Annotated in this window: 40 protein-coding genes and 1 tRNA gene; 18 read left to right on the top strand and 23 right to left on the bottom strand. The window is 65.0% G+C overall.

Translation table 11 applies throughout. The features are described 5' to 3' along the window. Positions 1-170: 170 nt before the first annotated feature. The 7 genes from VFW84_RS15945 to urtA form a co-directional block, all read right to left on the bottom strand. Complete coding sequence (locus tag VFW84_RS15945; RefSeq protein WP_329681454.1) at positions 171-602, bottom strand: DUF1841 family protein; 432 nt, start codon at positions 600-602, stop codon at positions 171-173. Between the two features lie 6 nt (positions 603-608). Beyond that, a complete protein-coding gene (locus VFW84_RS15950) occupies positions 609-959 on the bottom strand; it encodes an FKBP-type peptidyl-prolyl cis-trans isomerase (RefSeq protein ID WP_329681455.1) in 351 nt (116 codons plus the stop codon). A 56-nt stretch (positions 960-1015) separates the two neighbouring features. Beyond that, positions 1016-1720 (bottom strand): urea ABC transporter ATP-binding subunit UrtE, encoded by a 705-nt coding sequence (gene urtE, locus VFW84_RS15955; RefSeq protein ID WP_329681456.1) that lies wholly within the window; start codon positions 1718-1720, stop codon positions 1016-1018. A gap of 56 nt (positions 1721-1776) precedes the next feature. Further along, positions 1777-2673, bottom strand: a complete 897-nt coding sequence (gene urtD / locus VFW84_RS15960; protein WP_329681457.1) for an urea ABC transporter ATP-binding protein UrtD — start codon at positions 2671-2673, stop codon at positions 1777-1779. Next, a complete protein-coding gene (urtC, locus tag VFW84_RS15965; protein ID WP_329681458.1) occupies positions 2670-3803 on the bottom strand; it encodes an urea ABC transporter permease subunit UrtC in 1134 nt (377 codons plus the stop codon). The genes urtD and urtC overlap by 4 nt, the downstream gene beginning before the upstream one ends. A gap of 10 nt (positions 3804-3813) precedes the next feature. Continuing rightward, positions 3814-5451 (bottom strand): urea ABC transporter permease subunit UrtB, encoded by a 1638-nt coding sequence (gene urtB, locus VFW84_RS15970; protein WP_329681459.1) that lies wholly within the window; start codon positions 5449-5451, stop codon positions 3814-3816. Positions 5452-5546: 95 nt separating this feature from the next. Then, positions 5547-6824, bottom strand: a complete 1278-nt coding sequence (gene urtA, locus VFW84_RS15975; RefSeq protein WP_329681460.1) for an urea ABC transporter substrate-binding protein — start codon at positions 6822-6824, stop codon at positions 5547-5549. 131 nt (positions 6825-6955) lie between these two features. Between urtA and VFW84_RS15980 the strand changes: the two genes are divergently transcribed. The 3 genes from VFW84_RS15980 to VFW84_RS15990 all read left to right on the top strand — a co-directional run bounded on the left by VFW84_RS15980 (position 6956) and on the right by VFW84_RS15990 (position 9725). Further along, complete coding sequence (locus VFW84_RS15980; protein ID WP_329681461.1) at positions 6956-7711, top strand: fused MFS/spermidine synthase; 756 nt, start codon at positions 6956-6958, stop codon at positions 7709-7711. 7 nt (positions 7712-7718) lie between these two features. Further along, the gene (locus VFW84_RS15985) at positions 7719-8240 is read left to right on the top strand and encodes an NUDIX domain-containing protein (RefSeq protein WP_329681462.1); all 522 of its coding nucleotides are present in this window, start codon (positions 7719-7721) and stop codon (positions 8238-8240) included. Between the two features lie 126 nt (positions 8241-8366). Beyond that, entirely contained in the window at positions 8367-9725 is a 1359-nt protein-coding gene (locus VFW84_RS15990; RefSeq protein ID WP_329681463.1) for a dicarboxylate/amino acid:cation symporter, read from the top strand. On the opposite strand, the gene VFW84_RS15995 is transcribed toward VFW84_RS15990, so the two are convergent. Continuing rightward, positions 9712-10683, bottom strand: coding sequence for a response regulator transcription factor (locus VFW84_RS15995; protein WP_329681464.1), 972 nt, complete (start codon positions 10681-10683; stop codon positions 9712-9714). The genes VFW84_RS15990 and VFW84_RS15995 overlap by 14 nt on opposite strands. Positions 10684-10694: 11 nt before the next feature. Continuing rightward, the gene (locus VFW84_RS16000) at positions 10695-14267 is read right to left on the bottom strand and encodes a hybrid sensor histidine kinase/response regulator (protein ID WP_329681465.1); all 3573 of its coding nucleotides are present in this window, start codon (positions 14265-14267) and stop codon (positions 10695-10697) included. A gap of 80 nt (positions 14268-14347) precedes the next feature. On the opposite strand from VFW84_RS16000, the gene VFW84_RS16005 reads away from it, so the two are divergent. The 7 genes from VFW84_RS16005 (at position 14348) to ureG (ending at position 19070) form a co-directional block, all read left to right on the top strand. After that, complete coding sequence (locus tag VFW84_RS16005; RefSeq protein ID WP_329681466.1) at positions 14348-14650, top strand: urease subunit gamma; 303 nt, start codon at positions 14348-14350, stop codon at positions 14648-14650. Between the two features lie 66 nt (positions 14651-14716). Further along, positions 14717-14911: a hypothetical protein gene (locus VFW84_RS16010; RefSeq protein WP_329681467.1), complete on the top strand. Its 195-nt coding sequence runs from the start codon at positions 14717-14719 to the stop codon at positions 14909-14911. Beyond that, positions 14908-15213: an urease subunit beta gene (locus VFW84_RS16015; RefSeq protein ID WP_329681468.1), complete on the top strand. Its 306-nt coding sequence runs from the start codon at positions 14908-14910 to the stop codon at positions 15211-15213. Before VFW84_RS16010 ends, VFW84_RS16015 begins: the two co-directional genes overlap by 4 nt. 49 nt (positions 15214-15262) lie before the next feature. Beyond that, the gene (ureC, locus tag VFW84_RS16020; protein ID WP_329681469.1) at positions 15263-16990 is read left to right on the top strand and encodes an urease subunit alpha; all 1728 of its coding nucleotides are present in this window, start codon (positions 15263-15265) and stop codon (positions 16988-16990) included. A 14-nt stretch (positions 16991-17004) separates the two neighbouring features. Beyond that, on the top strand, positions 17005-17664 hold the full coding sequence (gene ureE / locus VFW84_RS16025; protein WP_329681470.1) for an urease accessory protein UreE: 660 nt from the start codon (positions 17005-17007) through the stop codon (positions 17662-17664). 6 nt (positions 17665-17670) lie between these two features. Beyond that, complete coding sequence (locus VFW84_RS16030) at positions 17671-18429, top strand: urease accessory protein UreF (protein WP_329681471.1); 759 nt, start codon at positions 17671-17673, stop codon at positions 18427-18429. Continuing rightward, positions 18426-19070: an urease accessory protein UreG gene (ureG, locus tag VFW84_RS16035; protein WP_329681472.1), complete on the top strand. Its 645-nt coding sequence runs from the start codon at positions 18426-18428 to the stop codon at positions 19068-19070. The genes VFW84_RS16030 and ureG overlap by 4 nt, the downstream gene beginning before the upstream one ends. On the opposite strand, the gene VFW84_RS16040 is transcribed toward ureG, so the two are convergent. Then, positions 19060-19401, bottom strand: coding sequence for an antibiotic biosynthesis monooxygenase (locus VFW84_RS16040; protein ID WP_329681473.1), 342 nt, complete (start codon positions 19399-19401; stop codon positions 19060-19062). The genes ureG and VFW84_RS16040 overlap by 11 nt on opposite strands. Before the next feature lie 186 nt (positions 19402-19587). On the opposite strand from VFW84_RS16040, the gene VFW84_RS16045 reads away from it, so the two are divergent. Then, on the top strand, positions 19588-20052 hold the full coding sequence (locus VFW84_RS16045) for a hypothetical protein (protein ID WP_329681474.1): 465 nt from the start codon (positions 19588-19590) through the stop codon (positions 20050-20052). A 34-nt stretch (positions 20053-20086) separates the two neighbouring features. Here VFW84_RS16045 and VFW84_RS16050 read toward each other — a convergent pair whose 3' ends face one another. From VFW84_RS16050 to VFW84_RS16065, 4 genes are all read right to left on the bottom strand, one after another. Then, a complete protein-coding gene (locus VFW84_RS16050) occupies positions 20087-21127 on the bottom strand; it encodes a helix-turn-helix domain-containing protein (protein ID WP_329681475.1) in 1041 nt (346 codons plus the stop codon). 115 nt (positions 21128-21242) lie between these two features. Next, on the bottom strand, positions 21243-22136 hold the full coding sequence (locus VFW84_RS16055) for a metal-dependent hydrolase (protein WP_329681476.1): 894 nt from the start codon (positions 22134-22136) through the stop codon (positions 21243-21245). A 186-nt stretch (positions 22137-22322) separates the two neighbouring features. Next, entirely contained in the window at positions 22323-23240 is a 918-nt protein-coding gene (locus VFW84_RS16060) for a metal-dependent hydrolase (protein WP_329681477.1), read from the bottom strand. Between the two features lie 136 nt (positions 23241-23376). Further along, a complete protein-coding gene (locus VFW84_RS16065) occupies positions 23377-24000 on the bottom strand; it encodes a helix-turn-helix domain-containing protein (RefSeq protein WP_329681478.1) in 624 nt (207 codons plus the stop codon). A 180-nt stretch (positions 24001-24180) separates the two neighbouring features. Here VFW84_RS16065 and VFW84_RS16070 point away from each other — a divergent pair, with 180 nt between their 5' ends. The 3 genes from VFW84_RS16070 to VFW84_RS16080 are packed head-to-tail and all read left to right on the top strand — an operon-like array spanning position 24181 to position 27591. Beyond that, the gene (locus VFW84_RS16070) at positions 24181-24933 is read left to right on the top strand and encodes an acetoacetate decarboxylase family protein (protein ID WP_329681479.1); all 753 of its coding nucleotides are present in this window, start codon (positions 24181-24183) and stop codon (positions 24931-24933) included. Positions 24934-24943: 10 nt separating this feature from the next. Then, positions 24944-26509, top strand: coding sequence for an acyl-CoA dehydrogenase family protein (locus tag VFW84_RS16075; RefSeq protein WP_329681480.1), 1566 nt, complete (start codon positions 24944-24946; stop codon positions 26507-26509). Continuing rightward, complete coding sequence (locus VFW84_RS16080) at positions 26506-27591, top strand: acyl-CoA dehydrogenase family protein (RefSeq protein ID WP_329681481.1); 1086 nt, start codon at positions 26506-26508, stop codon at positions 27589-27591. The genes VFW84_RS16075 and VFW84_RS16080 overlap by 4 nt, the downstream gene beginning before the upstream one ends. A gap of 4 nt (positions 27592-27595) precedes the next feature. Here the strand turns inward: VFW84_RS16080 and alaS are convergent, their stop codons facing one another. After that, positions 27596-30250: an alanine--tRNA ligase gene (alaS, locus tag VFW84_RS16085; protein WP_329681482.1), complete on the bottom strand. Its 2655-nt coding sequence runs from the start codon at positions 30248-30250 to the stop codon at positions 27596-27598. Positions 30251-30408: 158 nt separating this feature from the next. Here alaS and VFW84_RS16090 point away from each other — a divergent pair, with 158 nt between their 5' ends. Next, on the top strand, positions 30409-31896 hold the full coding sequence (locus VFW84_RS16090) for an NAD-dependent succinate-semialdehyde dehydrogenase (RefSeq protein WP_329681483.1): 1488 nt from the start codon (positions 30409-30411) through the stop codon (positions 31894-31896). Between the two features lie 3 nt (positions 31897-31899). Here the strand turns inward: VFW84_RS16090 and dacB are convergent, their stop codons facing one another. Continuing rightward, positions 31900-33330 carry a D-alanyl-D-alanine carboxypeptidase/D-alanyl-D-alanine endopeptidase gene (gene dacB, locus VFW84_RS16095; protein WP_329681484.1) on the bottom strand — a complete coding sequence of 477 codons (1431 nt, stop codon included), beginning with the start codon at positions 33328-33330 and terminating at the stop codon, positions 31900-31902. Positions 33331-33468: 138 nt separating this feature from the next. On the opposite strand from dacB, the gene VFW84_RS16100 reads away from it, so the two are divergent. Continuing rightward, positions 33469-34398, top strand: a complete 930-nt coding sequence (locus VFW84_RS16100; protein WP_329681485.1) for an aspartyl/asparaginyl beta-hydroxylase domain-containing protein — start codon at positions 33469-33471, stop codon at positions 34396-34398. 10 nt (positions 34399-34408) lie between these two features. Here VFW84_RS16100 and VFW84_RS16105 read toward each other — a convergent pair whose 3' ends face one another. The 6 genes from VFW84_RS16105 to VFW84_RS16130 all read right to left on the bottom strand — a co-directional run bounded on the left by VFW84_RS16105 (position 34409) and on the right by VFW84_RS16130 (position 40098). Beyond that, complete coding sequence (locus VFW84_RS16105; protein ID WP_329681486.1) at positions 34409-35959, bottom strand: methyl-accepting chemotaxis protein; 1551 nt, start codon at positions 35957-35959, stop codon at positions 34409-34411. A gap of 180 nt (positions 35960-36139) precedes the next feature. Further along, positions 36140-36664, bottom strand: coding sequence for a MarR family transcriptional regulator (locus tag VFW84_RS16110; protein ID WP_329681487.1), 525 nt, complete (start codon positions 36662-36664; stop codon positions 36140-36142). Positions 36665-36724: 60 nt separating this feature from the next. Beyond that, positions 36725-36801 (bottom strand) — tRNA-Pro (locus VFW84_RS16115). Positions 36802-36853: 52 nt separating this feature from the next. Continuing rightward, positions 36854-37615 (bottom strand): acetoacetate decarboxylase family protein, encoded by a 762-nt coding sequence (locus VFW84_RS16120; RefSeq protein ID WP_329681488.1) that lies wholly within the window; start codon positions 37613-37615, stop codon positions 36854-36856. A gap of 12 nt (positions 37616-37627) precedes the next feature. Continuing rightward, positions 37628-39013 (bottom strand): acyl-CoA dehydrogenase family protein, encoded by a 1386-nt coding sequence (locus VFW84_RS16125; RefSeq protein WP_329681489.1) that lies wholly within the window; start codon positions 39011-39013, stop codon positions 37628-37630. Beyond that, positions 39010-40098 carry an acyl-CoA dehydrogenase family protein gene (locus tag VFW84_RS16130; protein ID WP_329681490.1) on the bottom strand — a complete coding sequence of 363 codons (1089 nt, stop codon included), beginning with the start codon at positions 40096-40098 and terminating at the stop codon, positions 39010-39012. The genes VFW84_RS16125 and VFW84_RS16130 overlap by 4 nt, the downstream gene beginning before the upstream one ends. Positions 40099-40228: 130 nt before the next feature. Here VFW84_RS16130 and VFW84_RS16135 point away from each other — a divergent pair, with 130 nt between their 5' ends. Continuing rightward, on the top strand, positions 40229-41269 hold the full coding sequence (locus VFW84_RS16135) for an AraC family transcriptional regulator (RefSeq protein WP_329681491.1): 1041 nt from the start codon (positions 40229-40231) through the stop codon (positions 41267-41269). Between the two features lie 15 nt (positions 41270-41284). Here the strand turns inward: VFW84_RS16135 and hrpA are convergent, their stop codons facing one another. Then, complete coding sequence (hrpA, locus tag VFW84_RS16140; protein WP_329681492.1) at positions 41285-45259, bottom strand: ATP-dependent RNA helicase HrpA; 3975 nt, start codon at positions 45257-45259, stop codon at positions 41285-41287. 34 nt (positions 45260-45293) lie between these two features. Between hrpA and VFW84_RS16145 the strand changes: the two genes are divergently transcribed. Further along, positions 45294-45945, top strand: a 652-nt coding sequence (locus tag VFW84_RS16145) for an amidase (protein WP_329681493.1), incomplete at its 3' end; no start/stop codon positions are given.

A 45945-nucleotide genomic window follows, 5' to 3' on the forward strand; every position in this document is an offset into this window, starting at 1 on the left:
CATATGCCCCCTTAAGGGCACCTCAGACTGTGATGGGCATCACACCGGAACGCGGCGATAGACGGTTTTTCGGCAAAACATCACGGATCATGAGAGCGCAAATCGACACCCCCTCAAGTCAGGGGGGTTTCGGTGGCTGGAATCAGGGGCCGCGAGAGGGTTAGCGAGAATCAGCGCGTCGCACGCACCATGACGGCCGCGATGTACGCTTCGCCGTCAAATGGCAGGCCTGAGCGCTGCGAGGCCCAGACCATTTCGCCGAGAGCTTCCATCACCTCGTGATGGGCCTCGTGCAATGAGCTCCGGCGTTGCGCCAGACGCTCGACCGCGACCTGGATGCCGCGGGGCTGGTCGATGCTGACCTGCTCGGTGATCGACAGGTGCATCGACAGATGCAGGAAAGGATTGGTTCGCCCCTGCTCGACCTCGTAGATGGCCGCGATGGCGGCATCGACATCGGCCAGATCCTCGTGGTATTCGGGATGCTGGACGATCCAGTCGTTGGCCAGGGCCTCCAGCGGGGTCACCGGCAGGCCATCGCGGTGCTTGGCCCACGCTTCACAGAAGAAGCGTCGGACCTGCTCCTGGCTAGGGGCAAACATCAGGCGTCAAACGCCCAGCAGTTCAACTTCGAACATCAGGGTGGCATTGGGGGGGATCACACCACCCGCGCCACGGGCGCCATAGCCCAGCTCGGGCGGAATCACCAGCACGCGGGTGCCGCCAACCTTCATGCCCTGCACACCTTCATCCCAGCCGCGGATCACATGACCGGCCCCCAGGGGGAAGACGAAAGGATCGTTGCGGTCCTTGCTGGAATCGAACTTGGCGCCCTTGACGCCGTTGTCGTAGAGCCAGCCGGTGTAGTGCACCGTCACGTAAGCGCCGGCCTTGGCGACCTCGCCTGCACCTTCGGTGGTGTCGTCGTATTGCAATCCGGAAGCGGTCGTCGTGCTCATGAGGGTCACCCATTAAGGAAAGGCGAGATTTTAGCCACAGCGCCCCACCCCGAGCTTCAGATGGACATCAAGGCCCTCACGCCATCGGCCTCCATGTCCTGACCGCGACCACGCCGGATGATCTCGCCGCGCTCCATGACCAGGTACTGATCCGCGAGCTCGGCCGCGAAGTCATAGAACTGCTCGACCAGCACCACGGCCATCTTCTGGCCGTTGAGCCCTTCGTCGGCCAGCTTGCGGATGGCGCGGCCGATGTCCTTGATGATGCTGGGCTGGATGCCTTCGGTGGGCTCGTCCAGGATCAGCAGCTTGGGTCCCGCCGCCAGGGCCCGGGCGATGGCCAGTTGTTGCTGCTGCCCACCCGAGAGGTCGCCCCCCCGGCGGTGCATCATCTGCTTGAGCACGGGAAAGAGCTCGAACAACTGCTCGGGCACCTTGGCACTGCCAGGCTTGGAGGCCAGGCCCATCTGCAGATTCTCGGCCACGGTCAGGCGACCGAAGATCTCGCGACCCTGGGGCACATACCCCACACCCAGACGCACGCGCTCGTAGGGCTTGAGCTGGTGGATGGCCTGCCCGTCCAGACGGATGCTGCCGGATTTGATGGGCACCAGACCCATCAGGCTCTTGAGCAAGGTGGTCTTGCCCACGCCATTGCGGCCCAGGATGACGGAGACCTCTCCCACCTTGGCCTCGAACCCCAGGCCGCGCAGGATGTGCGAACCACCGTAATACTGATTGACTGTGTCGACGTGAAGCATCTTCATTCCTTCGCTTGATCCACCTTCGCCGGGCTGCCCCATGGAAGGTGCCGGCCTCATCGGCCCAGGTAGACCTCGACGACCTTGTCGTTGGCCTGCACATCGGCCAGGGTGCCTTCGGCGAGGACCGAGCCTTCGTGCAGCACGGTGACCTTCTTCTTGTCCGCGGTCGCGCCCTGGGTTGTCAGTTCATGGATGAACTTCATGTCGTGCTCGACCACCACCAGGGAATGCGCCCCTTCCAGCGACAGGAAGAGTTCGGCGGTGCGCTCGGTTTCCTCGTCGGTCATGCCGGCCACCGGCTCGTCGAGCAGCAGCAGCTTGGGATCCTGCATCAGCAACATGCCGATCTCCAGCCACTGCTTCTGCCCGTGCGACAGCAGGCCGGCGGTGCGCTGCGCCTGGTCGCGCAGGTGGATCAGCTGGAGCATGTCGGCAATGCGGTCGAGTTGTGCGCTGCCCAGCTTGAAGAACACCGAGGCGCGTGCGCGCCGATCGGCCTTGAGTGCCAGCTCCAGGTTCTCGAACACACTGAGGTGCTCGAAGACCGTGGGCTTCTGGAACTTGCGGCCGATGCCGATCTGGGCGATCTCGTTCTCGCGCATGGCCAGCAGGTCGATGGTCGAGCCGAAGAAGGCACTGCCCTCATCAGGCCGGGTCTTGCCAGTGATGACGTCCATCATGGTGGTCTTGCCCGCACCGTTGGGGCCGATGATGCAGCGCATCTCCCCCACCGCAATGTTCAGGCTGAGCTTGTTGAGGGCCTTGAAGCCGTCGAAGCTGACCGAGATGTCGTCGAGATACAGGATGGAGCCGTGGGCCACATCCAGCTGGCCGGGCTGCACCACACGGCTGTAGCTGGCCTCGCGCCCGCCCGACTCACCCGCCGTGCTGACACGGCCCTTGGCTTTGTCCAGGGCCTGTGTGCCCGCTTCCATGAGATCCGGGGTCATGCCTTCACCTCCGTCTTGTTCTTATTGAGCAGGGATTTGACTCCGCCCACGATGCCATGTGGCAGGAACAGGGTCACCGCAATGAAGAGCAGGCCCAGGAAGTACAGCCAGTACTCGGGGAAGGACACCGTGAACCAGCTCTTGGCACCGTTGACAAAGAAGGCGCCAATGATGGGGCCGATCAGGGTGGCACGCCCCCCCACGGCCGCCCAGATGGCGATCTCGATCCCGGCAGCTGCCGACATCTCGCTGGGGTTGATGATGCCGACCTGCGGCACGTACAGGGCACCGGCGATGCCGCACATCACGGCCGACAGCGTCCAGATGGCCAGCTTGTAGGCCAGCGGGTTATAGCCGCAGAACATGACCCGGCTCTCGGCGTCGCGGATGGCCTGCAGCACACGGCCGAACTTGGTGTTCACCAGCCAGCGGGCCATCAGATAGAAGCCGATCAGGGTCATGCCCGTGATCACGAACAGCACCATGCGGGTCGACGGCTGGGCAATGGGGATGTCCAGGATGCGCTTGAAATCGGTGAAGCCGTTGTTGCCGCCAAAGCCCGTTTCATTGCGGAAGAACAGCAGCATGGCCGCAAAGGTCATGGCCTGGGTGATGATGGAGAAGTACACCCCCTTGATGCGCGAACGGAAGGCAAAGAAGCCGAACACGAAGGCGATCAGGCCGGGCACCAGCACTACCAGGATCATCTGGGCGATGAACGACTCACTGAAGGTCCAGTGCCATGGCACCTCCTTCCAGTCCAGAAAGACCATGAAATCGGGCAGATCGCTCTTGTAGCTGCCGTCGCGGCCGATCTGGCGCATCAGGTACATGCCCATGGCATAACCGCCCAGCGCGAAGAACAGGCCATGCCCCAGCGACAGGATGCCGGTGTAGCCCCAGATCAGGTCCATGGCCAGGGCACAGATGGCGTAGCACATGATCTTGGCGATCAGGGCCACGGCAAAGTCCGACAGGTGGAACACCGAGCCTTCAGGCACGACCAGGTTGAGCAAGGGCACCAGCACCAACACGGTGATCACGGCGGCCATCAGGGCCGACCATCCCCTGGGGCCCAGTGCGCTGCGTGGCACCGCCAGCGGCAAGGGAGTATTCAAGACAGCACTCATGTTGTTTCCTTCAGGCTTCTGCACTGCGGCCCTTCATGGCGAACAGGCCTTGCGGACGCTTCTGGATGAAGATGACCACGATGACCAGCACGAAGATCTTGGCCAGCACGGCGCCGGTCCACCCCTCCAGGAACTTGTTGACGATGCCCAGGCCCAGGGCGGCATAGACGGTGCCGGCGATCTGCCCGACACCACCCAGCACGACCACCATGAAGGAGTCGACGATGTAGTTCTGGCCCAGGTCTGGCCCCACATTGCCGATCTGCGACAGGGCACAGCCCGCCAGGCCCGCGATGCCCGCCCCCAGGGAGAATGCCATGGTGTCGACGCGCGCCGTGTTGACCCCCATGCACGAGGCCATGGGACGGTTCTGCGTCACGCTGCGCACGAACAGACCCATGCGTGTGCGGGTGATCAGCAAGGTCATGCCCACCAGCACCAGCACGGCAAAGGCGATGATGGCCAGGCGGTTATAGGGCAAGGTCAGGTTGCTCAGCACGTCCAGCCCGCCCGACAGCCAGGCTGGGTTCTCGACCTGCACGTTCTGCGCCCCGAAGACGGTGCGCACGGCCTGCATCAGCACCAGGCTGATGCCCCAGGAGGCCAGCAAGGTCTCCAGCGGTCGGCCATAGAGGAAACGAAACACGCTGCGCTCCAGTGCCGCACCCACCAGGGCCGAGGCCATGAAGGCTGCCGGGATGGCCAGCACGATGTACCAGTCGAACCACCCGGGCGCGTACTGGCGAAAGAGGTTCTGCACCACGAAGGTGGCGTAAGCGCCGATCATCATCAACTCGCCATGGGCCATGTTGATCACACCCATGAGGCCATAGGTGATGGCCAGTCCCAGTGCGGCCAGCAGCAAGATGGAGCCCAGGCTGATGCCCGTGAAGACCACACCGGCACGCTCGCCCCAGGCCAGCTTGTCATTGACATCGTCCAGCGAGTTCTGCAGCAGGCGGCGCACCGCCGGATCGGCTTCAGCGTCGTCCTGCAAACGCTCCATCAGCAAGGCACGGGCTTCGGGGTTGGCGTCGGCGGCCAGGGCCTTGACGGCCTCGATGCGCTTGGAGACATCCTGAGACAGCAGCAAGGCTTTGGCGCGGATGCCCTTGAGTTGAGCCTTCAGCGCCGGATCGGTCTCCTTGGCCAGGGCCTGGTCGATCACGACCAGCTTGGATTCGTCGGCGACCTTGCCCAGGGCATCCACAGCCTCGGTGCGTTCTGCCACATCGGTCGACGAGAGTTTGCCAGCGGCCAGAGCGGCCTCGATCTCGCTGCCCATGCGGTTGTTGTTGACGACGTCCTCGGCCGTTTCGGGCAAGGGCACGACCTGACCGGTCACGGCGTCGCGCGCCACCTCGCCGTCATAGATGTAAACGCGCTGCTCAGCCACCTTCACGGAATCGGCCAACAGGGCTTCGAGCAGGGGCGGCAGTGCCGGATCGGCCTTGAGCATCAGCTTTTGCAAGGCGGCGATGCGGGCGTCGTTGTCACCGGCAGAAATGGCGTAGGCCTCCTCGGCCGTCAGCGCATGTGCGCTTTGCAAACCCAGCGCGGCGATCAGCACCCCCGCAGCCAGCGACCTGGCCCGCTGCAAAGCGGCCGACCAGCGTGTGGTCTTGGCGTCGTGTCGTTTCACAGGCATGTCCTGTCTCATGTGTTCAGCAGCAAAAAAAACGCCCCGTTGGTGACGCCCAACGGGGCGAAGCGCTCTGCTCTTCAATCTTCAAACCAGAAGAATCACTTGCCTTCCGGCTCGTCCTTCTTCTTGTCGTTGCCGGGGATGTAGGGGCTCCAGGGCTGAGCCTTGACGGGGCCCGGGGTCTTCCACACCACCTTGAACTGACCGTCCGCCTTCACTTCGCCAATGAACACGGGCTTGTGCAGGTGGTGGTTCTTCTCGTCCATCTTGGACATGAAGCCACCGGGTGCCTTGAAAGTCTGACCAGCCATGGCGGCGATCACCTTGTTCACGTCGGTGGTGCCCGCCTTCTTGACGGCCTGGGCCCACATATTGATGCCGATGTAGGTGGCCTCCATCGGGTCGTTGGTCAGAGGCTTGTCCTTGTGGCCGGCAATGTTCTTGGCCTTGGCATAGGCAGACCACTTCTTGATGAACTCGGCATTGGTCGGGTTCTTGACCGACATGAAGTAGTTCCAGGCCGCCAGGTGACCCACCAGAGGCTTGGTGTCCACGCCACGCAGCTCTTCTTCACCCACCGAGAAGGCCACGACCGGCACGTCCTTGGCCTTCAGGCCCTGGTTGCCCAGCTCCTTGTAGAAGGGCACGTTGGAGTCACCGTTGATGGTGGACACCACGGCGGTCTTCTTGCCTTCAGACGCGAACTTCTTGATGTTGGCGATGATGGTCTGGTAGTCGGAGTGACCGAAGGGGGTGTACTCCTCCATGATGTCGGCATCGGCCACGCCCTTGGACTTCAGGAAGGCGCGCAGGATCTTGTTGGTGGTGCGGGGATAGACGTAGTCGGTGCCCAGCAGCACGAAGCGCTTGGCCGAACCGCCATCCTTGCTCATCAGGTATTCCACGGCGGGGATGGCCTGCTGGTTGGGGGCCGCGCCGGTGTAGAACACGTTCTTTTCGAGCTCTTCACCCTCGTACTGCACGGGGTAGAACAGCAGGCCGTTGTTTTCCTTGTAGACCGGCAGCACCGACTTGCGCGACACCGAGGTCCAGCAACCGAAGGTCACGGCCACCTTGTCCTGGGTCAGGAGTTGCTTGGCCTTTTCGGCGAACAGGGGCCAGTTGGAGGCGGGGTCGACCACCACGGGCTCGAGCTTCTTGCCCAGCAGGCCGCCCTTGGCGTTGATCTCGTCGATGGCCATCAGCACGGTGTCCTTGAGCACCGTTTCCGAGATGGCCATGGTGCCCGACAGAGAGTGCAGCACACCGACCTTGATGGTGTCGGCGGCCGCAGCCATGGAGCTGAAGGCCAGACCGGCGACGCCCAGGGCGACGGCGGACAGGGATTGAACGGCGTGGCGACGAGAGATGCTCATGTGAATTTGCTCCTAGGAGGCGGTGGGTGGAATGAATCAGTGCATTCAGTGTGCCCAGCGCCCCCCGGATGCGAAATACGCCACATGGCGTATGAGCCATGCCCACCGTCTCATATGAGAGACTGCCCGCCATGAACACGCCCTCGTCACCGCCCCGTCTGCACGTCAACAGCCAGACACGCTCCCTGAGTTTCGATTCGGATCTCGTGCAAAGCAGCATGAAGCTCGATGCCCCGGACGAATTGCTGCTGGAGTACACCCGGGCCATGATGGGTTTTGTGCTGTTCAACCCCCGCCCCGAGGCCATCCTGATGGTGGGTCTGGGGGGCGGCTCCATCGTCAAATATGTCCACAAGCACCTGCCCGACAGCCACCTGACCGTGGTGGAGATCGAGCAGGGGGTGATCGACCTGCGGGATGAGTTCGCCGTGCCGCGCGACGACGCGCACCTGCAGGTGATCTGCGACGACGGCGCGCGCTTCGTGAGCCTGACCGAGCAGCGCTTCGACGTGATCCTGGTCGATGGCTTCCATGCCGAGGGCCAGCCCATGGCCCTGTGCACACCCGCCTTCTATCGCCACTGCGCCCAGGCACTGACGCCGCAGGGCCTGCTGGTGATCAATATGCATGGGCAGCAGCCCAACCTGTCCTTGATGGTGCGGCGGGTGAGCAAGGTGTTTCGCTCATCGGTGATCGCCGTGGCCGTGGACGATGGCGACAACCAGGTCGTGATCGCCGGCCCGCCCGACGTCTTTCAAGCCTGCCAGCGCGAGTTCAGCGCTCGGTGGGAAGCGCTCGCCCCCATCCACCAAGCCACCCTGGGCGCCAGTTCCAGCCGCATCGAGCGGGCCTTGCGCAAGGGCTACCCCGTCACCCACACCGTGTGAGGCCCCCATGAGTTTCAAGTTCTGCCCCCACTGCGCCCAGCCCCTGCAGGCCCGCGAAGAGGGCGAAGCCCTGCGCCAGGCCTGCCCGGATACACGCTGTGGCTATGTGCACTGGGACAACCCCACGCCCGTGGTCGCTGCCGTGGTCGAGCATGAAGGCGCCATCATCCTGGCACGCAACAAGGCCTGGCCCACGGCGTTCTACGCCCTGATCACCGGCTTCCTGGAAAAGGCCGACCCCAGCCCCGAGCAGGCCATCCTCCGCGAGGTCGAAGAAGAACTGGGCCTGCAGGGACAGGCCGCGAACTTCATCGGTCACTACCGCTTCGAGCGCCAGAACCAGATCATCATCGCCTACCACGTGCCCGCTACCGGCACCATCGTGCTGGGCGACGAACTGGCGGACTTCAAACGGGTGCCGCCAGAGAAAGCACGCTACTGGCCCGTGGCCACCGGCCTGGCATTGCGGGACTGGCTGGTCGCGCAGGGGCACAGCCCGCAGGCCATCGAGGTGCCCAAACCCGCCTGATCGCGCGAAGATCACGCCGAGGGTTAACCCTGTAGTTAAGTCCCACAATTGGCGGCCACGGCCGGGATGCGTATCGTGCGACGCATCTCGCCCGCACGGGCTCACGTCTCACGCAAGCCACCCGCCATGTCCACTCCCACTGCACGCCCACCGATCTACCGGTCCCTGTATGCCCAGGTGCTGATCGCCGTCGCCATCGGCATCTTCCTGGGGCATGTCTACCCGGAGGTCGGCACCACCATGAAGCCTCTGGGCGATGGTTTCATCAAGCTGATCAAGATGATCATCGCCCCGATCATCTTCTGTACGGTCGTGATCGGCATCGCCGGCATGGAGGACATGAAGAAGGTCGGCAAGACGGGTGGCCTGGCGCTGCTGTACTTCGAGGTGGTGTCCACGGTGGCCCTGATCATCGGCCTGGTGGTGGTGAACCTGCTGCAGCCCGGCGCGGGCATGCACGTCGACCCCAGCACGCTGGACACCAAGGGCATCGCCGCCTACACCGAACCGGGCAAGATGAAGGGCACGGTGGACTTCCTGCTCAATGTGATCCCGACCTCGGTGGTGGATGCCTTCGCCAAGGGCGACATCCTGCAGGTGCTGCTGTTCTCGGTGCTGTTTGGCTTTGCCCTGCACAAGTTTGGCGGACGTGGCACCCTGGTGTTCGATTTCATCGAGCGCCTGTCGCACGTGCTGTTCGACATCGTCGGCATCATCATGAAGGTGGCCCCCATCGGCGCCTTCGGGGCCATGGCCTTCACCATCGGCAAGTACGGCGTGGACTCCCTGTTCTCGCTGGGCAAGCTGATGGGGGCGTTCTACCTGACCTGTCTGCTCTTCGTCTTCATCGTGCTGGGCCTCATCAGCCGACTGCACGGCTTCAGCATTGTCAAGTTCATCCGCTACATCAAGGAAGAATTGCTGATCGTGCTGGGCACTTCCTCATCCGAATCGGTGCTGCCGCGCATGATGGAAAAGCTGGAGAACCTCGGCGCGCGCAAGTCCGTGGTCGGCCTGGTGATCCCCACGGGTTACTCCTTCAATCTGGATGGCACCTCCATCTACCTGACCATGGCCGCGGTGTTCATCGCCCAGGCCACGGACACCCCCATGACGCTGACGCAGCAGTTGACCTTGCTGGCCGTGCTGCTGCTGACCTCCAAGGGCGCTGCGGGCATCACCGGCAGTGGCTTCATCGTGCTGGCGGCCACGCTGTCTGCCGTGGGTGGCGTGCCAGTGGCCGGCCTGGCACTCATCCTGGGCATTGACCGCTTCATGTCAGAGGCCCGCGCCCTGACCAATCTGGTGGGCAATGGCGTGGCCACGCTGGTGGTGGCCAAGTGGACCGGTGATCTGGACATGCAGCGCTTGCAGGCAGGCCTGGAGGCCCCGAGCCTGGAAGCATCTCAGGAGCCCGAGCTCATCTTGGATCAGCAGCAGGCCACCATGGCCGTGCAGGACAAACAGCCTCTCAGCGCATCTTGAGTTGCGCCACGCGGCTCATGGCCAGACCCGCTGCCGCGGTGCGTGTCTCGACACCCAGCTTCGCAAAAATGTGCTCCAGCTGCTTCTTGACCGTGGCCGGGCTGCTGCCCAGGATGTCACCGATGTCTCGGTTGGTCTTGCCGCGCACCACCCAGTAAAGCACTTCTCCCTCACGGGCGGTGAGCTTGAACTCCTGGCTGAGGGCGTCCATGGCGGCCTGATCGGAGGTCTCGCGCATGACCAGCAGCCACTCGTCATCCCCGGTTGGCTCGTGCAGCGCAAAGCTCAGGCGACGCGCGCCCTGGTTCACCATCCAGGTCGGCGCCGGACTGGGTGGCGCCGCCCCCCGCTCGGCCGCCTCCACCGCAGCGCGTGCGGCTGGCACTGCGTGCTGCAACCAGTCGATCAGCTCCACCGGCGCCACGGCCTCCGGCGTATCAAAGTAGCGCTGCAACAACTGGCGCGCCAGCGGTGTCTGCCATGACACACGCCCGTCACTCACCCGCACCGTCAAGGAGGCATGCCCGAAAGCATCCAGCGCATTGCGTGCCTGATGCGCACGGCGCGCACTCTGGACATGGGCCTGAATGCGCGCCAGCACCTCACGCGGACGCAAGGGCTTGACGACATAGTCCACCCCACCGGCATCGAAGGCCGCCACCACGTGCTCGGTCTCGGTCAGCCCCGTCATGAACACGATGGGGATGTGGCTGGTCTCGCTCTGGGCCTTGAGGCGGCGCGCCACTTCAAAGCCATCCATGCCCGGCATGATCGCGTCGAGCAAGATGACGTCAGGCACGGCCTGGCTGGCCCGCAGCAAGGCGGCCTCCCCATGGGTGGCCACGAGCACGGTATAGCCTGCCTCGTCCAGGGCGTCGTGCAGCAAGGACAGGTTGTCGGGCACGTCGTCGACGATGAGCACCACGTCGGTACGGCTGCGGTCCAGATGGTCTAGCATGGTCGACACATTCACGTTGATTCAGGGGTGGCACCTGGGGCTGCCTGGCGCTTCACGGCATCACGAACCACATTGGCCAGGGTGTCGAGCTGGAACTGCCGTGCCAGCGCACGCAGACGCTGGACGAAATCCTCACAGCCGGGTTCGCTGCTGGCAATCTGATCCAGCGCCTTGTGGACCCCACGGATGTAGCCCGCATGGACCTGGTCTTCCAGCTCGCGCAGGGCGTGCAGGCTGGGCAAGGCCTGAGCTTCGGCCGACATGGCAGAGCCCCCTGCCGGCGTGCTGCTTGCCGCAGGTGAGCGCTCGGTCTCGATCCATTGCAGCGACAGGCGCCGCCCCAGCCAGTCGAGCAACTCGCTCACTCGCACCGGCTTGACGATGAAGTCCTCGGCCCGGATGCCCACATCATTGTCCAGGCCCTTGTCAAAGGCATTGGCCGACACGATGGCCACGGGAGCCTCGCTCAAGCCCTCGTCACGGATGACCCGCAAGGTGGCCCAGCCATCCAGCCCCGGCATGGCCAGGTCCATGAACATGGCCTGTGGTGCTTGCGCCGGCGGGCAGCGGCGCAGCAAGGCCAGGCACTCGACACCCGAGGCCAGCGGCGTCACCTCGAAGCCCAGCGGCTCCAGGATGCGCAAGAGCAGCCCTCGGTCGGCCTCCTCGTTGTCGACCACCCAGATGCGCCTGCGCTCACCCACATAGCCTGTGCGCTGCCCCCTGGGCACCACACGCTCACCCGGGGCCACCCGCACCTGCGGCAGGAACAGCCGGATGTGGAAGGTCGTGCCCTGTCCCAGGGTGCTGCTCACGCTCATCTCCCCCCCCATCAGGTCCGTGAGCATCTTGCTGATGGTCAGGCCCAGGCCGGTGCCCCCGGCCGAGGTGCCCGCCGCCGAGGAGCCCCGCGCAAAGGGCTCGAAGATCTTGTCCAGCTCAGCCTGCGCGATGCCAGGCCCCGTGTCGGAGATGTCGACCTGCGCGATCTCGCGGGCATAGCGCACCTTCAGACTCACGCGGCCGGTGCTGGTGAACTTGACAGCGTTGCCCAGCACATTGATCAGGATCTGACGAACACGACGCTCGTCGGCCCTCACCGCCTCGGGCAAGGCCGGGTCCAGATCGACCTCGAACTGCAAGCCCTTGGCCCGAGCCTCGTGCTCGATCAGGGTCATGATCTGCTGCAACAGATCCTTCAGACGCACCGGTTTGACATCCAGTGTGAGCTTGCCGCTTTCGATGCGCGCCAGATCCAGCGTGCCCTCGATGAGCGAGAGCAGGTGGTCGCCGCCGCGCTTGATCACCCCCACACCATGCTTGACGTGCTCGGGCAGGCGCTGGTCCTCGTCGAGCAGTTGGGCATAGCCCAGGATGCTGTTGAGCGGCGTGCGCAGCTCATGGCTGATGGTGGAGATATAGCGGCTCTTGGCCTGGTTGGCCTGCTCGGCCGTCTGTTTGGCCTGCTGGAGCTTTTCGTCGGTGATGCGATGCAGATCGATCTCTCGCACCAGCAGATGGGTCTGGCGGTTGGATTCCTCCTGAGCCACTTGTCGGCTCTTGTGTGCCAGCACCAGCCACCAGCCCACGACGCCGGCCACCAGCAGCAAGGCTGCGAACACCTTGACGAAGGCCGCCTGCAGCATCTCGGCCGCCGCTTCGGTGGAGGTCAGATCCAGCACATCCAGATCACGCACCTGCTGCTGAAAGACCATGCCAAACACCCCCGCCAGCAAAGGTGTCAGCACCAGCATCACCAGCAGGAAGTGCCCCAACTCGGTGTCGACATGGCGCCAGGCGCCTTGCGGCAACAAGCGCCGACCCAGCGCACGCCATTGCTCGGACCAGCGTGCCTGCGGTTTGCACAGATCCTGGCAGCGCGCATCGAGCGAGCAGCACAAGGAGCAGATGAAGCCCTGATAGGCCGGGCAGTGCGCGGTGTCGTCCGCCTCGTATTCACGCTCGCAGACCGTGCAGCGGTGCAAGGCCTGCAGGCGGATGACCCGCCCCAGCGGACGCCCTTCTTCCAATGGCGGCAGCGTGGCGCTCGCAGCCGACGCAGCCGGCAAGGGCGAACGTGCCAGGTAGTAGCGCCCCTGCGTGGCCCAGGCGATCACCGGCGAGGTGATCAGCGCCGTCACCAGGGCGATCAGCGCCGAAAACGCCTGAGCCACCTCGCCCAGCCAGCCCACATGGGCCATCACCGACAGCAAGGATGCCAGGCCCATGGCCCCCACCCCCACCGGGTTGATGTCGTACAGATACGCCCGCTTGAACTCGACCCCCGGGGGAGACCAGCCCATGGGCTTGTTGATGACCAGATCGGCCACCACGGCCATCATCCAGGCAATGGCAATGTTGGAGTACAGCCCCAGCACCTTGCCCAACGCCTGGAACACATTGAGCTCCATCAGCAGCAAAGCGATCAGGGTGTTGAACACCACCCAGACCACCCGCCCGGGGTGGCTGTGCGTGACACGCGCAAAGAAGTTGGACCAGGCCAGCGAGCCCGCGTAGGCATTGGTGACATTGATCTTGATCTGCGAGATCACCACGAACAGGGCCACGGCCGCGATGGCCCAGCCCTGGTGCGGGAAGATCTTCTCCCAGGCCACCAGATACATCTGGTTGGGATCCAGCGCGCGCTCGACCGGCATGGAAAAGCTCAGTGCCAGGAAGGCCAGCAAGGCGCCCCCCAGCATCTTGAGCACCCCGGGGATCACCCAGCCTGGCCCCCCTGCGAACACCGCGGCCCACCAGCGAGCCCGCCGCCCGGCCTGCTGCTCGGGCATGAAGCGCAGGTAATCAGCCTGCTCACCCATCTGCGTGATCAGGGCAATGCCCACCGTCATGGCCGAGCCAAAACCCAGCAGATCAAAGCCGGTGCGATCCCCCGAGGCCCCCGCATAGCCTTGCAGGTCCTGCCAGAGGGTCGGATGCTCCCTGAACACATAGATGTAGGGCAGGATCAGCATGCCCAGCCAGATCGGCTGCGTGATCAACTGCAACTGGCTGATGATCGTCACCCCATGGGTGACCAGGGGGATGACCACCACCGCACAGATCAGATAACCCCAGGCAGGCGGGATGTCGAAGGCCAGGTCCAGCGCGTAGGCCATCACCGCCGCCTCCAGCTCAAAGAAGATGAACGTGAAGCTGGCGTAGATCAGGGAGGTGATGGTCGAGCCGATGTAGCCAAAACCCGCACCGCGTGACAGCAGGTCCATGTCCACGCCATGGCGCGCGGCGTACACGCTGATGGGCCAGCCCGCCAGCAAGATGATCAGGCCCGTGGCCAGGATGGCCCAGAAGGCATTGACGAAGCCATGTTCGACCAGCAAAGTGGCGCCCACCGCTTCGAGCACCAGAAACGACGCCACCCCGAAGGCCGTGTTGGCCACCCGCCATTCGCTCCAGCGGCGGGCCGAGCGCGGCGTGAAACGCAGGGCGTAGTCCTCCAGCGTTTCGCTGGCGACCCAGGTGTTGTAGTCCCGGCGCACCTTGACCACGCGCTGCAACGCCTGCGCCCCGCCCTCCTGAGCAGGGGGGATCGTTGAGCCGGGGTTCTGGTCTGGGATTTGCATGGTGAGGTCGTAGACTGCACCAGACGTCGCAATTTCAGTGCCGACATGGCCGAGCGCTGTCCACCACGCCCCAGAGCACCATGGAACTGACCCCACGCGAAAAAGACAAGCTGCTGATCTTCACGGCCGCCCTGCTGGCAGAACGCCGCAAGGCCCGCGGGCTCAAGCTCAACCACCCCGAGGCCGTGGCCCTGATCACCGCGGCCATCATGGAAGGCGCCCGCGACGGCAAAAGCGTCGCTGCCCTCATGAGCGAGGGCAAGACCATCCTGACACGAGCGGATGTGATGGACGGCATCGCCGAGATGATCCCGGACATCCAGGTCGAGGCCACCTTCCCGGATGGCACCAAACTGGTGACCGTGCACCAACCTATTGCCTGACAGCGCCAATCGGCACAATTTTGGTGCCCGAATCATCGCCTTCATCACCACTTCGGATCACAGCCCATGCCACACCGTCAGATTCTCCGCACCATCTTGGCCTCACTGAGCACCGCCGCCTTGACGCTGGGCACCCATGCTCTGGCCCACGAAGGCCATGGTCTGCCTGGCATCAGCCACTGGCATGGCAGTGATGTCTGGGGCTTCGTCGCCGTGGGCGGGCTTGCCGCCCTGGCCTATTGGCTGGGAGGCCGCAAATGATCCCTGGCGAGTTGCTCACCGACGGTCCCGACATCGACCTCAACCCCGGGCGCCGCACGCTCACCCTGGTGGTCGAGAACGCGGGCGATCGACCCATCCAGGTCGGCTCGCACTACCACTTCGCCGAAACCAATGGCGCCCTGAGCTTTGACCGGCAGGCAGCCCAGGGCATGCGCCTGAACATCGCCTCGGGCACGGCCGTGCGTTTCGAGCCCGGCCAGCAGCGCACGATCGAGCTGGTCGACTACGCTGGCGAGCGCAAGGTCTACGGCTTTCGCGGCCTGACCCAGGGCCCGCTCTGACCTCGCGCCGACACGCGCCCCACCCCACACGCACACAGGACCTGACAAGATGGCAACGATCCCGCGCCGCGCCTACGCCGAGATGTTCGGCCCCACCGTGGGTGACCGCGTCCGCCTGGCCGACACCAACCTGATCATCGAGGTCGAGCGTGACCTCACCCTGCAGGCCGGCGGCTACGGTGAAGAAGTCAAGTTCGGCGGCGGCAAGACCATCCGCGACGGCATGGGCCAGAGCCAGCGCTCCAACGGCCCCGGCGCCATGGATGCCGCCGACTGTGTGCTGACCAACGCCCTGATCGTGGACCACTGGGGCATCGTCAAGGCCGACATCGGCATCAAGGCCGGCCGCATCGTCAAGATCGGCAAGGCGGGCAACCCCGATGTGCAATCCGGCGTGGACATCGTCATCGGCCCGGGCACCGAGATCATCGCCGCAGAAGGCATGATCGTGACGGCCGGGGGCATCGACACCCACATCCACTTCATCTGCCCGCAGCAGATCGACGAGGCACTCTACAGTGGCGTGACCACCATGCTCGGCGGCGGCACGGGGCCCGCCACGGGCACCTTTGCCACCACCTGCACGCCAGGGCCCGAGAACATCGCCATGATGCTCCAGGCCGCCGAAGCCTTCCCCATGAACCTGGGCTTTCTGGGCAAGGGCAATGCCAGCCAGCCCGAGGCCTTGCGCCAGCAGGTCCAGGCCGGTGTCATCGGCCTCAAGCTGCATGAAGACTGGGGCACCACCCCCTCGGCCATCGACTGCTGCCTCACGGTCGCGGAAGAAGGCGACGTCCAGGTGTCCATCCACAGCGACACGCTCAATGAATCCGGTTTCGTTGAAAACACCGTCGCGGCCACCAAGGGACGCACCCTGTGCGCCTTCCACACCGAGGGCGCGGGCGGTGGCCATGCGCCGGACATCATGCGTGTGGTCGGCGAAGCCAACTTCCTGCCCTCGTCCACCAACCCGACCATGCCCTTCACGGTCAACACTGTGGACGAGCATCTCGACATGCTCATGGTCTGCCACCACCTCGATGCGTCCATCGCCGAGGACCTGGCCTTTGCCGAAAGCCGCATCCGCCGCGAAACCATCGCCGCCGAAGACATCCTGCACGACCTGGGTGCCATCAGCATGTTCAGCTCCGACTCACAGGCCATGGGCCGCGTGGGCGAGGTCATCCTGCGCACCTGGCAGACCGCCCACAAGATGAAGGCCCAGCGCGGCAAGCTGCCCGAAGACAGCGACCGCCATGACAACGCCCGCGTCAAGCGCTATGTGGCCAAGTACACCATCAACCCCGCCCTCTCGCATGGCGTGGCCCACGAGGTCGGCAGCATCGAAGAAGGCAAATGGGCCGACCTGGTTCTGTGGCGCCCTGGCTTCTTTGGCGTCAAGCCCAGCACCATCATCAAGGGCGGCTTCATCGTGGCCGCGGCCATGGGTGACCCCAATGCCTCCATCCCCACGCCCCAGCCTGTGCACTACCGCCCCATGTTCGGCGCCCACGGAGGTGCCGTGGCCCGCACTTCGCTGACCTTCATGAGCCAGCAGTCCATCCACGAAGGCATGGCCGTGCACTATGGCCTGAAAAAACATGTGGTGGCCGTTCGGGGATGCCGCAGCGTGAAGAAGCAGGACATGATCCACAACCACTACCTGCCCCGCATGGAGATCGACGCCCAGACCTACCAGGTGCGCGCCGACGGCCTGCTGCTCACCTGCGAGCCTGCGGCCGCATTGCCCATGGCGCAGCGCTACTTTCTGTTCTGACGGACACTGTCGGCATGCTGACCGTCAACAAACTCCTCCCCCAAGGCCAGGGTCTGGCCCCCGTCTTGCTCAAACGTGCCTCCGTGGTCGAACTCGACTGGGATGTGCGCCAGAAAAGCCGCTTCGATGCCACCGACAGCAGCGGCCGCCATCTGGGCATCTTCCTGCCGCGCGGCACGGTCGTGCGCGGTGGCGACGTGCTGGTGGCCGAAGACGGCTCCATGATCCGCGTGCAGGCCGCACCCCAGAAGGTGCTGGTGATCAAGCCTTGCGCAGAGCATGGCAGCACCTTCGATCTGGTCCGTGCCGCCTACCACCTGGGCAACCGGCATGTGCAGATCGAGCTCAAGCCCGATCACCTCAAGATCGAACCGGACCATGTGCTGGCCGACATGCTGCGGGCCATGCATCTGACCGTGGTTGAGGCCGAGGCCGCGTTCGAGCCCGAGGGGGGCGCCTATGCCGCCGGAGGGCACGGGCACGGGCACGGACACACGCATGCTCAAGCACAGGCCCAGGAACACGGCCATGTGCACGGCCCCGGCTGCGGTCATGACCACAGCCATGCGCCCGCCGCCGCCACGCCCGCCTCCCGCGGCAAGCCCATCGGCATCGCTGTGACCTCGGCCCCCGTCCCTCATGTCCATGGCCCGGGCTGCGGTCACGATCACTGAAGCTGCATGCCCCGTGTCGCCCCTCGCCCTGCCGCGCTGAACACCGCCGCCCGCCTCCACCTGATGTGGCTGGCGTCCCCGGCCCTGCCGGTGGGCGGCTTCAGCTACTCCGAAGGCCTGGAAGCCGCCATCGATGCCGGGCACATCACGCAGGAAGCCCAGGCCGCCGCCTGGCTGCGCGACCAGTTGCACCTCAGCCTGGCGCGCGCCGATCTGGCCGTGGTGGCCCGAGCGGTCCCCGCCTGGCAGCGCGGCGACATGGCCCGGGTGCAGGAGCTCAACCAATGGATCACCCTCACCCGCGAGACCAGCGAGTTGCGTCTGCAGACCGAGCAGATGGGGCGCTCGCTGGTGGAGTGGCTGCGCAACCGCAGCGGCGAGGCCCGCGCTGACGGGCACGACGACCGCCTGGCCCAGTGCGCCGCCCTCACCCCCGCGCCCAACTGGCCGATCGCCTTTGCCTTGGCCGTGGCCCAGTGCCTGCCTGCGCCCGCACCCGGGCAATCCAGCACGGAGGGTGTCCGCGAGGCCTTGCTGAGCTATGCCTTCGGTTGGGCAGAGAACATGGTGCAGGCTGCCATCAAGGCCATCCCCCTGGGCCAGAGTGCGGGCCAACGCATCCTCCAGGCCCTGATCGACGAGATCCCGGCCGCCATCGACCACGCCCTGACGCTGCCCGACAGCCAGCGCCAGGCCTTCACCCCCATGCTGGCCATCCTGAGCGCCCGGCATGAAACCCAATACTCCCGCCTGTTCCGATCATGAGCGCACTGCACCACATCCCCGGCCGCACCAAGACCCTGCCCCCCCTGCGCGTGGGCGTGGGAGGCCCCGTTGGCTCCGGCAAGACCACCTTGCTGGAGATGCTCTGCAAGACCATGCGCGAGCGCTACGACCTGGTGGTCATCACCAATGACATCTACACCAAGGAAGACCAGCGCCTGCTCACCGTGGCCGGTGCCCTGGACCCGGACCGCATCATGGGCGTGGAAACCGGCGGCTGCCCGCACACGGCCATCCGCGAAGACGCCTCCATCAATCTGGAAGCGGTCGACCGAATGCTGGCCAAGTACCCCAACGCCGACATCGTCTTCATCGAATCGGGTGGCGACAATCTGGCGGCCACCTTCAGCCCCGAGCTGAGCGATCTGACAATCTATGTGATCGATGTGGCCGCCGGCGAGAAGATCCCGCGCAAAGGCGGCCCCGGCATCACCAAGAGCGATCTGTTCGTGATCAACAAGGTCGATCTGGCCCCGCATGTGGGCGCCAATCTGGACATCATGGCCGCTGACACCCAGCGCATGCGCCCGACGCGTCCCTTCGTCATGACCAATCTGAAGACCCTGCAAGGGCTCGACGAGGTCATTGCCTTCATCGAGACCAAGGGCCTGCTCAAGCCTTGAGGTCGCTGCCGTAGGCCCGCTCCACCTTGGAAATGCGGGTCTCGAAGTGCTCGTACCAGGCGCTCTTGCCCAGGGACTGCGCTTGCTGGTGATGGGCGTGAGCCTTCCAGTGGGCGATGGCCTCCAGGCTGTCCCAGTAGGACACGGTGATGCCGAAGCCCGAGGCATCCCGCGCGCTCTCGACGCCCAGGAAACCCGGCTGCTCCGAGGCCAGCGCCACCATGTGATCCGCCATGGCGCCATAGCCCTGGTCACCCTCCGTGCGTTGCGACGAAAAAATCACCGCGTAATACGGTGGCTCTGGTGTGCGGGCGAACCTGCTCTCCGACATGGGCGGTCTCCTGAACGGTCATGCCCGATGCAGGCACCAAAGGATTATAGGAATCCAAGCACAAGGCCAGCCTCTTGATCGGCATCAGTGCACCGTTTCTGCGGCGCAGAACCACCGTCCGGGCTTTGCGCAAATCCACGGAAATGCAGTATCGTTCCAGACACCACACACTCAAGGACCGACCGCATGACCAATCCGTACAGCCAGAAGAACATCGGTCAGGGCAGCGCCCCCGCGCCGGATGCGGACGACCGCATGCGCCTGGTGGCCCCCATCCATCTGCGCACATCGACCTCGACCTGCTGGAAGTGCTCGAACCTGACGCAAGTGCATGCCGTGGTGGCCTCCGATGTCGTGGATCTGGGTGAATCGGGTCAATGTCGCACCTACGTGCATGGCATCTCCAACCCCTCGCCTGAACTGACGCAGGCCCTGCATTTCCTGGCACCCAATCTGCGTGTGGACCAACCCAGCGACGACGGCGTGCTGCGCCTGACCAACCACTGCTCGCACTGTGGCGCCATGCAGTCGGACGTCTATCTGTTTGCTGAACCCGGCGCCCCCTTCTTCGGCCGCCCGCCCGAAGGGCACCTGGGGGCCGTCATTCTGGAGCACGATGTCATGGTCGACGATGCCAGTTACTCGACCTGAACCCACCGCCGCGCAGCGGGCGGTCAGTCATTGATCAGCCCTGCTGCTCGCGCCAGGCCTTGGGCGTGGTGCCTTCCCAGCGTTTGAACGCGGCCGTGAAGGCGCGGCGGTCTGAAAAGCCCAGGCGCGCGCTGATGTCATCGATGGGCACATTGCCCTGCCGCAACCACTGGCAGGCCAGGCGATGGCGCATACGTGCCTGCACCAGCAGGTAGGTGCCCCCCTCTTCCTTCAGACGACGCTGCAGGGTACGGGCGTGCAGGTTCAGGCGCTCGGCCATGTCCTCGATGCCCAGGGCCAGCAGGGAGGGTTCGCGCGAGATGAGCTCTTCAATCTCGGCGGCAATGCCCTGACGGCGCACTTCCTTGTCCAGCCGTTGCTCGGCCAGGAACTGGGCCTGCTCATGCAAGGCAGGGAAGGCGCCTTCCAGAGGTTGATCCAGGATCGTGCGCTCGAACACCAGCGCATCGTGGGCTTGCCCGAACTTCACCGGCACACCGAAGAAGGGTTCGAACTGGTCGGCGAACGGCGAGTCCGACGCGGCCTTGAGGTGAACCTCCAGGATGCCCTGGTCACTGCCTTGCAGAGAGCGGCCAAACTTGCGCACACAGGCCATGATGGCGTGCGACACCAGGTGCAGCGGCAGGCCGAAGGCCTCCAGATTGGGGATCGGCACGTCAAAACCCATGGTGACCAGACCCCGATCCCCCACCTCGGTCAGATCGATCGTGATCCAGGGCAAGACCACCTTTCGGGCCATCTTGGCCACATTGATGGCATCGCGCAGCGTGGGGCTGGTGGTCAGCAGGGTTTCGAACTCGGGCAGGGATTCGAAGGCAAAGGTATCGCCCAGCACCAGCGGAAAATACTTGTTGGGCGACATCGCCACGCACTGCTCCAGCACGGAGACCAGTTGCAGCGGCGACACGCGCGCCTCTTCCAGCCGGATCAGATCGATGGTGATCCCGGCCTCTTTGAACAGGGGCTGGACATTGAAGCCGCACTTGGCGGCCGCCTTGATCCAGCTCGAGAGCATGAACATCGGGATGGGCTTGATGCCCAAGGCTTCCAGCATGGCTGGAGGAAGAGGAATACGCATAAACGAAATCGGCACACCCTCAGTGAGTGTGCCGAAGTCTAACCAACTATGGCGAGCATTGCCGCCCTAAGGGCAAGAGAAAAGCGAAGGATCAACGCAAGGCCAGGGCTTCACGCATGAGTTCGCTCGCCTCCACCGGGTCGCGATGGCGGTTGAAGGCGTTCAGCCACTGCTCGTAGCCGCGCTGCTCCGCGTCCTGCCAGGGGTGGTAGCCAGGCTTGAAATACGGGAAGAAGGGTTTGATCAGGGGGGCCAGCAAGCCCTTGCCGGGGCGCAGCACCCAGGCAATGCCCTTGATCATGATCTTGCGGCGCTGCCACCAGTTGAAACCATCCATCTTGAGCAGCTCGTCGGTGAAATAGTGGATGGTGGCCGGGAAGGTGTAGCACATGTGCAGCATGGCGCCAATGCGCTTGAAATAGCTCACCTTGGCGTAATCGCACATCACGTCATAGGCCACGCCCTTGTGCTCGACCTCTTCAATGGCATGCCAGGAGTACATGGCACGCACGCGGTGGTCCGCCTCTTTCATGACGTCACGCGCGTCGAACAGGGTGGCCGCGCCAATGGCGGTGAAGTGCTCCAGCGCGCAGGTGATGGCCAGCGTGTAATCGCGGCTGAACTTGTTGCGGTACACAGAGAACAGCAGGTGGTCGAGTTCCTTGATCAGGCGGTCCACGTCCATGCCCTGCGCACGCAGGCGGTCGTTGTACTGGTTGTGCACCAGGGTGTGCTGTGCCTCCTGGCGGTTGAAGCCCATGATGTCATCGATCAGCTTCTTGTCGGAGATCTTGCTGCGGAAATCGCGCACCGTGGTCATGAAGAACTTCTCGCCCGGCGGGAAGATCAGCGACAGCGCATCGAACAGGCGGGTCTTGAAGGGATCACCACCGAACCAGTACTTGGGAATGTCACGGTCATCCAGGTGGAAGTTAAGGCGCTCACGGGGAACGATGGGATGCTGTGCAGTATGTTGTTGGCTCATCTTGTCTCTCGGCACGTCGTTGTCCAATGACTCCAATGTAGAAAAATAACCCTGCTTTCAACAGGATGAGGGATGACAGCAAGGGTTCTGGCACGACAGGGTCGAGTCAGTAGTTTCCCTAGGCCATTCCGACACCATGAAAAAAGGCCCCGAAGGGCCTGTGAGGAGAGGGCAGACAAAACGTGATCAGAGTGCCAGCGCCGTGCGGGTCTGCTCGCTGGCCTTGACGGGATCGCCACTGGCATTGAAAGCCGCCAGCCACTGATCGTAGCCAGGCTGATCAACTTCCTGCCAGGGGTGATAACCGGGCTTGTAGTAGGTCCAATAGTGCTTGAGCATGGGCTGCAGCAGGCCACCGGGTTTGAACATCCACCACAGCCCCTTGGCCATCAGGCCCATGCGCTGCGTGAACGAGAAGCCGTCATGGATCATCAGGCGACGTTGCACCACGAAGATGGTGCGCGGGAACATGTAGGTCGAGTGCACCAGAGCCCACACGCGCTTGAAGTAGCCCACCTTGGCATAGTCTTCCATCACGTCGTAGGCGACACCCTTGTGCTCGACCTCTTCAATGGCATGCCAGGAGTACATGGCACGCACGCGGGGATCGGCACCCTTCATCACGTCACGCTTGTCGAACAGGCTGTGGGCAATGATGGAGGTGAAGTGCTCCAGGGCCGACGTGATGGCCAGGTTGTAGCCCGCGCTGTAGTTCTTGCGGTACTCAGTGTTGAGCATCTGGTCGACGTACTTGGTCAGCGAGTCGACATCCACGCCCTGGCGGCGCAGGCGGTCGTTGTCCTGACGGTGGACCATGCTGTGCTGGGCCTCCTGCAGGTTGAAATCCTTGATGTCCTGCAGCAGCTTGGGATCGCTGATGCGATCACGGTACTCACGAACGCAGTTCATGAAGTATTTCTCGCCGGGCGGGAAGATGATGGACAAGGCATCCCAGAAACGGGTCTTGAAGGCATCGCCGTCCATCCAGTACTTCGGGATGTCGCCATCCAGCTGGAATTGCAGATGCATGCGGGGCACGATCGGGTGAACGGCTGCAGGCTTGCCGGCATCGTTGGCGGTGTTCGCAGAATGGTTCTGTGACATCGTCAGTACCTCAGTTCGGTTGTGGAATGACACCACTGTAGGGTGTCCCGCCTGACTGCAACAGGATGCTACGTGACAAGAAGGGCGAGAACCCGACACCTTCACGCCAGTAAAAACCCTTGATCTGGGACAAATGTCACGCCATGCCGGCCATCAGCAGGCTCTGGGTGGTCAAGCAGAGCATGTCCACCATGTCGTCCTCAGAGGCCGAGGAAGGCGATGCCTGGCTCAGGCCATATTCGATGGTCAGCATGACCAGACCCGCGGCAATCAGGCGCTGACGTGCGGGCGGAATGCTCTGCGCCATGGGGATGAACCACGCGTCGCTCAGCAAATCAGCTTGCAAGGTATCGAGCAGTTCGCGGGCATGCCGCCCCAGTTCCGAGGCAGGCTTGTAGCGCTCGGAGAGAAACACCGTCAACAGATCCGCATGCTCGCGCACAGCCCGCAGTGACAAGCGATAGGCCTCACGCGACGCCAGCATCAGATCACCACTCTGGCGCAAGGGGGCTCGGGCCGCATGCAGGTCGGCGCGCACCGACAAAACGGTTTCCGTGGCCAGGCTGCGCAACAGGGCGTTCATGGATTCGAAATGAACATAGAAGGTGGGTTGCGCCACCCCGGCGGCCTGCGCCACCCGGGCCGTGCTCAAACCCGCCAGCCCGTCTTGCACCAGCAAGGACAACGCTCCCCGCATCAGGCGATGTCGTGTCAGAAGCTTGGCTTCCGCCCGACTGAGGGGGCGACTGGATGGGCTCATTTCAGCAATAGAGTCATTGGCAAATATCAGCCCCATTATCAAGGAATGCCCACAGCCCATGCAGGGATCGGCACGGCAGTTCAGAGGGATATTTCCAGAAAATTGACCTGCAACAAGGCAATGCATGCCCATGATCTCAACAATGATTTCACTGATAGATCAATTGTCGAAAGGACGATCATGGGCAATCGCTACCTTGAAAGCTTGCGCATCATGCGCGGCATGGGTCTGGGCAAATCCAACCTGTGGGATCACGCGCGGATGGTGTTTTGCGACATCCCCATCGACCCCGACAAGATCAAGGACTGGCTGCCCTTCCCGCTGCGCCTGGCCCGCCCCTACAAGGCCACGCTGTTCATCGCGGACTACCCGACCACCACCTTCGGTTGCGTCTACAAGGAGGCTGCCATCCTGGTGCATGCCCGGCTGTTCGGGCTGTTCCCGGTTCTGCACTGCCCGTGGATGGTGGTCGATTGCGATCAGGCCATGATCTGGGGACGCGAGATGCTGGGCTACCCCAAGAAAATGGCCCGGATCACCTTCGACGAGAAGCCCGACGGATCCTTCAGCGGCACGGTGGATCGGCGCGGACACCACTTGATGACGTTCGAGGGGCACGTGCGCGAGGCCCTGCCCCATCCGCCAGCGGGCATCGGGCGCATGCAGGTGAACATGCGCGGCCACCTGGCATTCCTGCCCGGGCACCTGCTGACCGTGCGCCCCAAGGAAACCATCCACGATGCGAACCGCATGGACCTGCGGGTCCAGTTGCACGACTCGCCGCTGGACCCCATCGGCATCCAGAGCGGCCCGGCCGAACAGGCCACGATTCGCACCTGCGATGTGGGCGGCGGACTGTTCCCACCGCCCATGCGCATCTGGCCGGTGAGCTGGGCACACATCATGCGGCTGGCTGCCTTGCGCACCCGCTGAGGGGAACGCCATGGCACCCACTGCGACAGCCCCTCTGGACGGTAACGTCAGCGCCCACCCGACGTCCTTCCTGGATGCCCGCATCTTCCACCACGGCACCCATGACAGCCTCGCCGACTGGTCCGCAGGCATCGCCGCCCTCACCGAGTTGCCCGCAGGTGTGCGTCGGGACATGGCCCTGGCCATCGAGCTGGGCCAGCGCTTCAACCGCGAGGTGGTGGCCCCCCTGGCGCTCACGCTGGACGCCCGCATCCAGGATGACCCCCAGCATCTGCCCTGGGAATTCATCGCTGAGGCCAACCGCTGGGGCCTGTTCACTCGCTGGCTGCCCAAAATGTTCGGCGGACATGGCTGGAACCTGGCGTCGATGTATGCCTTCGTCGAGGAGGTGTCCACCCAATGCGTGGGCCTGGCCAATGTGGTGGGCGTGCACTACCTGGGTGTCGCCACCCTGATGGCCACCTGGAACCTCCGCTTGGCGCGCCGGGTGTTTGCCGAGGTATGTGAGGGAGAGCGCTCGGGCCACCCTTGCCTGGTGTCCCTGGCCATCACCGAGCCCAACGCAGGCACCGATGTCGAAGAGACGGAACTGGTCGATCGGGCCCGCCTGGGCACCGTGGCCACCCCACGGGCCGAAGGCGGCTACCTCCTGCGAGGACGCAAGGTGTTCATCTCCAACGGCCATGTGTCGACATGGCACATGGTCATCGCCTACGAGGACCGGCGACACCCCGCCGACACCATGGTGGCCCTGGCGGTCCGCACGGGCGCCCCGGGTTTCACGTTCGGGGCGCAGGAGCACAAGGTGGGGCAAAGGGCCTGCGTGGCGTCCGAGCTGGTCTTTGACGACTGCCCGGTCCCGGCCGATCAGGTCGCCTTGAGCGCGGCACAATCGCGCCACCTGGGCCGAGCCCACCGCGACGTGGCGCAGACCATGATCGACTATGTGGTCTCGTCGACCCGGGCCGGCGTGGGCGCCTTCGCCACCGGGGTGGCCCGAGGCGTGTTCGAAGCCACCCGCGCGCAACTGGCGGCGCAAAGCTGCCGAGAGGGGCGCCTCATCGAGCAGCAGTGGGTGCAGACCACGCTGGCCGACATGGGTCGGCAGGCCGCCCTGGCCCGCCTGGCCTACATGGAGTCAGCGCTGGCCAACTGCCTGGGGGGCCTGTTCGCGCTTCTGTTCACAGCGCCGATCTACCACCTGGAGCGCTGGGTGCCCCGCGCATGGATGGCGCGCCTGAGCGCCCCCTGGCTGGACAACGCCACCTTGGTGCGATGGATGCAGCGGCGCCTGCTGCAACGCTACCCTGCCACCTGGCAGCACCTGACCTCGGGCCAGGCCTCGATGGCCAAAGTGGCCTGCAGCGATCTGGCCATGCACAACTGCGGTCTGGCGCTGGAGCTGCTGGGGATCGATGGCCTCACCCATGACAGCGGCATCGAAAAGCGCCTGCGCGACGCCAAGCTGCTACAGATCTACGAAGGCACCAACCAGCTCAACCGCATCAACCACTTCAAGTGCCTGCTCAGACCCGATGAGCGCGTGCGTGTCTTTGTGCGGGAGGAGACCCCATGATCGACTGGACCGACCCCAGCCTGAGCGACATCGAAGACGTGGCCGACCGGCTGTGCTCGGTGGCCTTGCAAGACCCGGCGCAGCGCCCACAGGCCATGGCCTGCATGGCCGAGATGGGCCTGCCCGGGCTGTGCGAACCGGAGTCGAGCGGCGGCATGGGCCTGGGCGCCGAAGCCCTGGCCCGCGTGCTGGCGCGCCTGGCACGACACGATGCAGGCCATGCCGCCCTGCTGTTCGCCCACAGTGCAGCCCAACTGGTGTGGCGCAGCGCTGGCGGTGCGGTGCCCGACACCGTCGCCACCTCGGGCTGGTGTGCCTGGCCCGGCTTTCATGACCTGGAGCGCCATGACTGGCCACGGCTACAACCCCACCAGCGCGTGTCCGGCACGCTCAGCGCCTGCCTACTGAGCCAGGCGGCCAGCGAGGTGGTGACGCCCGTCCGTTTGTCCGACGGACGCCTGGCCTGCGCACGCTTGCGCACGGACCAGCCCGGCGTCGAGCGGGGCGAGGCCCCTCGCTTCATGGGGCTGCGTGCCGCGCGCATCGGTGCCATGACCCTGCGCGACGTCTGCGCGATCGTGTCCGACCCTTTGCCTGAATCCACCGTATGGGCCCTGAATGCCCAGTTGAGCCTGCCCATCATGGCCATGCAGTGTGGACTGATGCAGGGCAGCCTAGAGACGGCCCAGCGCTATGCCCAGGAGCGACACCAGGGTGGCGGCCCCTTGCTGGGTTGGGGAGAAGTGCGCCGCCTGCTGGCCGTGCAAATCGAACGGCTGTCGATTGCGCAGGCCGCGCTGTCTGCCGGGCTGAGGGCCCTGGCCGGCCCCAGCGACAGCCTGCGCCAAGCCATCCAGTTGCGGGCGCTGCTCTTGCAGACTGGCCAACTCGCCACCGCCCTGAGCACCGATGGCGTGCAGTTGCTTGGGGGCAATGGGTATATGCAGGACTATGGCCAGGAGGCGCGGATGCGCGATGCCTGGCAGTTGCAAGGGCTGCTGGGGCCCGCAGCTCAGCGTCGGCAGGATCTGCTGAGCTGGCAGCTGCGTGCCCCGGGCCCCGAGTGGTCCGTAGCCGCCTGACGCATCAGAGGCGCTCGGCCACCCAGCCCTGCACGCTGGCCAGGGCCTGGGGCAGCCCGGCGGGCTCGGTGCCGCCGGCCATGGCCATGTCGGGCTTGCCGCCGCCCTTGCCGCCCACTTGCTGAGCGACAAAGTTGACCAGCTCACCGGCCTTGACCTTGCCCACGCTGTCGGCGGTCACGCCGGCGGCGATCTGGACCTTGCCGCCCTCCACCGCCGCCAGCACGATGGCCGCCGTCTTGAGCTTGTCCTTGAGCTTGTCCATGGTCTCGCGCAGGGTCTTGGCGTCCGCGCCTTCCAGCACGGCGGCCAGCACCTTGAGTCCCTTGACGTCCACGGCCTGGGCCATCAGCTCATCGCCCTGGCTGGAGGCCAGCTTGCCCTTGAGGGCGGCGATCTCTTTTTCCAGCGCGCGGATCTGGTCCTGTGCAGCGGCCACGCGGGCGGGCACATCGTGCGGCGTGGCCTTGAGCAAAGCCGCCACGCCCTTGAGCGTGGTTTCCAGGTTCTGGGTGTAGGCCAGTGCGTTGGCACCGGTGATGGCTTCGACACGGCGCACGCCGGCGGCCACACCGCCTTCGGCGACGATCTTGAACAGACCGATGTCACCGGTGCGCTGGACGTGGGTGCCGCCGCACAGTTCCTTGGACGAGCCGATGCTCAGCACGCGCACGGTCTCGCCGTACTTCTCGCCAAACAACATCATGGCGCCGGACTTCTGGGCGTCTTCCAGGGCCATGACCTGGGCTTGCGCATCGGCATTGGCCAGGATCTCGGCGTTGACCAGTTCTTCGACCTCGCGGATCTGCTCGTCGGTCATCGGCGCGTTGTGCGCAAAGTCGAAGCGGGTGCGGTCGGCCGTGACCTGCGAGCCCTTTTGCTGCACGTGGTCGCCCAGCACTTCGCGCAGGGCCTTGTGCATCAGGTGGGTGGCGCTGTGGTTGCGCACGGTGCGGGCGCGCACCTCGGCATCGACCTTGGCATTGAGCTTGTCGCCCACCGAGATGCTGCCTTCGACCACGCGGCCGTGGTGGCCGAACACATCGGCCTGGATCTTTTGGGTGTCTTCGACCACAAAGCGACTGGTGCCATTGCGCAGGTCACCACTGTCGCCACACTGGCCGCCGGATTCGGCGTAGAAGGGGGTGTGGTCCAGCACGATGACGGCGTCGTCGCCGGCGTTGGCCTGCTGCACGGCCGCGCCATCGACATAGATGGCCGTCACATTGGCCGCGTCGACCGTCAGGTGCTCGTAGCCGTGGAAGCCGGTGGGCACGCCGCTGTATTCCAGGCCGGCCGCCATCTTGAACTTGCCGGCGGCACGGGCCTGCTCACGCTGGTGGGCCATGGCGGCGTCAAAGCCTGCCTGGTCCACGGTCACATCGCGCTCGCGGCAGACGTCGGCCGTCAGGTCGACCGGGAAGCCATAGGTGTCATGCAGCTTGAACGCGGTCTCGCCATCGATCTGACGGGCCCCCGTGGCCAGGGCGCCTTCCAGGATCTCCATGCCATGGGCAATGGTCTGGAAGAAGCGCTCTTCTTCGGTCTTGAGCACATCGGTGATGCGCTTTTCGTTCTGGCGCAGTTCGGGGTAGGCCTCGCCCATCTGGGCCACCAGAGCGGCAACCAGCTTGTGGAAGAAGGGGGTGCGGGCGCCCAGCTTGTAGCCGTGGCGGATGGCGCGGCGGGTGATGCGGCGCAGCACATAGCCACGGCCTTCATTGCTGGGGATGACGCCATCGGCCACCGTGAAGGAGCAGGCGCGGATGTGATCGGCGATGACCTTGAGGCTTGGGCTGGTGGCATCGCAGCCCACGCCCTCGACGCCCGTGGCGACCGAAGCGCCACCGGCTGCATCCACCGCACCCTTGGCCGCCGCCAGCAGCGCCTGGAACAGGTCGATCTCGTAGTTGCTGTGCTTGCCCTGCAGCACGGTGGCAATGCGCTCCAGGCCCATGCCGGTGTCCACCGAAGGCTTGGGCAGCGGGTGCATCACGCCATCCTCAGACCGGTTGAACTGCATGAACACGTTGTTCCAGATCTCGATGTAGCGGTCACCGTCTTCATCGGGGCTGCCCGGAGGGCCGCCCGCGATCTCGGGGCCGTGGTCGTAGAAGATCTCGGTGCAGGGGCCGCAGGGGCCGGTGTCGCCCATCATCCAGAAGTTGTCGGACATGTAGCGGCCGCCCTTGTTGTCACCGATGCGCACGATGCGCTCGGCGGGCACGCCGACGATCTTGTTCCAGATCTCGTAGGCCTCGTCGTCCTCCTGGTAGACGGTGACCCACAGCTTTTCCTTGGGCAGCTTGAACTGCGTGGTCAGCAACTCCCAGGCGTACTGGATGGCGTCATGCTTGAAATAGTCCCCGAAGCTGAAATTGCCCAGCATCTCGAAGAAGGTGTGGTGGCGCGCGGTGTAGCCGACATTGTCCAGATCGTTGTGCTTGCCGCCGGCGCGGATGCACTTCTGCGAGGTGGTGGCGCGGCTGTATGGGCGCTTGTCAAAGCCCAGGAACACGTCCTTGAACTGGTTCATGCCCGCGTTGGTGAACAGCAGGGTCGGGTCGTCACCGGGCACCACAGGGCTGGACGCCACGATGGTGTGGCCCTTGGACTGGAAGAATTCCAGGAAGGTCTTGCGGATGTCGGCGGCTTTCATGGGGGTATTCCGGTTCTCTGTGTGACGCTGTCAGCGGGGCGCAGTGCACCCACCTCGCTGAGGGCATAGCCCTCGATTATAGGTTTCGAGGTGGCCTATGATGGCACTCCCCGAACAGCCCGTCGGGCGGACCCCACGGGCGCCACGCCGAGGACACCATGAACGCACTGACGTCGCCACTGGCCACCCTGCAAGATCCCACCCTGCTCAAGACCCAGGCCCTGATCAACGGGCAATGGGTGGACGCCGCGGATCGCTTCGATGTGACGGACCCGGCCACCGGCGCCGTGCTGGCCCAGGTGCCCAACCTGGGCGCCACCCAGACCGAGGCCGCCATTGCCGCCGCCAATGCCGCCTGGCCCGCCTGGAAGAGCCTGCCTGCCAAGGCCCGCGCGGCCATCATGATGAAGTGGTTCCATCTGCTGCACCAGCACGCCGATGACCTGGCCCGCATCATGACAGCCGAGCAAGGCAAGCCCCTGGCCGAGGCCAAGGGCGAGGTGGGCTACGGTGCCAGCTTCATCGAGTGGTTCGCCGAAGAATCGCGCCGCGTGTACGGCGAGACCGTGCCCACCACCGACCCGAGCAAGCGTTTCCTGGTGATCCAGCAGGCCATCGGCGTGTGCGCGGCCATCACGCCCTGGAACTTCCCCATCGCCATGATCACCCGCAAGGTGGCCCCGGCCCTGGCGGCCGGCTGTCCGGTCGTGATCAAACCGGCCGAAGCCACGCCCCTGTCGGCCCTGGCCGTGGCCGAACTGGCCCAGCGGGCCGGCATGCCGGCCGGCGTGCTCAACATCATCACCGCCGATGGCCAGCGCTCCATCGAGGTCGGCCAGGTGCTGTGCGCCAGCGACACGGTGCGCCACCTGTCCTTCACGGGCTCCACCGAGGTCGGCCGCATCCTCATGAAGCAATGCGCGCCCACGGTCAAGAAGCTGGGGCTGGAGTTGGGTGGCAATGCGCCCTTCATCGTCTTCGACGATGCCGACCTGGACGCCGCCGTCGAAGGCGCCATGATCAGCAAGTACCGCAACGCCGGGCAGACCTGCGTGTGCGCCAACCGCCTGCTGGTGCAAGAGGGTGTGTACGACGCCTTTGTCGAGAAACTGTCGGCCAAGGTGGCCGCCATGAAGGTGGGCAACGGCTTTGAGGCCGGTGTGACGCAAGGCCCACTGATTGACAGCGACGCCCTGGCCAAGGTCGAAGAACTGATGGGCGATGCCCTGGCCAAGGGTGCCAGGGTGGTGACCGGCGGCCGGCGCGCCCAGGTGGCAGGCGGCGCCTTTTACGAGCCCACCGTGCTGGCCCATGTGACGCGCGACATGCGCGTGGCCCGCGAAGAGATCTTCGGTCCGGTGGCGCCGGTCTTCTCGTTCAAGACCGAAGACGAGGCCATTGCCATGGCCAATGACACCGAGTTCGGCCTGGCCAGTTACTTCTACAGCCGTGACGTGGGCCGCATCTTCCGTGTGGGCGAAGCGCTGGAATACGGCATGGTGGGGGTCAACACCGGCCTGATCTCGACCTGCGAGGTGCCCTTTGGCGGCGTCAAGCAGTCCGGTCTGGGCCGCGAAGGCGCCCGCCATGGCATCGAGGACTACCTCGAAGTGAAGTACCTCTGCCTGGGTGGCCTGGACAAATAAGGATCACCCGTTGAGCATGACCCACTCGATGAACGCGTCGAGTGCGCCCAGCCCCTTGTCCGCCTTGGGGTCGTTGATGATGGCCGCGACCGCATAGGTGCGGCCGCTGCGCCCCTTGACATAACCGGCCAGGGAACGGGCGCCCACCAGCGTGCCCGTCTTGAGATGGGCTTGGCCACGGACATCGGGGGCCTTGAATCGGGTGCTCAAGGTGCCGTCCTCGCCCGCCACGGGCAGGGACTGAAACACGTCTTGCGCATGGGGCCCATGCCAGGCCTTGCGCAGCAATTGCACCAGCACATCGGCCCGACCTCGCTCGGCATGTGACAGCCCGGAGCCGTTGTCGATCACCAGATCGTCCTGCGCCAGGCCTTGCCGCACCAGCCACTGATTCATGCGCTTGCGGGCCTCGGCCAGGGTGGCAGGCCGGGATGGGAAGCCCTTGGCCATCGACAGCATCATGTGGCGCGCCAGCAGGTTGTTGCTCCACTTGTTCATGTCGCGCAGCAGGGAGTTCAGCGGTGCCGAGTCGTGCGCGGCAAAGGGCTTGAGCCCTCTGGGCAACTCGGGCATGACGTAGGCATGGGCGCCCTGGATCACCTCTCCGGAGAGCAAGCCACCCGCGTCGCGCCAGGCCGCCGCCAGGGCCAGCGGCGTGAAGCGGCTGCCTGGCAAGGTGGCCACCACGATCCTGGCGGGGCCGCAGCCCGGCGCCCACTCTCCTTGCACCAGCAAACGGGCCGGCGGGTTGAACTCTTCAAATGCCACCGACACCGGTGCACGCAGGGCACTGCATTTGCGCCGGCTGACCTGCAACTGATTGAAGATGCTCACCCCTTCCAGACGCGGCCGGTAAGACAGGACCGGGCCCAGCGGGCTGCTGGCGATCTCCACCGTGATCACCCCCTCATCCACGGTCAGGGCATCCGGCCAGGCATGGTGAGGGTTCTCCGGCGTGGGCACGGGTGTGTTGACATGGTCGGACGCCTGGGTCTTGAACAAGGCCCGATTGACGAGGATGTTGCCGCGGATCTCGCGCAGGCCCTTGGACTGCATCTTGGTGAACCAGCGCTGCAGATCCTTGCTCGACAGCCGCGCATCGCCACCGCCCACGATGAGCAGATCGCCCTGCAAGACCCCATCACGCAAGGGGCCCAGCAGATAGGCCTTGGTCTGCCAGCGATAGCGCGGCCCCAGCACGTCCAGTGCGGCCAGGCTGGTGACCAACTTGGTGGTCGACGCCAGGGTCAGAGCCCGGCTTTCATTGTGGGAAAACAGCGGCGCCTCGCCGTCGTCCACGTTCTGCGCCATCAGGCTGACGCCCTGCGCGGCGATGCCGGCACGGCCCAGGGCCTGAAACACCTCGTCCGGCGCCGCACGGGCCGGCATCAGCCAGCCCCCCAACCACAACACCAGCGCAACAAGCCTCAACACAGTCCACACACCGCCACTCGGGCGCCCAAGCACAAACCATCGACTCTACTCTGGCAAGACCTGCGCGAGCAATCCCGCGAATCGCGGGCCGGGCGACCTGGGAGACAATACGCGGTTGATTCCGCCCAAGCCACCACCATGAACCTGCTGGACCACATCTGGCCCCTGGCGCCTCGCCACTGGGTGCTCCTGACCTTCATCGCCGCCGCCCTGCACGCGCACTTTCGGGGCAAGGTGCGCTTTGGCTTGCTGCGTGCGCTGACGGACTTCACGGTGCTGATCGCCCCGTTCAATTCGCTGATGGTGCTGTTTTCCAAGGTGGGCACCCAGCCCTACGTGGACCCGGCTAAGTTCCCCGAACTCAAGGTGCTGCAGGCCCATTGGCAAGAGATCCGCGAAGAGGCCCTGCGCCTGGACGACCAGGGCAGCATCAAGGCTGCCAGCACCTACAACGACATCGGCTTCAACTCCTTCTTCCGCACAGGCTGGAAGCGCTTTTACCTCAAGTGGTATGGCGGTGATCTGCCTTCTGCCAAGCAGATGTGCCCACGCACGGTGGAGTTGCTCAACCAGATCCCCGGCATCAAGGCGGCCATGTTTGCCTCGCTGCCACCGGGCGCCCGCCTGGTGCGTCACCGCGACCCCTATGCTGGCTCGCTGCGCTACCACATGGGCCTGATCACGCCCAACGATCCGGCCTGCTTCATCGACGTGGATGGTCAGCGCTACCACTGGCGCGATGGCGAGGTCGTGATGTTCGACGAGACCTACATCCACTACGCCGAGAACACCACCGACCAGCCCCGCATCATCCTGTTCGCCGATGTGGAGCGCCCGGTCTATACCCCGGTGGTGCGCTGGATCAACAAGATCTTTGCCTCGCTGGTGATGACGGCCGCCGCCACGCAGAACGTCGAGGGTGAGCCGGTGGGCGGGCTCAACAAGTTCTTCTACTACGCCTACCAGGTGCGCCTCAAGGGCAAGGCCCTCAAGGCACGCAACAAAACCGCGTACTACGTGGGCAAGTGGGCCCTGATCGGCCTGCTGATCTGGGCGCTGTTCTTCTGACGCCCAGGCCTCAGGCCGGGGTCAACCTGAAACGCGACACCACCTGAACCAGGCGCTGGGCCTGTGAGCGCAAGCTCTCGGCGGCTGCCGCCGTTTCTTCCACCAGGGTGGCGTTTTGCTGCGTGGCGCTGTCCATGGTGTGGACGGCCTGCGTGGCGTCCACCAGCCCCGAGGACTGCAACTCAGACGCCCGGGTGATCTGCTCCACCAGGCCGCTGACCTGGCCGATGCATTCCACAATGTCATGCATGGTGCTGCGGGCGCTCTCCACCTGATCCGCCCCCACGGCCACCCGTGTGACGGAGTCGCCAATCAGGGTCTTGATCTCGCGGGCGGCCTGCGAGGTGCGCTGGGCCAGCGAGCGCACCTCACTGGCCACCACCGCAAAGCCTTTGCCCTCCTCCCCGGCCCGGGCCGCTTCGACGGCGGCATTGAGTGCCAGGATGTTGGTCTGGAAGGCAATGCCATCGATGACAGAGATGATGTCGGCAATGCGGCTGGCGCTCTCTCGGATGCCGTTCATGGTCTGGACCACCCCTGTCATGGCCTCGCCCCCGCGGTGTGCCACGTCGCAGGCATGGCGCGCGACCTGGGTGGCCTGCCGTGCGTCGGTGGTGGTCTGGTGCAAGGTTCCCCCCAGATCCTGCATGGAGGCCGATGTCTGTTGCAGCGATGAGGCCTGTGACTCCGTGCGCTCGGAGAGGTCGATATTGCCCTGCGCGATCTGGCTGGAGGCCGCAGACACCTCCTCCGCCTGGCTGCGCACCTCGTCGACCAACTGCCGCAGCTGATGGCTCATCTGCGCCATCTCGCCCAGCACACTGTGGCGCAAGGACGGCGCCATCGAGGGCGTTGCGCTCAGGTCACCCTCGGCGATGGCCTGAGCGATCCTGACGGCTTCCATGGGCTCGCCGCCCAGCGTTCGCCAGAGGTAACGCGCAAAGAGGATCAGACCGGACGTCAAGGCCAGGGTGACGGCCAGCGACATCCACAGCACGCGCTGACGAACCTGTACCACGGCCTGATCGCTGCGCTGCCGGGCCATCTGGGTCTGCTGCCCGATGGCATCACCCAGATCTCCCAGGGATCTCTCCAGGGCTTCAAAGCGTTGCTCGAAGCTGGGCAGACGGGCATGGGCCTGCGCGGCATCGGTGCTGGCCAGTTGCACCAGGGTTCGGGCCTCTTCGCTGTAGGCCTTGGCCACAGGCTCGACCGCCCTCGCGCGCTGCCGCACGTCCTCGGGCAACACCTGCTCGCGAACCCCCGCCAAATCCTGCTCCAGGCGGCTCACCGCCTGCGCCAGCAACTGGCGCGCATCGGCCACATCCGCCTGACGTCCTTCGCGGGCATGTAGCACCGCGCGGTACACCTGGGCCTGGATGCCCTCGTGCATCATGTCCGCGTTCATGCTCAGGTGCAGCGCCGCAGCGGCCGAGGCGCTGTTGTGCACCTCATCATCGACGGCATTGACCCCATGGAGCCCGGAGAGGGCCAGCAACCAGATCAGGGACACATTGGAGATGGCAAACACAGCCATCAGGGTGCGAGTACTGAGGGTCATCAACTGCAACTTCCGAACAACACGACCAATCGGCCATGCCTCGCACATCGTTCAAGAGGGGCGTGTCCTGCACCACTTGAGAAACATCAAGGCACGCAATGCATGCATCATGCAACGGCAGTTGTGACAATGAGAATCAGAAATGACGGCTTGAGACCGCCCAGATCTGGGCCGCCCTGATCAGAGCTGTGGCGGCTGGAAACCTGCCACGCGCGCCAGCAGCGAGACCAGTTGCTGCTGCTCCTGCGGGCTCAGACACTGCGCCACGCGCTGGTCCTGCGCCACCACGGCCTGGATGATGGCCGGCAGGTCTTGTTCGCCCTTGGGGGTCAGCTCCAGCCCCAGGGCACGGCGATCCGTGGGCGACGGCACGCGCACGACATAGCCCAGGTCTTCAAGGGAATTGATCAGTGCCACCGCCCCCGAGCGGGCGATGCCCAGCACATTGGCCAGCTCGGTGAGCTTGAGGCTGGGGTTGCGAGAGATGATCACCAGCGCAGAAAAACGCGGCGGGGTGATGTTCCAGGAGGCCAGCGATTCGACGAAATGCTCGTACTGGACGATCTGCGCACGACGCACCGTGTAGCCGATCAGACCATCGAGCACACCGTAATCAATGCCTGGCACCTTCGGGTTGAAGTGCCCTTCAGGAGCCGGTGGCAAGTAGATCTCCGGTTTGGCTTTGGATGGTCGTTGAGCTGGCATCGTCGACGACAGCTCAAAGCAGGGGCATCAGGCGCCTTGCCACAGGCTGTCAAAGAATGATGGTCGGGGCGGTGGGATTCGAACTCACGACCCTCTGCTCCCAAAGCAGATGCGCTACCAGGCTGCGCTACGCCCCGACGAAGCATCGATTATACGATGCGAAACCGTGCAAAGCGCACCACACCGCCATCAAATCACCGGCGAGCCCACAGGCAGGATGGCCTGCATCCCCAAAATGCTCTGCACCATCAGGGGCTTGGCGCCGTGCAGACCCAGGGCACGCAAGCGCGCACTCAAGGGATGATCGCCCCCGCCATCGCATTGCAGCGTGACCTGGCCACCCAGCGCGTGCCTCATCCGGCCACGCGTGTTGATCACCGTGCGCCACAGTTGCCCCTTGAACAGGGTGTAGGTCATCAGGTTGGGTGCGCACCAGGGCACCCCCGGCCCCGCGCGACCGGAGAGCCGGCACAGCAACTCACGACCGTCCTCGCTGCGCACGGCGCAATCCAGATCCCGATCCCGCAACTGGAAGTCAATGGGCACGATGATCTTGGGGTAGCCCCAGCAGTCATGCCCTGCGGCATGCGCTGCGGCCGTGGTGACGGGCAGATCCGCCACATACATGCCGGGCAAGGCCGAACGGCGCCAATGCCAGGCCGCCGTGTCCCGGAAGCGCCCCTTCACAGGGTGGGCGGCCACCGCCACACCCATCTCGTTGTAAGGCCCCACCGACGTGTCCACGTAGCCGAAGAACGCCACGGTCACCAGGCCCTGGCCAGGGCGCAGGGTCACCGCCTGCAGCTCGGGCGGCAGCACGGCCTGAGCCTTGGCCTCGTCCACCAGGAAGGAGGCGAACACGGCGCCCGCGTTGTAGTAGAGGATGGGCAACTCGACCGGACCGACGCGTGTCGGCCATGTCTGCCTGGCCATGTCGAAATAACTGCTCATAGGAGGGTGTCCTTACACACTGATGTGGATGGGCTCGCCGGCCATGCGGGCCAGCAGCAAGGGTTGCATGTCCTCGATGAGGCCAAGGCGGTTGATCTGGTTGGTGCCTTCGAAGATGCGGGTCAGGCGGATGTCACGCAGCAGCTTTTCCATGCCGGCGCCCTGACGAGCGCCCTGCTCGGCCATGAGGTTCATGCCCATCTCGCAGATCGCCTGAGCACGGTCCGTGGCCAGGAACTTGCTGATGCAGGCACCGGATTGCCGGGGCTGCATGCCCCCACTGGCGTGCTGCCAGAGCAGCGAGCGGATCGCCCGCGTTTCTGCCACCATCTGCGCCAGTTGCAGTTGCACCTCTTGATAGGACAGGAGGTGCCTGCCGCCCAGGCGGGTGTCCATGGCATGCACCAGCGCCAGCTCGCAGGCCCGGCGGGCGATGCCCACGGCCATGGCGGCCACCGGATAGCGCGAGGCATTGAGGGTGGCGCGGTTGAGGGCCCAGCCCTTGCGCAAGCCACCGATCACGTCCGCGTCGGGGACAAAGGCATCGTCCAAGGTCAGTTCGGCAGCGCTGCTGGCACGCATGCCCATCTTCAGTTCGGTGCGGCGGGCATGCATGCCCGGGTTGCTGGCGTCGACCATGAAACAGGTCCAGGATTCGAAGCCCTCCCCTTCCAGTGCGGCGAACACGGCCACCTTGCGCGCCACATCCCCGCCACTGATGTAGCACTTCTGGCCGGAGATTCGAAAGCCACCGGGCACGGCCTTGGCCACCACGCGGGGGCGGTTGGTCATGGCGCCATGGCCATCCTCCACATCGCTGCCTGCCGTGGGCTCGGTGATGGCATACGCAAACAGATGCGGGCGCCCTTGCTGAAAATCCAGATGCATGGGGCGGATGAAGCGCCACATGGCTTTCACATCGCCACTCAGCAACACGGGCGCCAGGCCCAGATGGTGTGCGCTCAACAGCAGCATCTGCCCCGCACAGACCGCGGCCATCTCTTCGACCTGGATGGCCATGCGGTAGGCCGGCGAAAAGCGCAGGTCCCACAGCGATGCCGAGCCCATCGGCGCCGGAACGGTATTGGCCATGAGCCCCTCCCGCCCGGCCTCGATCAGCAACTGCCGCGCCACCGGATGCAAGGTGCCCGGCGCCGGGTGCTCTGTCTCATCGAGCAGGCGCACATGGGGCGCCATGTGGGTTTGCGCAAAGTGGCGCACGCGTCGGCGCAGATGCCCCAGTGCGGCGGGCAGGCTGGCCGTGTCCATGTCCCAGAGATCGGCTGGGCGATAGTGCGTCAGCGTGCGTCCCAGGGCGTTGAGCTCCCCGATCCGCAGCAGGGGGTTGAGCGCGTGCAGCGGCGACACATGCCCTTCGAGGTGCTCCAGGGTGCTCATGCCGTGCCCTCCCATGCAGCCGACATCAAAGGCATGTCCAGGGCACTGCCACTTTGCTGACGCAGGTGGTTCACATCCCGCCATCGCTTTTCGATCCCGGTGTCACGCATATAGCCCAGGCCCCCGAAGGTCTGCATGGCCGCGTTGGCCGCCACGCCCAGTCCCTCATGCAGGCGGTTGCGCGCCCTGAGCAGATCGACAAAACCCGCCTCCGTCAGCGATTGGGCCGCCAGCACGGTGCGCACATCCGTCAGGGCCGACTGCATGTCGGCCTGCATGATCTGTACGGCAGGATGGCCCGCAATGAGGCCCCCACCTTGATGACGCATGGCGCTGAACTGTCCGGCCATGTCCATCATCTGCTGGACACAGCCTTGCTGGATGGCCAGCAGGCCCAACCATTCGCGATGCCAGATCTCACGCGACAAGACACGGGCGCGATCGGCCGACACGGCCAGGCGTCGGGCGTGGCGGACCGCAAACGCCCCGTCATGCAGTTCATCGAGGCCGTGTCCTGGCGAGACGGCCTGCACCGCGCCCTCCAGCCACTGCCAGCCCAGCACGCCCTGAGTGAACACAGGCACCAGCAACACACGTGCCTGCGCATGCATGACGCCGCTGCAGGTTCGCTGCGGATCAAAGACATCGCCGAGCAAGGTGTCGTCCACAGGGCGACCGCTCCACCAGTTGGCCAACTCGCCCCGGCCTATGCCGTGGCGCCCATGCAGGCTCAGGCAGAGATGCGCATCGTCTGACACGGGCTCGCCCAACTGCCTCAGCAGATGGAGCGCCAGCGCCGATCGATGCACGCTCAGCGCCAGAGAAGCGCTGACCCTGGCCAGCGAGCCGATATTGCGCAAGGTCAAGGCCAGATGGGACGCTTCTTCGCATCCTTCCCACAGGCCGCAACCCGACTCATCGGCGAGACCGACAAATCCTTGATCTACCAACAGCTTCAGTGCCTGCATGAACTGATCGGGCCCGCAGACACGCTCCGGGCGTGCGAACATTCCCTCAGCCAGATCTCGGCACAGGTGCTGCAAACTGTCGTCGATCATGACGATGTCGTCATCGCTCAGTGGCATGCTTGCTCCTTGTGGTCATGAACAAACCCATGCTAGGTGGCCCGGGATCAGATGGGCATGCTGTGAGCGGTCAAGCTACTGATCGATCTGGCCATTTCGCCGCTTTGTTGTCTCTGGCTATCAAGATGTCATGAACGCCCACTTGCTTCGCGTGTCCACCATGTCGGTCTACCCTCTGCTGCAATGCGCGCAGGACGAAGGCCTGCCCCTCGAGCCGCTGCTGGCGGGCACCACCCAGACCGAAGCCACGCTGCGCGATCCGAACCGGGACATGCCCTTCAGCCAGGAGCTGATCGTGGTGCGCAACTACCTGCGCCTGACGCGCGAGAGCGTCCCGGGCCTGCGGGCCAGTGCCTTCTATCACTACAACAGCTTTGGCACGCTGGGGGCAGCCCTGGTGAGCCACCCCGATATGCTGGAGGCCTGCCGCTTCCTGGCCCGCTATGTGGAGCTGACCTTCACGCCCTTTCGGGTGCTGATGGAGGAAGCCGGCGAGCAGGTGAACGCCCGCTACATCGACTGCATCGACCTGGGCGATTGCCGGGAGTTCTACCTGATGCGGGATCTGGCCTTCATCCGCAACCTCAGCAAGGAGGCGGGTGCCGACGACTGGGCCACGCTGGTGGATGCCATGGAGATCGCCATGCCCGCCCCCGCCGATCTGGGCACCGTAGAGGCCTTCTTTGGTTGGCCCCTGCACTTTGACGCTGCGGACACGCGCATCATCGCTCGCAAGGCCGCCCTCCTGCGGCCACTGCGGCTGGCCAACCCCATCACGCTGAGGATCATGCAGGAGCAATGCGACACCCAGTTGCTCAAGCGCCAGCACAACCCCTGGTCACGACAGGTAGAGAACCTGCTTCTGAGCAGCCATCCCATGCCGGATTTGCGCACGGTGGCAGAGCGCCTGCATTGCGCGGAGCGCACCCTGCGGCGGCGCCTGCAGGCCGAGTCATGCACCTTTCAGGATCTGGTTTCGCAGATCCAGCAGCAGCGCGCCATCCACCACCTGCGCCACACCCACCTGCCCATCGAGGTGATCGCCGAGCGCCTGGGTTACAGCGAAACGGCAGCCTTCGCGCACGCTTTCAAGCGCTGGACAGGCCAGACACCATCGACCTTCCGCCAGCACAGCCGCCAGGCTCAGACGGATGGCGCCCCCGCGTCTTGATCGGCGCGCGGCCGATCAAGACGCCATCTGGGTCCAGACCTTCTCCAGCCGCTTGATGCTGACGGGCTGCGGCGTGCGCAGTTCCTGTGCAAACAAGCTGACCCGCAGCTCTTCCAGCAGCCAGCGGAACTCATCCAGTCGGGCATCGTGCGTGCCCTTGAGCTCGGCCAGACGGCGGGTGTAGCGCTGATCCAGCGGGCGCAGCTCGCTCAGGCGCTGGGCATCGCGCGCCGGATCGCCCTTGAGCTTGTCCAGCCGCAGGGTGATGGCCTTGAGGTAGCGCGAGAAGTGCTGCAGTTGGGCGTAAGGTGTCTGCACCACGAAACGCTTGGGCATCAGGCGCTGCAACTGCGCCGCGATGTCATCGGCCACGTCCTTGGGCGGGCGAGCGTCCTTGAGCTTGCGGATGGCTGCGGCGTAATCGATCAGGATGCCCGCGGCCAGGCGAGCCACCTCCTGCGCAATCAGGTTCAGGCGGGTGCGCCCCTCTTCCACCCGCGCCTTGAAGGTGGCGGCATCGGTGGGCAGCGGGTCGGACAGGTAGGCGCGGTCCAGGGCCACATCGATGATCTGATCGCGCAACTCGTCGGCCGTACCCAGGCTCATGTAGGCCATGGCCATCTTCTGCAGATCGGGGATGTTCTTCTCAAGGTACTTGAGCGGCTCGCGGATCTGCAGCGCGATCAGGCGGCGTAGGCCCACGCGGTGCTTGCTGGCGGCCACATCGGGCTCGTCGAACACCTCGATCTCGACATGGCTGCCCTTGTCGACCAGCGCCGGGAAGCCGATCAGGGTGTGGCCACCACGCTGGATCTCCATCAATTCTGGCAACTCACCGAAGGTCCAGTCGGTCAGGAGCTGCACCGCCGTGATGCGGGAGGGCGGCGCCTCCTTGGGCACGCGCTGCGGGCCGCTGCGCTGCGAGGCAGCCCCATCTGAGCGCCCTTGCGCCCCGCCATCGGCAGCCTGCGCCTGAGGTGCTGCCCTGTCGCCGACCTGGGCGGGCCCGCCCTCGACCACCTGCTGCGCCTTGAGCGCTGCCAGGGCCTGGAAGGCCCCCCGCGCCAATGAGCCCAGTTCGGCCTTGAGCGCGGGCAGGTTGCGCCCCATGCCCAACTGGCGTCCATGCTCATCCACCACGCGGTAGTTCATGAACAGATGGGGCTGCAGGGTATCGAGCTTGAAGTCGGCCCGTTTGACATCGAGTTGCGTGCGGTCACGCACCGCCTTGAGCAGCACGTCCATCAGCCCGCCCTGCGCAAAGGGGGCCGTCTCGACAAAGGATTCGACATAGTCCGGCAGGGGCACCAGGCGGGCGCGCGGCTTCTGGTGCAGGCTCTTGACCAGGGCCAGCACTTTGTCCTTGAGCATGCCGGGCACCAGCCATTCACCGCGCTCGTCGCCCACCTGGTTGAGGGCAAAGATGGGCACGGTCACGGTGACACCGTCGCGCGGATCACCCGGTGAGTGCAGGTAGGTGGCCGCGCAGTCCACGCCGCCCAGGCGGATGAACTTGGGAAAGGCCGCACTGGTGATGCCGGCCGCCTCGTGGCGCATCAGCTCTTCACGGCTGAGGTAGAGCAGCTTGGGGTTCTCGCGGCTGGCATGCTTGTACCAGCGCTCGAAGCTGTAGCCGCTCATCACCTCGGGCGGGATCTGGGCGTCATAGAAGGCGTGGATCAACTCGTCGTCGACCAGCACATCCTGGCGCCGAGACTTGTGCTCCAGTTGCTCGACCTGGGCAATCAGCTTGCGGTTGTGCGCCAGGAAGGGCAGGCGCGTCTCCCACTCCTGGCCGACCAGGGCCTCGCGGATGAAGATCTCGCGGGCCTCCTTGGGATCGACCAGGCCGAAGTTGACCCGCTTGTTGCTGTAGACCACCAGGCCGTACAAGGTGGCGCGCTCCAGGGCCACGACCTCCGCGGCCTTCTTTTCCCAATGGGGTTCCAGCAACTGCTTCTTGAGCAGGTGGCCGCCCATCTGCACCAGCCAGGGCTGCTCGATGTTGGCAATGCCTCGCCCGAACAGGCGGGTGGTTTCAACCAGCTCGGCCGCCAGGATCCAGCGCCCGGGCTTCTTGCTGAGGTTGGCGCCGGGGTGCTTGTAGAACTTGATGCCGCGCGCGCCCAGGTACCAGTCCTCATCGTCACTCTTGCAGCCGATGTTGCCCAGCAGGCCCGACAACAGCGACAGATGCACCTGCTCGTAGGTGGCCGGGCTGCCATTGAGGCGCCAGCTGTGTTCAGCCACCACCGTGTGCAGTTGGGTGTAGACATCCCGCCATTCGCGCACGCGGCGAGGGTTGATGAAGTGGTCGCGCAGCAGTTGCTCGTACTTGCGGTGGCTGAGCTTGTGCTTCTCGGGCTGCCCGGGTTCGTGGTGTCCATGACCGCCACGCGAGTCGTCCAGCCACTTCCACAGCTTGAGCGTGCCCATGAACTCCGAGCGCTCGTCATCGAACTGCTTGTGCTTGGTGTCGGCCTGCTGTTGCTGGTCGATGGGCCGGTCGCGCACATCCTGCACGCTCAAGGAGGCCGCGATCACCAGCACCTCGGCCAGGGCCTCGCGGTCCTTGGCCTCCAGGATCATGCGGCCCACGCGCGGGTCCAGCGGCAAGCGGGCCAGGTCCATGCCCAGCTTGGTGATCTCGTTGTTGTCGTCCACCGCGCCCAGCTCGTTGAGCAACTGGTAGCCGTCGGCAATGGCCTTGCGCAGCGGCGGTTCGATGAAGGGAAAGTCATCGACCAGCCCCAGATGCAGTGACTTCATGCGCAGGATCACCCCGGCCAGGGACGAGCGCAGGATTTCCGGATCCGTGAAGCGCGGGCGGGCGTTGAAATCCTTCTCGTCATAGAGCCGGATGCAGATGCCGTTGGCCACCCGGCCGCATCGCCCGGCCCGCTGGTTGGCCGCCGCCTGGCTGATCGGCTCGATCTGCAACTGCTCGACCTTGTTGCGGAAACTGTAGCGCTTGACCCGCGCCTGACCGGAGTCGATCACATAGCGGATGCCCGGCACCGTCAGCGAGGTTTCAGCCACGTTGGTGGCCAGCACAATGCGCCGCCCGCCCCCGGTCTTGAAGACCTCGTCCTGCTCTTGCTGGCTCAGGCGCGCGAACAGCGGCAGGATGGTGGCCGTGACGCGGTGGTGGGCGAAGTGCTTGCGCAGGTGGTCGGCCGCCTCGCGGATCTCGCGCTCGCCAGGCAGAAAGACCAGGATGTCGCCACTGCCCTCACGCCAGAGTTCGTCGGCCGCATCGGTGATGGCCTCGTTGAGGCCGTATTCGCGGCTTTCTTCAAAAGGGCGGTAACGCTGCTCGACCGGGAACAGGCGGCCCGACACCATGATGACCGGCGCCGGCCCCTTGGCACTGGCGAAGTGCTGCGCAAAGCGGTCCGCATCGATCGTGGCCGAGGTCACGATGATCTTGAGGTCCGGCCGGCGCGGCAGCAACTGGCGCAGATAGCCCAGCAGGAAGTCGATGTTGAGGCTGCGCTCGTGCGCCTCGTCGATGATGATGGTGTCGTAGGCGCGCAGATCCGGGTCGCCCTGAGTCTCGGCCAGCAAGATGCCGTCGGTCATCAGCTTGACGGAGGCGCCTGGCTGCAGCCGGTCCTGGAAGCGCACCTTGTAGCCCACCACCTCGCCCAAGGGCGTGTTGAGCTCCTCGGCGATGCGCTTGGCCACACTGGAGGCCGCGATCCGGCGCGGCTGCGTGTGGCCGATCAGCTTGGGCCGCAGGTGCCGGGGCGCCTGGGGATCCCGCACGGCGCCCCAGCCCCCGCGTCCCATCGTCAAGGCGATCTTGGGCAACTGCGTGGTCTTGCCCGAGCCTGTTTCGCCGCACACGATGATGACCTGGTGCTCACGCAGGGCGGCTTCGATCTCATCGCGTTTACCGGACACCGGCAGCGACTCAGGGAAAGTGATAGGGGGCAATGACGACACGGGGGCGATGACCAGCGGGGTGGCAGACAGAGAATCCGACATTATCCAAGCCAGCACACTGACCAAGGAAGTTTCGATGAAGTTTGCCGACTACCGCCAGCACGATGCCCTGGGTCTGGCCCAACTGGTGCGCAGCAAGCAGGTGCACCCGCGCGAGCTGCTGCAACTGGCCATCGACCGTGCAAACCAGACCGATCCGCAGATCACGGCCCTGACGCGGCGCCTGGACGACATGGCCAGAACGCGCTGCGAACAGCCCTTTGACCACGCCAGCCCCTTCATGGGCGTGCCCTTCATCATCAAGGACCTGTTCCAGGACATCCAGGGCGTGCCGTCGACCTGCGGCAGCGCGGCCATGGCCGACGTCTCGATCACAGACACCAGCGACGTGGTGCGCCGCTGGCAGGCTGCCGGTCTGGTCATCTTCGGCAAGAGCAAGACGCCGGAGTTCGGCGCCCGCAACGTGACCGAACCCACCGCCTTCGGGCCCGCGCGCAACCCCTGGGACACCACCCGCACGCCGGGGGGATCGTCCGGCGGATCGGCCGCGCTCGTCGCCGCAGGCGTGGTGCCCGTGGCCGGCGCCAACGACGGTGGCGGCTCGATCCGCATCCCGGCCGCGGCCTGCGGCCTGTTCGGGCTGAAGGCGGGGCGTGGACGCATCCCGATCGGCCCCGGCTTTGCCGAGGGGATGTTCGGTGCCGCCGTTCAAGGGGTCGTGTCGCGCA

Source organism: Aquabacterium sp., from assembly GCF_036279655.1.
In the GTDB taxonomy this organism is placed as follows: domain Bacteria; phylum Pseudomonadota; class Gammaproteobacteria; order Burkholderiales; family Burkholderiaceae_C; genus Aquabacterium.

What these genes read in the sequence shown, in the direction of transcription:
- VFW84_RS15980 (WP_329681461.1), top strand. Translation starts at nt 6,956, where the DNA reads ATGAACACGCCCTCGTCACCGCCCCGTCTGCACGTCAACAGCCAGACA.
- urtA (WP_329681460.1), bottom strand. Translation starts at nt 6,824, where the DNA reads ATGAGCATCTCTCGTCGCCACGCCGTTCAATCCCTGTCCGCCGTCGCC.
- VFW84_RS16055 (WP_329681476.1), bottom strand. Translation starts at nt 22,136, where the DNA reads ATGAGCCAACAACATACTGCACAGCATCCCATCGTTCCCCGTGAGCGC.
- VFW84_RS16120 (WP_329681488.1), bottom strand. Translation starts at nt 37,615, where the DNA reads ATGAGCAGTTATTTCGACATGGCCAGGCAGACATGGCCGACACGCGTC.
- VFW84_RS16050 (WP_329681475.1), bottom strand. Translation starts at nt 21,127, where the DNA reads ATGCTGGAAGCCTTGGGCATCAAGCCCATCCCGATGTTCATGCTCTCG.
- alaS (WP_329681482.1), bottom strand. Translation starts at nt 30,250, where the DNA reads ATGAAAGCCGCCGACATCCGCAAGACCTTCCTGGAATTCTTCCAGTCC.
- VFW84_RS16100 (WP_329681485.1), top strand. Translation starts at nt 33,469, where the DNA reads ATGAACCTGCTGGACCACATCTGGCCCCTGGCGCCTCGCCACTGGGTG.
- VFW84_RS16010 (WP_329681467.1), top strand. Translation starts at nt 14,717, where the DNA reads ATGCCACACCGTCAGATTCTCCGCACCATCTTGGCCTCACTGAGCACC.
- VFW84_RS16060 (WP_329681477.1), bottom strand. Translation starts at nt 23,240, where the DNA reads ATGTCACAGAACCATTCTGCGAACACCGCCAACGATGCCGGCAAGCCT.
- VFW84_RS16030 (WP_329681471.1), top strand. Translation starts at nt 17,671, where the DNA reads ATGCCCCGTGTCGCCCCTCGCCCTGCCGCGCTGAACACCGCCGCCCGC.
- VFW84_RS16070 (WP_329681479.1), top strand. Translation starts at nt 24,181, where the DNA reads ATGGGCAATCGCTACCTTGAAAGCTTGCGCATCATGCGCGGCATGGGT.
- VFW84_RS15990 (WP_329681463.1), top strand. Translation starts at nt 8,367, where the DNA reads ATGTCCACTCCCACTGCACGCCCACCGATCTACCGGTCCCTGTATGCC.
- urtE (WP_329681456.1), bottom strand. Translation starts at nt 1,720, where the DNA reads ATGCTTCACGTCGACACAGTCAATCAGTATTACGGTGGTTCGCACATC.
- urtC (WP_329681458.1), bottom strand. Translation starts at nt 3,803, where the DNA reads ATGAGTGCTGTCTTGAATACTCCCTTGCCGCTGGCGGTGCCACGCAGC.
- VFW84_RS16105 (WP_329681486.1), bottom strand. Translation starts at nt 35,959, where the DNA reads ATGACCCTCAGTACTCGCACCCTGATGGCTGTGTTTGCCATCTCCAAT.
- urtD (WP_329681457.1), bottom strand. Translation starts at nt 2,673, where the DNA reads ATGACCCCGGATCTCATGGAAGCGGGCACACAGGCCCTGGACAAAGCC.
- VFW84_RS15950 (WP_329681455.1), bottom strand. Translation starts at nt 959, where the DNA reads ATGAGCACGACGACCGCTTCCGGATTGCAATACGACGACACCACCGAA.
- ureG (WP_329681472.1), top strand. Translation starts at nt 18,426, where the DNA reads ATGAGCGCACTGCACCACATCCCCGGCCGCACCAAGACCCTGCCCCCC.
- urtB (WP_329681459.1), bottom strand. Translation starts at nt 5,451, where the DNA reads ATGCCTGTGAAACGACACGACGCCAAGACCACACGCTGGTCGGCCGCT.
- VFW84_RS16130 (WP_329681490.1), bottom strand. Translation starts at nt 40,098, where the DNA reads ATGCCACTGAGCGATGACGACATCGTCATGATCGACGACAGTTTGCAG.
- VFW84_RS16080 (WP_329681481.1), top strand. Translation starts at nt 26,506, where the DNA reads ATGATCGACTGGACCGACCCCAGCCTGAGCGACATCGAAGACGTGGCC.
- VFW84_RS16075 (WP_329681480.1), top strand. Translation starts at nt 24,944, where the DNA reads ATGGCACCCACTGCGACAGCCCCTCTGGACGGTAACGTCAGCGCCCAC.
- VFW84_RS16135 (WP_329681491.1), top strand. Translation starts at nt 40,229, where the DNA reads ATGAACGCCCACTTGCTTCGCGTGTCCACCATGTCGGTCTACCCTCTG.
- VFW84_RS16065 (WP_329681478.1), bottom strand. Translation starts at nt 24,000, where the DNA reads ATGAGCCCATCCAGTCGCCCCCTCAGTCGGGCGGAAGCCAAGCTTCTG.
- VFW84_RS15995 (WP_329681464.1), bottom strand. Translation starts at nt 10,683, where the DNA reads ATGCTAGACCATCTGGACCGCAGCCGTACCGACGTGGTGCTCATCGTC.
- VFW84_RS16110 (WP_329681487.1), bottom strand. Translation starts at nt 36,664, where the DNA reads ATGCCAGCTCAACGACCATCCAAAGCCAAACCGGAGATCTACTTGCCA.
- hrpA (WP_329681492.1), bottom strand. Translation starts at nt 45,259, where the DNA reads ATGTCGGATTCTCTGTCTGCCACCCCGCTGGTCATCGCCCCCGTGTCG.
- VFW84_RS16090 (WP_329681483.1), top strand. Translation starts at nt 30,409, where the DNA reads ATGAACGCACTGACGTCGCCACTGGCCACCCTGCAAGATCCCACCCTG.
- VFW84_RS16040 (WP_329681473.1), bottom strand. Translation starts at nt 19,401, where the DNA reads ATGTCGGAGAGCAGGTTCGCCCGCACACCAGAGCCACCGTATTACGCG.
- VFW84_RS16015 (WP_329681468.1), top strand. Translation starts at nt 14,908, where the DNA reads ATGATCCCTGGCGAGTTGCTCACCGACGGTCCCGACATCGACCTCAAC.
- VFW84_RS15945 (WP_329681454.1), bottom strand. Translation starts at nt 602, where the DNA reads ATGTTTGCCCCTAGCCAGGAGCAGGTCCGACGCTTCTTCTGTGAAGCG.
- ureE (WP_329681470.1), top strand. Translation starts at nt 17,005, where the DNA reads ATGCTGACCGTCAACAAACTCCTCCCCCAAGGCCAGGGTCTGGCCCCC.
- VFW84_RS16125 (WP_329681489.1), bottom strand. Translation starts at nt 39,013, where the DNA reads ATGAGCACCCTGGAGCACCTCGAAGGGCATGTGTCGCCGCTGCACGCG.
- VFW84_RS16005 (WP_329681466.1), top strand. Translation starts at nt 14,348, where the DNA reads ATGGAACTGACCCCACGCGAAAAAGACAAGCTGCTGATCTTCACGGCC.
- VFW84_RS16045 (WP_329681474.1), top strand. Translation starts at nt 19,588, where the DNA reads ATGACCAATCCGTACAGCCAGAAGAACATCGGTCAGGGCAGCGCCCCC.
- VFW84_RS15985 (WP_329681462.1), top strand. Translation starts at nt 7,719, where the DNA reads ATGAGTTTCAAGTTCTGCCCCCACTGCGCCCAGCCCCTGCAGGCCCGC.
- ureC (WP_329681469.1), top strand. Translation starts at nt 15,263, where the DNA reads ATGGCAACGATCCCGCGCCGCGCCTACGCCGAGATGTTCGGCCCCACC.
- VFW84_RS16000 (WP_329681465.1), bottom strand. Translation starts at nt 14,267, where the DNA reads ATGCAAATCCCAGACCAGAACCCCGGCTCAACGATCCCCCCTGCTCAG.